The sequence below is a fragment of the Marinobacterium sedimentorum genome (assembly GCF_024267675.1).
Taxonomy (GTDB): Bacteria; Pseudomonadota; Gammaproteobacteria; order Pseudomonadales; family Balneatricaceae; genus Marinobacterium_A; species Marinobacterium_A sedimentorum.
On sequence record NZ_JALDYX010000023.1, the window covers coordinates 1 to 57,073 of the forward strand.

The following is a 57,073-nucleotide window of genomic DNA, read 5'->3' on the forward strand; positions in this document are numbered from 1 at the left end:
AAGCGATCCTGTCCCTGGCATCCAACTTCAAAGCCTTGCAATACGGGAGGAGACCATATACGGGTTAATAATAAGCGCGTCCTAACAGCCAAGCATTACAGATTTAATCCGGCCGCTCGGCTATCTTCAGTACCCGATAGCGCGAGCAGCGCAGCTGCGGGCTCCAGAAATCCGCCGCCAGACCCGCCTTGCGCTTGAGCTGACGCCAAAACTGGTCGACGCCCGGCAACTGCTGCCATACCGAAGGCAGGAAGGTTGCATGATAGCCCTCAGATTCCAGCGCCAGCCCATCAACACCGGCAACCAGCTGACGCAGCAAGTCAGCCTCATCGTGAAACTGCAGCGGCACCAGCGGCGACAAGATCGACAGCTCCAGTTCAATGCCGCCAAGCTCGCGCTGCTGCACCGGCACAAAGCGCGTATCGCGCAGAGCACTGTAAAAGGCATTGTGGGCGACATCCTGCAACAGCGCCCTGCAGGGCAACAGCGAACCAATACAACCGCGCAGCGCCCGCGCATCATTCCTGCCTGTCATGTGGCTTGCCCGAGTGTAAAGCGTGACAAAGCTGGCGCCCGGTGCCCGCAATGGCGCAGGCGCCTGTTCAAGCTCGGGCAGCCATAGCTCGCCCGAAGCCACACCTCGCTCAATGGCTTCCCAGGCGACAGTCAGCAAACTCCGGCGCAAATCCTGGCTTGACTCAATCAAGCTCAATTCAACCGGCAACCCGGAGTTCTCTTGCGTGCTCTCATCAGGCAATAACATAGGCACCGTACCCCACAACCCTATCCCTGGACCCGGCCGTATCCCCGGAATTGCGCAGATCAAGACAGCGCGCACCCAGACCCCGGATGGCAGCCGCACGCAAGAGTCCGTTAAGCGCCACGCAGCCACAGGCCTGATCAGAATGCAGAGCCGGATCCAGCTGCTCGATCTGTTTGGTGGTCGCCCGGTCGATGCCTTGCGCCACCTCGTAACTGTGGTAATGACTCAGGTCACTGCTGACGACAACCAGGGTATCCGGGCTGTCGAGCCCGACACCGACAAGCGCGGCAATGGCCTCGGGTTCCACCTGACCCACGATCACCGGCAGCAGCTGCCAGGCAGGATTAAGACGCAGCAGAAACGGCAACTGCACCTCGAGGCAATGTTCGAGCCGGTGCGCCTCATCGTTGTACTCAACCCAGCTATTATCGACCCAGGCTCGCAGAGCAGCCGCGTCCAGCGTCATAACACCCGATGGGCACGCAAAGCCACCCACGGTCGGCACCACCATGGTGCGCAAGGGTACACGGTGATTGGGCCCCAGCAGCAGCACGCGCCTAAAATCCTGCCCAGAGTCACGCAGCAGACGAAAGGCAGCGGCGGCCACCTCGCCGGAATAGATCAGTCCTGCATGGGGCACAACCAGTGCCCGAGGGGCTTTGCCGGGATTTTCCCCACAGGCGGCATTTTCCAGCAAGCGCTGCACCAGGGTGGCGAGCTCGGTTGTATCGGCTGGATAGAAAGTGCCACTCACCGCCGCCGGCCGTACATTCATCACCCACCTCCCCGAGCTGACTACAGAGATCAAGAGCAAGCACCGCAACCTTGCACATGCAAATTATAGTCACCGATACCCGCAACCTGAGGCAGCCGCAGCTTGACTAAGCTTTAAACAGGCTCGAGAAAATCACAGTGTGAGGCAACGTCATGCCAACGACACCCAATGCAGCCCCCCCTGCAACAACGGCTCCCGCATCAACAGTGCCGACCCGCTACTGGCACCCCGTCGAGCGCGGCAAGATACAGTGCGATGTCTGCCCGCGACTGTGCAAGCTCAGCGAGGGCCAGCGCGGCCTGTGCTACGTGCGCGGCCGCGAAAATGACCAGATCATGCTCTACAGCTACGGCCGCTCCAGCGGTTTTTGTGTCGACCCGATCGAGAAAAAGCCACTGAACCATTTTCTGCCGGGCACACCTGTGCTGTCCTTCGGCACCGCCGGCTGCAACCTGGCGTGCAAATTCTGCCAGAACTGGGACATGAGCAAATCCCGTGACATGGACACCCTGGCCGACAATGCCAGCCCCGAGGATCTGGCCGCGACCTGCAAACGCTTGGCGTGCCGCTCCATCGCCTTCACCTACAACGATCCGGTGATTTTCATGGAATACGCCATGGATGTGGCCGATGCCTGCCGCGAGCAGAACATTTACGCCGTAGCAGTGACCGCAGGCTATATGTGCCCGGCGCCCCGGGCCGAATTCTACCGCCATATAGACGCCGCCAACGTCGACCTGAAAGCCTTTAGCGAAAGTTTCTACCACAAGATCTGTGGTGGTGCTCTGGCTCCGGTGCTCGACACCCTGCTTTATTTGCATGAAACCGATGTGTGGTTTGAAATTACCAACCTGCTGATCCCCGATGAAAACGACAGCAATGCCGAAATCGAAGCCATGAGCCGCTGGATCTTCGAGCACCTGGGGCCCGAAAGGCCGCTGCATTTCAGCGCCTTCCACCCCGACTGGAAAATGCTCGACAAGGCGCGCACGCCCCAGGCAACCCTCAGCCGGGCACGGCGAATCGCGATGGAGCAGGGATTAAGGTATGTCTATACGGGAAACGTGCACGACCCCGCCGGCAGCTCGACCTGGTGCCCGGGGTGCGGGCAACTGCTGATCGAGCGGGACTGGTATCAACTTGGCACCTGGCAGCTGGATGCGAAGGGATGCTGCCGCAACTGCGGCACCCCGATAGCGGGGAATTTTGAGGCTAAACCTGGCAACTGGGGCGCAAAGCGCCTGCCGGTGCGCATATCGAGCTTCGAAGGCTAAAGCGCCAGGGTTAAGCGGCCCGATCAGGCGGCCGCGCGCTGCTCGATCAGCAACTGACGAATGGGTTCAACATCGCGCAGTGTCTTCACCTGGCTGAACAGCTGCTCCGCTTGCGGGTAGTGTTTTTTCAGCTGATGCAGCCACTGCTTGAGCCGGCCATGCACATAGCCGCGCACCTTGTCGGCCACGATCTGGTCAAAATAATCGAGCAACAGGCCCTGCATCTCAAACCAGTCGATTCCCGCCTCGGCTTCGCCCTGCAGACGCCGCTTGATGGAACGGGCCAGATCCGGTCTTGCAATCAGGCCGCGGCCGATCATGATATCGCGACAACCGCTGACCTCGCGACAGCGCTGATAATCATCCCAGCTCCAGACCTCGCCATTGGCCGTGACCGGAATGGGAATGGCCTCGCGAATCTGGGCAATGTATTCCCAGTAGGCCGGCGGGCGATACCCCTCGACCTTGGTGCGGGCATGCACCGCCAGGCCATCGGCGCCGGCCTCGAAGATGGCCTGGGCATTATCCAGCGCCAGTGCCTTGTCGCTGTAGCCCAGACGCATCTTGGCCGTTACCGGAATATGCGCAGGCACTGCCCCGCGCACTGCCGCCACTATGCTGTGTACATCCTGCGGCGTGTCGAGCAACACGGCCCCGCCGCGGTTGCGATTAACGGTCTTGGCAGGACAGCCGAAATTGAGATCAATACCGGGCGCACCCAGTGCCGCGGCACGCTCGGCATTGGCGGCCATGAGTTCTGGATCACTGCCGAGCAACTGCACAATGACCGGCACTCCGCTGGGCGTGTTACCGCCGCGCAGCAGCTCGGGCGCCAGGCGATAGAAGACAGAGTCGGGCAGCAGATTCTGGCTGACTCGCACAAATTCAGTCACGCACAGGTCGATGCCGCCGATGCGCGTCAGCACATCACGCATCAGGTAATCGACCACGCCTTCCATCGGAGCCAGTATGATTTTCACGTTTTGATCATCTAAAGTTTGTTCATCTAAACAGCGGACAACCGCATATTATACGGTGATCAAGCAAAAGGGACGGACGCTATGCGACTTTTCGTGGCCATCGACCTGCCAGCCGAGCTCCAGGACCGCATCGCCAGGGCCCAGCTTGCGGTCAGGCATCTGAAGTGGACAGCCCCCGAACGCCTGCACATAACCCTGCAGTTTCTCGGTGAACAGCCGGCCCACAAACGGGAAGCCATCCATGATGCGCTGGACAGCATCGAATTCAGCCCGCTACCGATCCGCTGCGCGGGCATCGGCCAGTTTCGCTCGGGTGTTATCTGGCTGGGGGTCGATCAGCAGCCTGAGCTGGAACAGTTGCAACAGCGTATTGGACAGCAGCTGCGCAGCGCCGGTATAGGTATTGAACAGCGACAGTTCAAGCCCCACATCACTCTGGGACGCTGCCCGGTCAACCGGTTAAGCAGCGTGCTGGAGCATGTCGCGGCACGCTTTTATGGCCAGGCCTACTGTTTTGAATGTGACTGTTTCAGTCTCAAAAGCAGCCTGCTGCGGCCTTCCGGCGCCCTGCACCATCTAGAGGCCCAGTTCGAAAGCCAGACCCGCTGAGCACCCGCAGTGCCGGCCGAACGGTGCCAGCCGCCACTTCAGCTGCTAGAGTGCGGCCAGTCCCAGCGCCAGATCCTTCTGGATATCCGCAAGGTCTTCCAGACCCACCGAGACGCGGATCAGATTGTCCTTAATACCTGCGCGGGCACGATCATCGGCCGTCATGCGGCCATGGGTGGTAGTACCCGGATGGGTGATGGTGCTCTTGGTATCGCCGAGATTACCGGTGATCGACAGCATGCGGGTGGCATCGATAAAGCGCCAGGCGGCTTCACGGTCGCCCTTGACCTCAAACGACACCACGGCCCCGAAAGCACTCTGCTGCTGCTTGGCCAGCTCATGCTGCGGGTGCTCCGGCAAGCCGGCGTAATACACCTTGCTGATGCCAGGCTGCGCATCCAGCCACTGTGCCAGTGCCAGTGCGCTGGCACAGTGTGCCTCCATGCGCAGCTTGAGGGTTTCAAGACCCTTCATGAACACCCAGGCATTGAACGGGCTCATGCAGGCACCGCCGGTGCGAATAAAGCCATACACCTCTTCCATCAGGCGATCCGGACCTGCGACCGCGCCACCGACACAGCGCCCCTGACCATCAAGGAACTTGGTGGCAGAATGGATCACTATGTCGGCCCCCAGCGCCAGCGGCTGCTGCAGCGCAGGCGTACAGAAGCAGTTATCGACCGCCAGCAGAATATCCTGCTCGTGGGCGATGGCGGCCACGGTGGCGATATCGGCCAGCTGCGCCAGCGGATTGGATGGCGACTCGAGGAAAAACAGCCGCGTTTGCGGCCGGATAGCCCGGCGCCAGTCGTCGTTGTCGGTCGGATCCACGTAGGTGGTTTCGATACCTGCGCGCGACAGGTATTTGTCGAACAGTGAGACGATGGAACCGAAGACACTGCGCGAGCACACCACATGATCGCCCGCCTTGAGCAGTGACAGCACTGTACTGAGAATGGCCGCCATGCCCGATGCGGTTGCCACCGCACGCTCGGCGCCTTCAAGCGCCGCTATGCGACGCTCAAAGGCCTGCACCGTGGGGTTGGTGAAGCGCGAGTAGATGTTGCCTTCTTCATCGCCGGAGAACCTGGCCGCCGCCTCGCGGGCGCTGGAATAGACGAAGCTGGAGGTCGTGAAAATCGGATCTCCATGCTCGCCTTCATCGGTGCGCTGCTGCCCCGACCGCACCGCCAGGGTGGCGAACTCATAACCTGTCGCATCAAACTGAATGCGTTCTTCGCGCTCGAATTTTTTCATGCTGCGCGATGTCCTCTGTTAGTCGATTCGGGTGTGCAGATCGTCGGCCGATTCGTTGTTCTCGGTATCCGCATCCGTGCCTGCCATGGCCGCATCATTGCGCTTGACTTCAAGCCGCGCCAGGTAGTCGCCGTCCACATCGCCGGTCACGTACTTGCCATCAAACACACAGGTATCGAATTCGCGAATCTCGGGATTGCACGCACTGACACATTGCTTGAGATCAGCCAGTTCCTGGAACAGCATCCAGTCGGTACCAATATATTCACCCACTTCCTCTTCGGTACGGCCATGGGCGATCAGTTCGGTGGCCGCCGGCATGTCGATGCCATAGACGTTGGGGAAGCGTACCGCAGGCGAAGCCGAAGCGAAGTACACCTTTTTGGCACCCATGTCCCGCGCCATCTGCACGATCTGCTTGGACGTAGTGCCGCGCACGATGGAGTCGTCCACCAGCATCACGACCTTGTCACGGAACTCCATCTCGATGGGGTTCAGCTTGCGGCGCACCGATTTCTTGCGCTCGCCCTGCCCCGGCATGATGAAGGTCCGGCCTATATAGCGGTTCTTGATAAAGCCTTCACGAAAATCCACCTTGAGGGACTTGGCCATTTCCAGTGCCGCGGTGCGGCTCGTATCCGGAATGGGGATGATCACATCTATATCGTGGTCCGGACGCTCGCGCAGCACCTTGGCGGCGAGCTTTTCGCCCATCAGCATGCGGGACATGTGCACGTTGACGCCGTCGATAATGGAGTCCGGGCGCGCAAGATAGACAAACTCAAACAGGCAGGGTGCGTTACGGGTGTCGCTGGCACACTGCTGGGTATGCACGTTGCCGTCCATATCGATGTAAATAGCTTCACCGGGCTCGATGTCACGCACGCGGGTGAAGCCGCATACATCCAGCGCCACACTTTCGGAGGACACCATGTATTCTTCGCCGGTTTCGGTTTCACGCTTGCCGTAGCACAGTGGACGAATGCCGTTGGGATCGCGGAACGCCAGAATGCCATAGCCGGTAATCATGACGACCACCGCATAGCCACCGGTGCAGCGCTCATGCACACGCTTTACGGCGCTGAACATGTCATCGGCATTGGGCTGCAACTTGCCCTGACCCTGCAGCTCATGGGCAAACACATTGAGCAGCACTTCGGAGTCGGAGGTGGTGTTGATATGCCGCAGATCGGCACGGAACATTTCGTCGGCCAGAGCGTCGGCGTTGGTCAGGTTGCCATTGTGGGCCAGCGCAATACCGTAGGGGGAGTTAACGTAAAACGGCTGCGCTTCTGCGGAGCTGGAACTGCCCGCCGTGGGGTAGCGCACATGACCAATACCGGCATTACCGACAAGGCGCTTCATGTGACGGGTGCGAAAAACCTCACTTACAAGGCCGTTATCCTTACGCAGAAAAAACCGGTTACCTTCACCGGTCACCATGCCGGCCGCATCCTGGCCCCGGTGCTGCAGCACCGTAAGAGCGTCGAAAATCGTCTGATTAACGTAGGATTTGGCAACAACGCCGACAATACCGCACATGTAACGCACCTCAAACCAGTTCAGAAAAGCCTTGATGAATCCTGCCGTGACGGATGTTCAACTAAAGTCCAACATTCCAGATTGCGCGCACGACGTCTTGCGCCAGATCACGAGTCCAGGATTCCATTTGAATAAAATGAGGGATAAGACGCGAATCGTGCCACCAGGGATCCTGAATCGCGGGGGTAATGCCCAGGAGCGCTACCAACACCACAATCAGCAAAGCCCCACGGGCCAGTCCGAAACCTATTCCGAGTATACGGTCAGTACTACTTAGCCCGGTGGCCTGCACCAGCGCAACAATGAGCGCGCTGATCAAGGCACCCACGATCAGAGTAGCCAGAAAAAGAATAGCAAACGCCACGGCAACACGCGCCGAGGGCATTTCGATGTAGTTCTGCAACACCAGGCTCAGAGGAGCCGTAAAGAGTCGCGCGACTATGAAGGCAGCTACCCAGCTTGCCAGGGACAGAGCTTCCTTGACGAAGCCCCGCTTCAGGCTGAAAAGCCCTGAAATGGCAATGATAGCGATGATGGTCCAGTCAGCCCAGTTCATGTTCCCGATCGGATCCTTTAAACAGCGCGCATTCTAGCAGAGGGTCTGACACAACCCAATGCTCACTGAGTGGTAAAACGCACGATAATGCCATTGAGGTCGAAATCCTTCTTGAGCTCCGCCTGCAGCGCCTCAAGCTTGGTTCTCTGTATATCGGGCCCGACGTAGACCTTTACAAGATCGCCGATGCGCCTGGTATATACCTTGTGTCCGGACCCCACCAGTTTCTTGCGCAGCGACTTGGCATTGGCCTCGTCCTTGAAGCTCGCCAGTTGCAGCGTCCAGGCGACCGGAACATTCTGTTCATCCAGCACCGGGGTATCAGCACCGAGCCCCAGGTCCGGGCTAACCTCCTGCACGCCCTGCACCGGCAGCACCGCCTCGGGCATGGGCGCAATCTCTCTGGGCTCAAGCGCCGGGGCAACCTCCTGTGTATCCGGCAATGCCGCAATCTGCGGCTCAATGGTCACAATTTCCACCGGCTCCGGCCCTGCGGGGATATTGCTCGGCAAATGCCGCTCCCGATAACCGTCACCGTCAAATACCAGCGGAATAAACACCACAGCAGCGACAAGCACCGCCGCCGCGCCTACCAATCGCTGTCGGAGTCCGTCATTCATGCCTGCGCCCTTTCATTCAAACAAACTCCCTATTCCCATAAACCCACTCGACTCAGGCTTGCAGTTCCAGCTGCGCCAGCGCTTCACTCACCGTAAAGAAGGAGCCTGCGATCAGCACCCTATCCCCGACGGCAACCTGCTGACGCACCGCCGCCAGAGCCTCGGCCACGTCACTGTAGGTTAAGCATTGCGCCTGCGGATCCAGCTCAGCCATGCGCAGCGCCAGCGCCGCAGCACTCTGACCGCGGGGCCCGCCAAGACTGACGAAGTGCCAGCACTGTACCACCGGCTGCAACGCCTTCAACACACCCTGCACATCCTTGTCATTCAGCATGCCCAAAAGGACATGCAGACGCCCCGCTGGCGGCGACTTCGCCAGACGCCCGGCGATATACTGCGCCGCCTGGGGATTATGGGCCACATCCAGAATACATTCGGTGTCGCCGAGCATCAGCCGCTGCATGCGCCCGGTCATGACGGCGTTGCGCAGCGCCGCCTCTATGCAGCTGCGCGACGGCGTGTCGAGCAGCAGATGCAGCACCTGCAACGCCGTGGCAGCATTGGGCAACGGCAACCCCGGCACTGGAAGATCAGACAACTCAACGGACTCGCCCTGCTGATTGCGACCCTGCCAGTCCCAGCTCTGTGACTGTTCCTGCTGTTTTTCGTGAAAAGCAAAGCTGTCACCCACCTGATACAGCCGCGCACCAAGTTCCTGCGCGACCTCGGCCACCGTTGCGGGAGGCTCGGGATCGCCGCACACCGCCGGTGTCTCGGCACGGAAAATACCTGCCTTCTCGCGGCCGATCAGCTCGCGGGTATCCCCCAGCCAGTCGGTGTGATCCAGCGCTACGGTGGTGACCACCGCCACCTGGGGATCGACGATATTGACCGCATCCAGACGCCCGCCAAGGCCCACTTCGAGCAACACCATATCCGGCGCCTGCTGCGAAAAGATCCTTAACGCCGCCAGAGTACCGTACTCGAAATAGGTCAGCGGAATCTTGCCACGCGCAGCCTCAACCGCCACAAAGGCATCACAGAGCACTTCATCGGACGCTTCAGCGCCATTGATGCGCACACGCTCGTTGTAGCGCAGGAAATGCGGCGAGCTATAGCAGGCAGTGCTGTAACCGGCCTCGCGCAGCATGTAATCGAGAAATGTCTGGGTCGAGCCCTTGCCATTGGTACCGGCAATGGTAACGACCTTGCTGCGGGAAAAATCCAGCTCAAGCCTGGCGGCAACAGCGCGCACACGATCCAGCCCCAGCTCGATATCACTGGGATGACAGGCTTCGATACGCTCAAGCCATTGGTTCAGAGTCAAAGGAGTGCCAGTTGCCATTTCTAGGTTTCCACTAAAAGCCAAACCGGGGCCAACCGGACCTTCTGATCAGTGATCAGCAGCCCGGCGACCCCGGATTCAAAGGCGTTGAATCAGGCTTCGCTGTAATGCGTAAGCTTGCGCAAGAGCGCGCTGATACGCTCGCGCAGTTCCTGACGATGGATAATCATATCGACCTGACCGTGCTCGAGCAGGAACTCGCTGCGCTGAAAGCCTTCGGGCAGCTTTTCGCGCACCGTCTGCTCGATAACACGCGGACCGGCAAAGCCAATCAGTGCCTTGGGTTCGGCGATATTCAGATCGCCCAGCATGGCAAGGCTCGCCGAGACGCCGCCATAGACAGGGTCGGTGAGTACCGAAAAATAGGGAATGCCGGCCTGGCGCATTTTCTCCAGTGCGGCGCTCGTTTTAGCCATCTGCATCAAGGACGTCAGCGCTTCCTGCATGCGGGCACCACCGGAGGCGGCAAAGCAGATCAGCGGTATACCCTCTTCCATGCAGACATTGGCCGCGCGCACGAAACGCTCGCCGACCACAGCCCCCATGGAGCCACCCATAAAGCGGAATTCGAATGCCACAGCGACCACCGGCATGCCATTGAGCTCACCGCGCATGGCAACCAGCGCATCCTTCTCGCCGGTTTCTTTCTGGGCCGCCGACAGGCGATCCTTGTACTTCTTGGAATCGCGGAACTTCAGGCGATCAACCGGCTCCACCTCGGCACCGATTTCACGCTGCGTGTCGGTATCGAGGAACATTTCCAGCCGCTTGCGGGCGCCCACACGCATGTGGTGACTGCACTTGGGGCAGACGTTCAGGTTCTTGTCCAGCTCCGGGCGATACAGTACTGCTTCACATTTGGGGCATTTCTTCCACAGCCCTTCCGGCACGTTGGACCGGCGGCTCTCAGCATTGCGAGCCAGTGAAGGGACAATTTTTTCCAGCCAGTTACTCATTTTGCTCCATCCCCTGTGCGGGAAAACTGTTCAACGATCTTCAGGCATCCATGGCGGCACGCATGCCGGCAATAATACGGGATACCTGTTCGGGAATCTGCTGCGGCTGTGTCGCCAGCTCAGCAATGCGATTGACCAGCACGCTGCCGACAATAACGCCATCGGCCACCTGGGACACCGCCCGGGCCGAGGCATCATCGCGGATGCCAAAACCAACACCCAGCGGCATATCAGTATGGCGACGAACCTGCTTCAGCTTTTCTTCCACCGCCGCCACATCCAGCGCCGCTGAGCCGGTCACGCCCTTGAGGGACACATAATAGATATAACCGCTGCCCTTTTCACACACGGACTTGATACGGGACTCATCGGTGGTCGGCGCCAGCAGATAAATAACATCAATGTCGGCCGCGCGCATAACCTCGATAAAGTCGTCGGACTCTTCCGGCGGCAAGTCAACCGTCAGAATACCGTCAACACCGGCCGCCTTGGCGCGGGTAGCGAAATTGCCATAACCCAGCACTTCAACCGTGTTGAGGTAGCCCATCAGCACGATCGGCGTCTGGCTGTCGGTTGTGCGGAACTCCGCCACCATATCCAGTACGTCCAGCAGGCGGGTACCGTGGGACAGTGCGCGCTCACAGGCCAGCTGAATTACGGGGCCATCCGCCATGGGGTCGGAGAAGGGAACACCCAGTTCCAGAATATCGGCACCGGCTTCAACCATGGCGTGCAGCAGCGGCACGGTCACCGCGGGCGACGGATCGCCTGCGGTGACGTAGGGAATCAGCGCCTTGCGCCCGGCCGTCTCGAGGCGGGCGAAACAGTCTTTAATACGACTCATGTCAATCTGTACTCCAGCAGTGCGCTCAGACGTCGATACCATCGAGGCTGGCCACGGTGTGAATATCCTTGTCGCCGCGCCCAGACAGGTTGACGACGATAAACTGATCTTCGCGCATGGTGCGGGCAAGCTTGAGCGCGTAGGCCACGGCGTGGCTGGACTCCAGTGCCGGCATGATGCCCTCAACCCGGGTCAGGGTGCGGAACGCCGCCAGGGCTTCATCATCGGTAGCATCAACGTATTCAGCGCGACCCGTATCTTTCAGCCAGGCGTGCTCAGGCCCGACACCGGGGTAGTCAAGACCTGCGGATACCGAATGGGTGCTCAGAATCTGGCCGGCATCATCTTCCATCAGATAGGTGCGATTGCCGTGCAGGACGCCCGGGCGACCCGCCGACAGCGGCGCTGCATGCTGACCCGAGGCGATACCGTAGCCGCCCGCTTCGACGCCGTACATGCGTACATCGCCATCTTCGATAAAGGGGTGGAACAGGCCGATGGCGTTGGAGCCGCCACCGACACAGGCGACCAGCGCATCCGGCAGACGCCCTACCTGATCCAGGCTCTGCTGACGGGCCTCACGACCGATGATGCACTGGAAGTCGCGCACCAGCTTCGGATAGGGGTGCGGACCTGCGGCGGTGCCTATGATGTAGTAGGTGGTATCGACGTTGGTGACCCAGTCGCGCATGGCTTCGTTCATGGCATCTTTGAGCGTGCGGGTACCGGATTCCACCGGCACCACTGTGGCGCCCAGCAGTTTCATGCGATAGACGTTCAGCGCCTGGCGGCGCACGTCTTCGATGCCCATGTACACCACGCACTCAAGGCCCAGGCGCGCCGCTACTGTGGCGGAGGCAACACCGTGCTGGCCGGCACCGGTTTCGGCGATAATACGTGGCTTGCCCATCTTCTTGGCAATCAGGGCCTGGCCGATGGTGTTGTTCACCTTGTGGGCGCCGGTGTGGTTCAGGTCTTCACGCTTGAGATAAATCTGCGCGCCGCCATTTTCCCGTGACAGTCGCTCGGCATGATAGAGCGGCGACGGACGGCCCACATAGTGCGCCAGATCCTTGTCGAACTCGGCCTGAAATTCCGGGTCCTGACGCAGGGATTCGTAGGTGCGTTCCAGATCCTGGAGGGCACCTATCAGCGTTTCGGAAACGAAACGACCGCCGTAGGGACCGAAATGTCCGCGGTCATCCGGTAACTGCATCAGTGCAGCCAGTTCAGCTTTTGTCGGCACGTGCCACCTCTTCGATAAACTGCTTCAGCTTGTTGTGATCTTTGACCCCCTTTGCCGCCTCAACGCCTCCACTGACGTCCACGGCAAAAGGGTTGACCTGCGCTATGGCAGATCGAATATTGTCCGGTTTCAGTCCGCCCGCCAGTATGATCTGCGGTCCAACCGAGGCAGGAATGCGCGCCCAGTCAAACGCCTCGCCGGTGCCTCCCGGCACGCCGGCTCTATAGGCATCCAGCAGCATACCCCGGGCGCTGGCGTACTCCTGCATGGCGCCAAGGATATCGAGACCTGGCTTCATGCGCAGCGCCTTGATGTAGGGCCGCCCGAAGCCTGTACAGAAATCCGCCGACTCATTGCCGTGAAACTGCAGCAGGTCGATGCCAGTTGTCGCCACAACCTGCTCAACGTACTCCCGGCTCGCATCGACAAACAATGCTGTGGTCGTCACAAAGGCCGGTAAATCCGCAATAATGCGCGCCGCATGCTCGGGCGCCACATGACGCGGGCTTTTGGCATAAAACACAAAGCCCAGCGCATGAGCGCCGAGTCTAACCGCCGCCTGCGCATCATCCAGACGAGTAATACCGCAAATCTTGACCCGTGTCGTCACGACCCTGACTTCCTGAAAACGCACGATAATACCAGAAGGGCCGCGTTAAAGTCAGTCCGCTGCGCCCAGGAAATAGGGCCCCAGCGGCGATGGCGGCAGCTTGAAATGCTCGGGATAGCGCACATCGACGAAATAGAGCCCATAGGGCGGCGCCGTAATGCCTCCCTTGCGCCTATCCCGCGCCTGCAACACTTGCTGCGCCCAGTCAGGCTCAGCCTCACCGGCACCCACTGTCATCAGCACACCGGCGATATTGCGCACCATGTGGTGCAGGAACGCATTGGCCTGCACATCGATGACAATCAGTTCTGCGGCACGGTAAACCTGCAGCACGCGCACCTCTCGTACAGGGCTCTTGGCCTGACAGCCAATGGCGCGGTAAGAGGTGAAGTCATGTTCGCCGACCAGGTATTCTGCCGCCGCATTCATGCGCGCCAGATCAAGATGCTTGTGGGTCCAGGTCACTCCGCGGGCCAGCAGCGCAGGCTTTACCGGCGCCGAGCGAATCAGGTAGCGATAGCGTCGCTCCCGGGCGCTGAAGCGGGCATGAAAATCATCATCAACCAGGCGTGCCCACTGGATGGCGATATCATCTGGAAGATGGGTATTGGTACCCAGCACCCAGGCACGCTCATCGCGCCTGGCCGTCGTATCAAAATGAATGATCTGGTAGGTGCCATTGACACCGGCATCGGTACGCCCGGCACAGACAACATTGACAGGCTCGTTGGCGACCCGGCTCAGCGCTTTCTCCACCGTTTCCTGAACACTGGGCACATTGTTGGCTTTCTGTACCTGCCAGCCCCGGTAGGCGAAGCCTGCATATTCGACACAGAGCGCATAACGGACGGGGGCGATCGAAATCGCCCCCGTAGTAGTTTCTATTTCGGACTTCATGAACTTACGCTATAGACTCCATCAGTTTGCGAGCTTCCTTCTGCTGGACATCACTGCCGTCGCTCAGTATTTCACTCAGTATATCCTTGGCGCCGTCACGGTCTTCCATATCAATATAGGCGCGCGCCAGGTCCAGCTTGGTTTCGACCTCATCGGTGCCATCCAGGAAGCTCATGTCATCGAAGCCGCGATCTTCGTCATCGGCACCGCTGTCGTCAAGCGCAATATCGTCATCCACCGACCCCAGCAACGCTTCCAGTTCGGTATCCAGATCCATATCGTCGTCGATGGTAACATCCATGTCATCCAGATCCGACGCCGACCCGGCGGCACTCAGCGCATCGGCATCAGCGCCGGATTCAGACTCCAGTGCGGCCAGCATGGCATCCAGATCGTCGTCAGCATTATCAGCCAGCGCTATGGCATCGGCGTCATCCTGATTATCGTCATCCGGATTTTCCATCAGCAGCGCATCCAGCTCATCCAGCGGCTCATCTGCAACAGTCTCTTCGGCCTGCTCTGTATCGCTGGCCGGATTGAACACCAGCTCATCGTCCAGTTCAAACTCTAGCGCATCATCTGCAGACGCAGCGGCTTCACCTTTTGCGGCAGTATCAATGGCCGCTTCGAGTTCTGCACCCTCAACATCTTCAACGCTTTCAGTATCCAGACCTGCAGCGTCCTGCGGCTCTGCGTGAGCGCTTGAAGACTGGACCTCGGCATCAGACTCAGCGCCCTCTTGAGCCCTGGCTGCGTGCGCATCGCCCGACCCCAGGCTCATCAAATCATCGTCGTCCGACAAATCCAGCGGAGCAACCTGGTTAAGGCGAAAATCCAGCCCGTCGTCCTCTGACTCTGTGTCTGCGTCGCTGTCGCCCCGACTGGTTTCAACCTTGCCACCCGGGCGGTAATCGGAGACTTCCTCTTCCGCCGACTTGGGAACATTACTGCCCTCTATCACCGAATCGAGCCCCAGGCTTTCCAGCGTATCTTCAGGCTCATCAAAGGCTTCAACCTCGCCACCCAACTGCCCCATGCCCGAGCGCAGATCAGCCCGCTCGGCATCAGCCTCATCGCCAGTGGCAATCCCGAGCAAATCATCCAGACTTTCATCGAAGTCATCATCGATCCCGACGACCTGATCCTTGATCGGCGCCTCTTCTTCAAAGTCCGTATCCAGGCTCAGATCGAATTCATCGTCATTGAACAATGGACGATCAGACGAAGCTGAGGCGCCAGCGGCGGCCGGTGCAGCCGGTGCAGCCGGCATCTCTTCGGCGAGGTCCAGATCCAGGTCCAGATCAAAATCGTCCGCATCATCAACTACGCCGGCCTGGGTACCCTCGAACTCTGCCTTGGCATCACGGGCTTCCTGATCCAGCTCCTCGTCGGCAATCCAGACCGCTGTTGCGCCCGCTGCTGCACCCGCGACTGCAACGCCAGCTGCCATCCCAGCGTCCGGCGCATCACCCGCCTTGGACAGAGGCACTTCTTCCGCGTCCTCCACCAGTTCGTCGTCTTCCCGCCGTTTGCGACCAAGGGCCAGCAGGCCCACCAGCAAGCCGCCGATAACAGCGCCCAAACCCGCCATGTATGCCGGTGATTGCAGCACGGTTTCAACCAGGCCAGAAGGGCCGACTGGGGTAGCTTTGGCGGGAGCGGCAGGCACTGCTGCGCCGGGCTGAACCTGCTGCAGCTGATCCTGCAACGCTGCCAGTTGCTGGTCCTTTAGCTCCAGCAGGCGCTGCAGCGTTTCCATCTGCTGCGAGATGGCGGTTAACTTGTCGTTGAGTTCAGTATTGTCACGTTCAATCTTGTCGACTGATTCCTGAGTCACTGCGAGGCGATTTTCCAGCTCTTCATTACGCCGCAGCAACTCCGCTTTTTCAGGGTCAGCGATGGGCGCTTCAAGCACCTTGCCCGCACCTGCTTCATCCTGCGCCGGTGCGGTCTCGGCTTGAGCAGGCCCACTTAAAATCTTCAATTGCCCCTCATCGGCAGTCGCCAATTGCGACTGAGCGTCAGCCGGGGCTAGCTGCTTTTTTTTTGAGCCATCTTCCTGCGGCGCACTGGGCGCGGGTGCAGCCGATCCTGCTTTCCAGCGCTGCATCTGGCGCGCTACCTCATTGGTAGCTTCCCGGGCACTGAGCGCCTGCACTTCATTCAGGCTAGGCAGCTCGAGCACTACGCCGGCTTTGAGAAAATTGATATTGGAACTGGGAAATGCCTGCGGATTCTTGCGTTGCAACGCCAGCATCATCTGGTTAATACTGGTACCACCGCCGGGCGAATAACGCTTGGCCAACCCGCCTAGCGTATCGTTGGTTTCAACGAACACCTGGGTCTGGGCATTCATGTTGCTGCGGATATTGTCAGCCGGCGGGCGTGAACGTGCGGGGGGCGCAAACACCGGCTGCGGTGCAGGTACGCTACTGCGAACTGTCTGTGCAGGTACCGGAGCGGTACTGCCGCCAACGGGCGCAGCCTGGAAGGCCGGCGGGTCCAGCAACAGGGTATATTCGCGTACAAGCCGGCCATTGGGCCAATTGACTTCCACCAGCAGATTCAGAAAGGGCTCGCGCACCGGCCGACTTGATGTCAGCCGAATGCTGCCGGTACCGTTCTGATTGATATTGACCGAAAACTGGACATCGGAAAGCAGCCGGGAGCGATCGATACCCGCCATCGCAAACTGATCCAGGTCCGCCATCTTTGGCACCACCTGCAGCGGATCCAGATCGCGTACCTGCAGCAACTGAATTTCCGCATCGAGCGGCTCATTCAAGGCTGACTTGATTCGGATTTGTCCCAGACCCAGAGCATGTGCCTGACTGGCTCCCAGAACTCCCGCTACAGCTAGACTTAAAGCAAGTTTGCGCAACATCTGCTTGTTCCTTTTGTCCACTGCCTGATTACGCCATCAAATCAGACAGTTGCGATTCCGAATATCGAACAGAGTATTATTTATAAAGTAGGAAACGGTCAAGGAAAGCACCTTGCCGAAGCGCTTTATTAACCCGCCAGCCACTTCCTTCTGGAAAAAATAGCATTAAAAAAGGGCCGCAGCCCTTTTCAGTTCGATTTTACAGGCCCGACTGAACCAGCAGCTCGGCAATCTGCACCGCGTTCAGGGCCGCCCCCTTGCGCAGGTTGTCCGACACTACCCACAGATCGATGCCATTTTCACTGGAAATATCCTCACGAATACGGCTCACGAATACCGCATCCTTGCCCGTCGCCTCGGTCACTGCAGTGGCCCAGCCACCATCGACCGCTTCGTCAACCACTTCAACCCCGGGCGCCATCTGCAGCATTTCACGCACTTCAAGCGCACTGATCTGCTCGCGGGTTTCGATATGCACCGCTTCGCTGTGACCAAAGAACACCGGCACACGCGCACAGGTCGGATTCACGCCGATATCGTCATCTTCCAGGATCTTACGCGTCTCATTGACTATTTTCATTTCTTCGCGCGTATAACCGTTATCGTCAAAACTGTCGATTTGCGGCAGCACGTTGAAGGCCATCTGCTTGGGAAAAATCTGCGCATCGATATCCTGCCCATTGAGCAACAGCGCCGTCTGGCGGGCCAGCTCTTCCACTGCCTTGCGACCGCCACCAGACACCGACTGATAGGTTGCCACATTGATACGACGAATCCCGACACTGCGGTAGATAGGTGCGACCGCAACCAGCATCTGAATCGTTGAACAATTGGGGTTGGCGATAATTCCGCAGTGTTCGTGAATGCGCTGCGGGTTCACTTCAGGCACGATCAGCGGCACTTCTGGCTCTTCGCGAAAGCAGGAACTGTTGTCGATAACCACAGCACCCGCCGCTACCGCCACCGGGGCGAACTCGGCCGCAACATCAGCGCCTGCCGCGAACAGCGCTATCTGCACCTGGGAGAAATCAAAATCGGCAACATTCTTCACCCGACGGGACTTGCCGTTGAAGTAAATCACACCCCCGGCTGAATTATCACTGCCCAGCGGGTACAGGTTTTCGATCGGAAAACCGCGGGACTCCAGCAGCTCGATCATGGCCTCTCCAACAAGGCCGGTCGCCCCGACTACCGCGACGTTATAGGTCTGACTCATCACATCTCCAAAAGCAGGCCAGCCCGAACATGTCGGGCTGGCGAAAAACCCGGCGACAACCACGCTGCGCCAGGTTCAAATGGTGTCACTGCGCCACGGCAGAGATCAGTCGGCCATCAGAATCCGCAGCATGCGGCGCAGCGGCTCGGCCGCGCCCCAGAGCAGCTGATCGCCAACACTGAAAGCATTGAGGTATTCACCACCAAGGTTCATCTTGCGCACACGGCCCACGGGCACCGACAGGGTTCCGGTGACCTTGGCGGGCGTCAGCTCGCTCATGGTCAGCTCGCGATCGTTGGGTACCAGTTTCACCCAGTCGTTGGCATCGGCAATCATGCCCTCGATTTCATCCAGCGGGATGTCCTGCTTCAGCTTGATGGTAAACGCCTGGCTGTGACAGCGCATGGCACCGATACGCACACAGGTACCATCGATGGGAATCGGCTGCGCCGACAGCCCCAGAATCTTGTTGGTTTCGGCAAAACCTTTCCATTCTTCGCGCGTCTGACCGTTGTCCAGCGGGCTGTCGATCCAGGGGATCAGACCACCGGCCAGCGGAACGCCAAAGTTATCGGTGGGCATCTGGCCGCTGCGCAGCGTTTCCGCCACCTTGCGATCCACGTCCAGAATGGCGCTGGAAGGGTGCAACTGATCCGCCACAGAGCCGTGAATGATCCCCATCTGGCTGATCAGTTCACGCATGTGGCGCGCGCCGCCGCCGGATGCAGCCTGGTAGGTCATGGAGGTCAGCCATTCGATCTGGCCGGCCTTGAACAGGCCGCCAAGCCCCATCAGCATCAGCGATACGGTGCAGTTGCCACCGATGAAATTCTTCACGCCACGGCTGAGGCCATCCTGGATAACGTTCAGGTTGACCGGATCCAGCACGATCAGGCTATCAGCATCCATGCGCAGAGAAGATGCCGCATCGATCCAGTAGCCTTTCCAGCCAGCCGCACGCAACCGGGGGAAAATATCCTTGGTGTAGTCGCCACCCTGGCAGGAAATAATCGCATCCATCTGCTTGAGCTCATTAATGTCCTGAGCATCTTTCAGAGCCGGAATGGATTTGCCAATATCCGGGCCGGCTTCGCCGACCTGGGAGGTGGTGAAGAACACAGGCTCATCGATCTGATCGAAATCCCGCTCGTCCCTCATGCGTTGCATCAGCACGGAACCAACCATTCCGCGCCAACCTACAAAACCTACACGTTTCATTCTTTTCCCCACTGATTGGAAAGATAACAAACGACAAAAGCCAGCCTGTGTCAGGCTGGCTTCTTGCTGCCCTGAAAAAGGGACGCCGCTCAGGCGTTCAGCGCACGCAGCACAGCATCACCCATTTCTGAGGTACTGGCCGCCTGCATGCCGGCAGACATGATGTCGGCGGTACGCAAATTCTGATCCAGCACCTTACTCACCGCCGCCTCGATTTTATCCGCAGCTTCAGGCGCCGCCAGAGAGTAGCGTAACATCATAGCGACTGAGAGGATGGTTGCCAACGGGTTGGCGATACCCTGACCGGCAATATCCGGCGCCGAGCCATGACAGGGCTCATACATGCCCTTGCCATTTACGTCCAGGGATGCCGAGGGCAGCATGCCGATGGAACCTGTCAGCATGGCCGCCGCATCCGACAGGATGTCGCCGAACATGTTGCCGGTTACCATGACATCGAACTGCTTGGGCGCACGCACCAGCTGCATGGCGGCGTTATCGACATACATGTGCGACAGCTCGACATCCGGGTATTCGGCCGACAGTTCAATCATGACTTCACGCCACAGCACCGTTACTTCCAGTACATTGGCCTTGTCGACGGAACACAGCCGCTTGTTACGTGCCCGTGCCGCTTCAAATGCCACCCGGCCGATGCGACGGATCTCGTTTTCGTCATAGACGTAAGTATTGAAGCCTTCACGCACGCCGCCGTCCTTGAGGCGCACGCCCCGGGGCTGACCGAAATAAATACCGCCGGTCAGTTCGCGCACGATCAGAATGTCGAGCCCTGCCACCACCTCCGGCTTGAGACTGGAGGCATGGGCCAGCTGCGGATACAGAATGGCCGGGCGCAGATTGCCGAACAGACCCAGCGCAGAGCGAATCCCCAGCAGTCCCTTTTCCGGGCGAATGGCGAAATCCGGGATGGAATCCCATTTAGGGCCACCCACGGCGCCCAGCAGGATCGCATCAGCTGCCCTGGCCGCAGCCAGAGTCTCATCCGGCAATGGCTTGCCTGTCGCATCAATGGCGGCACCGCCGACCAGCTGCTCATCCAGCTCCAGCCCGAGATCGAACTGGCTGTTAACGCAGCTGAGCACCTTGCGCGCTTCGCGCACAATCTCCGGGCCAATACCGTCACCGGGCAGAATCAGAACTTTCTTGCTCATGCGAACTTCCTATTTCGTAGTATCGAACAGCCAGGGCGCTGCCGCAACGCGGCGCGCTTCATAGGCGTGAATATCATCGGCATACTGCAGCGTCAGACCAATATCGTCCAGCCCGTTCAGCAGGCAGTGCCTGCGAAAGCCGTCAACGTTAAATTCGATTTCGCTGCCGTCGGGCTTGCAGACCACTTGACGCTCCAGGTCGATGGCCAGCGCATAGCCTTCGGCTGCCTGCGCTTCGATGAAAAGTTCATCCACCACGGACTCATCCAGCACGATCGGCAGCAGGCCATTCTTGAAGCAGTTATTGTAGAAAATATCGGCAAAACTCGGCGCAATAATGGCGCGAAAGCCGAAGTCTTCCAGCGCCCAGGGCGCATGTTCACGGCTCGAACCGCAACCGAAATTCTTGCGCGCCAGCAATACGCTAGCACCCTTGTAGCGAGGCAGGTTAAGCACAAAGTCCGGGTTCAGCGGACGCTGGCTCGCATCCTGGTCCGGCTGACCTTCATCGAGGTAACGCAGCTCGTCAAACAGGTTGGGGCCAAAGCCGCTGCGCTTGATCGATTTCAAAAACTGCTTGGGGATGATCAGGTCGGTATCGACGTTGGCACGGTCCATCGGTGCGACGATGCCCTGATGCAATCTGAACTTGTTCATAGCGGGTCTCCTTCGCGTTTAGTGTTTGACGAACTCGCGCACGTCCACAAAATGACCGGCGATCGCCGCCGCCGCAGCCATGGCCGGACTGACCAGATGGGTCCTGCCACCAAAGCCCTGGCGCCCTTCGAAGTTGCGATTCGATGTGGATGCACAGTGCTCGCCCGCACCCAGCTTGTCGGGGTTCATGGCCAGGCACATGGAACAGCCAGGCTCACGCCATTCGATACCCGCATCGATAAAGACCTTGTCCAGACCTTCGGCCTCAGCCTGCGCCTTGACCAGACCCGACCCCGGCACCACCAGCGCCTGTTTCAGCGTCGTGGCGACCTTGCGCCCCTTCACCACCGCAGCGGCTTCACGCAGATCTTCAATGCGCGAGTTGGTGCAGGAGCCGATAAACACCCGATCCAGCTGAATCGTGGTGATCGCCTGATCCGCCTGCAGCCCCATGTACTGCAGCGCGCGGCTGTAGCCTTCACGCTTGACGGCATCGGTTTCGGCGTCAGGATTCGGCACCTTGCCACTGACACCGGTGACCATTTCCGGCGATGTGCCCCAGGTCACCTGCGGCTCTATATCAGCCGCATCAACCTGAACCACCGCATCGAACTGCGCATCGGCATCGGAAACCAGATTTTTCCACGCCTCTACCGCCAGATCCCAGTTTGCCCCCTTGGGTGAATAGGGACGTCCCTTGACGTAATCAACGGTGACCTGGTCACAGGCGACCAGACCGACGCGAGCACCGGCCTCGATCGCCATGTTGCAGATCGTCATGCGCCCTTCCATCGAAATGCCGGCCATGGCCGAACCACCAAATTCAATGGCGTAACCGGTGCCGCCCGCGGTGCCAATCACACCAATGACATGCAGTATCACGTCCTTGGCGGTGACGCCTGTGCCCAACTGACCATCAATGCGCACCAGCATGTTATCCATTTTCTTGGTGATCAGGCACTGGGTTGCCAGCACATGCTCAACCTCGGAGGTACCGATACCGTGCGCCAGGGTAGCGAAGGCGCCGTGGGTGGAGGTGTGGGAATCGCCACAGACCACGGTCATGCCGGGCAGGGTCGCGCCCTGCTCCGGGCCGACTACGTGCACAATGCCCTGGCGCAGGTCGTTCATCTTGAATTCGGTGATGCCGAAGGACGCACAGTTGTCATCCAGCGTCTGCACCTGGATGCGCGACACCGGATCAGCAATACCCTGAACGCCGCTGGAGCGCTCCGTTGTCGGCACGTTGTGGTCTGGAGTGGCAAGGTTGGTATCGATACGCCAGGGTGTGCGATTGGCGATGCGCAGGCCCTCAAACGCCTGCGGCGACGTCACTTCGTGCAACAGGTGTCGATCAATATAAATCAGCGCACTGCCATCATCGTTCTGGCGCACAAGGTGGTCTTGCCACAGCTTGTCATACAGCGTTTTACCGGCCATTTTTCGCTCCTCCCAAATCGGCTGACAACTCTCTGCGGGGCTGGCCCGCAGCGACATTTACGCATCCTATGCCAGTGCCTCGCACAAAACAAATTCATTATTTTTATAGTTTGAATTCCAAACTGGAATACATAAACTGACAAGCAGTCTATTGCGAGCATGATCCATGGATACACATACCCTGCAGGCCTTCGTCTGCGTCGCCCAAACCGGCTCTTTTTCCCAGGCCGCAAGCCAGCTGTTTCTTACCCAGTCGGCGATCAGCAAACGCATTTCGCTGCTGGAAGCGCAGCTCGACACCCGCCTGTTCGACCGCATTGGCCGCCATATCAGCCTGACCGAGACCGGACGCGCACTGCTGCCCCGTGCCAACCGGGTCCTGCTGGAACTGGACGACGCCAGACGCATGATCGGCAATCTATCCGGGGAGGTGCAAGGCCCCCTGAGCCTGGCCGCCAGCCACCATATCAGCCTGCACCGCCTGCCGCCGATCCTGAAAGCCTACCGCCAGCGTTACCCCGCCGTAACACTGGAGCTCAAGTTCGATGAGTCAGAGCGGGCCTTTGAGGGCATTCTGAAGGGTGATCTGGAGCTCGCGCTTATCACCCTTTCTCCCAACCCCCATACCAGCATCTGCTCCGAAACCATCTGGCAGGACCCACTTCACTACGTCGTTGCCAAAGAGCACCCGCTGGCCACCAGGACACAACTGTCGCTGCAGGAACTGACACACTACAGCGCCATACTGCCCGGCAGCAGCACCTTTACGCGCCAGCTGGTAACTGAACAGTTTGAACAGCACAATCTGGCACTGCACGTAGGCATGTCCACCAACTACCTGGACACCATTCGCATGATGGTCAGTATTGGTCTTGGCTGGAGTCTGCTGCCGCAGTCACTGATTGCAGACGACCTCAAGGTGCTGGATCTGGGATCGGCCCCCATAGTGCGTCAGCTGGGCTACATCTATCACCGCGACAGAACACTGTCGAATGCCGCCCACCGCTTTGTGGAAATGCTGCGTGCACTGGGCGAAAACGCAACTGCAGAGGTCATCAGATGAGCAGTACTGTATTCTGGCTACATCATTGCTTCATAACGGCCACAGGGCTGTATTAATATGGGCATCCGCAGCACGGCGTCCGGAGACACCTTTTGACCGACGATTTTCGTACACTGATGGAAAAGTGGCTCGAGCAGCAACAGGCCTACTGGGCCCAGCTGTCCGCCAACGATTCCTCAGCGCACGGGGCCTGGGATGGCCTTTTCAAGGGCAGCAAACTCTATGGTGACGATGCCAGCGGCAACAGCCGCCAGGGCACTGAGCCGCAGCAGCGCATTCTGGCCCAGCTCGCCGGCCAGATTCTGGTACTGAACCAGTACGCCGAGCCCTTTTTCAAGGCCCTGCAGAGCCCTTCACACGACGCCGCACTGACGGACAGCATCGAACACTGGCTGCACGCACTGCAGCAGCAGGCCGGCAGCGATGCCACCCAGAGCTGGAAGCTGCCGGATGCGCTCACCAGCCTGCTGCACGCATCAGGCGTGAATGCAGAACAACTGCTCGATGAAGCCGCCCTGGACGCGCTCAGCCGACTTTTTGTCGCGCCTGACATCACCCCCAAAGAGTCAAGAGCCAAGGCACTGGAGGCGCTAAGGCTGCTGCTGGAGTACCAGCAGGCGCTGCAACAGTACCTGAACCAGATAGGCGAGATAGGCCGCCAGGCCGCCGCCGCACTCAGCACCCAGCTATCCCGAGCCGACACGGCCGTCACCTCCCTGGGTACACTGCACGACCTCTGGGTCGAGCACTATGAGCAGACCTATCGCCAGCAGGCCTTTGGCACGACCTTTCAGGCCGCCCACGGGCGCCTGTCCAATGCCCATATGCGGCTGCAGCTGTTTGCCCAGCAGCTGCGAGACGCCCGACTCAAGGCCGCGGGGCTGGCCACCCAGCAGGAATTGCAGCAACTGCGCCGCGAGGCCCACGTGCTGCGCAAGCAAGTACGCCAATTGCAACTACAACAACAGCAGCAAAGTGCCGACGCTACATCCGCAACGCCAGACAACACCGCCGCCATGCAGGCACTGCGAGCCGAACTCGAGGCGCTTCGCAGCGAAATCAGACAGCCGGCCCCGCGGCCAGCAAGCGCCAGGAAACGCAAAGCATGAACGGAATCGATCTGGACGCCGACAGTGCCATCGAAGAAGTACAGGCCTATCGCCGCAAGCTCGTCGTCGGCTGCGAAACCCTGACCGAGATCCGCGCCGTCGAGGTTGGCCCCTCGGCGTCCGAGGTCATCTACCGCCAGGACAAGCTGCGTCTGCTGCACTATGTCAGCGACCAGCCGAAACGCTGCCAGACGCCGCTGCTGATCTGCTATGCCCTGGTCAACAGACCCTACGTGATCGATCTGGATGCCCGCCGCTCCCTGGTACAAAAGCTGCTTGCCCTGGGGATCGACCTGTACCTGATCGACTGGGGTTACCCGGATGCCGGCGACAGCCACCTCGACCTGGATGACTACATCAACGACTACCTTGATAGCTGCGTCGACCAGGTTCGCCAGCGCAGCAGTCAAGACCGCATCAATCTGCTGGGCATCTGCCAGGGTGGCACCTTCAGCCTGTGCTATAGCGCGATCTATCCGCACAAAATCAGAAATCTGATCACCCTGGTGACCCCGGTGGACTTCCACACACCGGACAACCTGCTCAGCCATCTGGCGCAGAAAGTCGATGCAGATCTTGCGGTAGAAACCTACGGCAACATACCCGGCAGCATGCTCAATGACGCCTACAAGTCACTGATGCCCATGCGCCTTGGCATACAGAAACAGCTGCACATGCCCGATCAGCTGCAAAGCCGGGACAAGGCACTCAATTTTCTGCGCATGGAAGAATGGATACACGACAGCCCGGACCAGGCCGGCGAGGCCTTCAGGCAATTCATTCAGGATTTCTTTCAACAGAACAAGTTGATACAGGGCCAGGTAATGATCGGCGACAAGGCCGTCGATCTGCACAACATCCACCAGCCCGTGCTCAATATCTATGGCGAACAGGACCATCTGGTGCCGCCGTCTGCATCCACCGTGCTCGCTGATCTCACCTCGTCCAGCGACTATGAAGCCCTGCCGGTGACCGCCGGCCATATCGGTATTTTCGTGGGCAAACGCGCCCAGAACCTGCTGGCACCCCACATAGCGCAGTGGCTGTTGCAGCGCGACAGCTAAACGCCAGACGCCCGGATACAAAACCGCCGCATTCAAGCGGCGGTTTGATTCTTCAGAGATAGCAATCAGATCAGACGACTGCTGCCTATCGGCTTACTTGCCGGCCTTGCCAGACGTTTCCGGCTGCGGCTTCGCGGTCTCGCCAGCGGCATCAGCATCTTCAGCGGTGCGACCACCCGGCTTGAACATGTTCCACATCGCCATATTCTGATCCGCCAGCCGGTTCATCACCGTCAGCGGATTGGCCACGCCCATCATGTTCTGCATCTGCTCGCGAATGCGATCCTGATGCTCGAGAAAAGCCCCGACACTCTGTTCGATATACTGACTCATCATGCCCTGCATGCTGTCACCGTAAAAACGGATCAGCTGCTGCAATACCTGATTGGTCAGCAGAGTCCCGTGACCTTCAGCTTCCTGCTCCGATATGATTTGCAGCAGGATGTTACGCGTAAGATCGTTACCGGTTTTGGAGTCCTGCACCTGAAACGCCTCACCGCTCAGCACCAGCAGCTTGACGTCTTCCAGTGTCACGTAACAGCTCTTGGACGTATCGTAAAGTCGACGGTTGGTGTACTTTCTTAATATTCGCAAGGCACCCACTCTCTCGTTGCTTTCACTCATTCGCGATCCGACCTCAACATCAGTCAGAAGCTTTCCCGGCTTCCTTAGACGCACCTTTATAGTTAGTCATCATCTTCAGCATCATCTGCTGCAGCGCCTCCATCGAACCCAGACCACTGGTCATGTAGGGCTTGAACAGGGTCAACGGGTCATAACCATCCGCCCCTGCCGCCATACGTTCGCGTATCTGATCGAGCATTTCCTGCTGAAAGCCTGCGATGTCCGGCAGACCCAGTATCCGGCGCATTTCATCCGGCGTCATATCCACATCAATCTTGAAATTCATACTATCCCCGAGATCGATCGACCAAGCTGAATCTATAGTATAACTGCACTGCAATACAAATCTAACGCTCATTTTGCTGCAGTTTTTCCGGACGAATCCAGATTATTGCCAGCACAATCGCCACCGCACTTGCTGCAGCTGCTGCCACGAAGGCAGCCACAGAGCCCTGGGTATCCCAGAGTAAACCCGCCGCCAGCGCCCCTGCGGCACCGCCGGCCCCAAAGCCCAGACTTGAAAACAGCGCCTGCCCCTGCCCCTGGGCCTGTTCGGAAAAATAATGCTGCACCAAACTGATACCCAGCACATGCAGGCAACCAAAGGTTGCGGCATGCAGCACCTGAGCCAGCAACATGAGCGGCAGCCAGTCAGGCACCCAGGCGATCAGCAACCAGCGCAGCACACAGAGCCAGAGGCTGATCAGCATCAGGCTGCGGATGCCAAAGCGACTCATCAGCCGATGCATGACGGCAAACACCAGAATCTCGGCGATAACCCCCAGCGCCCAGAGCAGCCCGATCTCACCACGACTGTAACCCAGACTCTCCAGCAACAGACTGTAGAAGGTGTAATAGGGCCCGTGGCCGAACTGCACCAGAAACACGATACCGTAGAATGCCATCACCTGAGGGCTGCGCAGCGTACGCAGAAAACCTTCACCACCACCGGATGCACGCGCACTCAGCGCAGGCGCGCTGACCAGCAGGCTATTGCACCAGATCAGCAGCATCAGCCCGAGCATGATCCAGGGCAGCCAGTCGACGCCAATCGCATCCAGCGCCCAGCCCAGCACCACCACGGTCAGCACGAAGCCCACCGACCCCCACAACCGCAGCAGACTGTAGCGCGCACGCTGCGCCCCAAGATGACGCAGGGTCACTACCTCGAACTGCGGCAGCACCGCGTTCCAGAAAAACGAGAACGCCAGCATGACCCAGGCAATGCCCACGGCGCTGTCCTGCCAGAAGATCGCCAGGAACACCAGAGCTGTCATGCCACTGCCAAAGCGCACAATCTCAATACGCCGCCCGGTGCGATCCGCCGCCCAGCCCCAGATGTTGGGCGCGATAATGCGCGACCCCTGCACGATGGCCATCAGCATGCCGATGGTACGGGCATCAAACTCTAGACTTTTCAGATACAGCGGCCAGTACGGCACTATGGCGCCGAGCAGCGCAAAATAGAAAAAATAGAAGCCGGACAGTCGCCGGTAAGGAATGGGCTCGGACATCAGTGCCAGGCCTGCATGACGGGGCCTGAGCGGCCCGCTGGAACAAGAGCGTTTAACGACGACCGTGGGCCCTGCTAACCGCAGAACCCACAGCCAGGAACGCTATCAGGCGCCCTTAAGGGCATCAACCACAAACTGCGGCAGAGCAAAGCTGCCGCAATGCATGGCCGGGTTGTAATACCGGGTCTTGATAGCCGATGCCGTGAAGCGCTGCTCAATCAGACTCAGCGGCTGTGACGGCAGGCTGGCGTTGTCCGAACCCCAGGCCAGAGTCATGTTGCCACCGATGTAGGTCGGCACTGCGGCACAGTAGAAGGTCTGATCCTTGAAATAGGGACTCAGGCGACGGCGCGTCGTCAGCACTTCTTCGACCTGCATGTAGGCGACACCATTCTGTGCCACAAAGACACCGCCGTCGTTCAGACAGCGTTTGCAGCCTTCATAGAAAGCGCTGGAAAACAGCACCTCACCAGGGCCGACAGGATCGGTGCAGTCGGAAATAATGACATCGAACTTCTCTTCGGTCTGCTGCACGTACTCGATACCGTCGGCAATCACGATATTGGCACGCGCATCGTCGAAGGCACCCTGAGAGTGATTCGGCAGGTAGGTCTTGCACATGTCGATCACGGCCTGGTCGATCTCGACCTGGGTCACATGCTCAACCTCCTGATGCTTCAGGACTTCGCGCAGAATACCGCCATCGCCACCGCCGATAATCAGCACGCGCCTGGCTGCGCCGTGGGCAAACAGCGGCACATGGGTCAGCATCTCGTGGTAGATGAACTCGTCTTTCTCGGTGGTCTGAATGATGCCGTCCAGCGCCATCACTGTCCCGAACTTCTTGTTGCGGAAAATGATCAGGTGCCAGGAGTCGGTCTGCTGCTCAAACAGCACTTCATCGATCTCAAAGCTCTGGCCATAGCCGTCATACAGTTTTTCGGCGTAATTCGAAGTCATCTCGTTGTAAAACCCTTAAATACGATTGCTGTGGCCGCCGCCGGCGGCCGTTTACTGTAAATAACACCAGACTGGCACTGGCGCGCTGCACTTTAGCGCAAAACAGGTACGCTCGTCGTGACATCCGCGTTCTGCCCGCGGTTACGCAGGTAGTGATCCATCAGCACTATGGCCATCATGGCCTCGGCGATAGGTGTCGCACGGATGCCGACGCAGGGGTCGTGCCGCCCCTTGGTCACGACCTCAATCGCCTCGCCCTGGGCATTAATGCTGCGCCCCGGCAGGCGCAGACTGGAGGTCGGCTTGAGTGCCATATGGGCGATGATGTCCTGGCCGGTGGAAATTCCGCCCAGCACGCCGCCGGCGTGGTTCGACAGGAACCCCTCAGGCGTCATTTCATCGCGATGCTCGGTTCCCTTCTGCTCCACCACGGCAAAGCCATCCCCGATCTCGACGCCCTTGACGGCATTGATACTCATAAGGGCATGGGCCAGATCCGCATCCAGCCGGTCAAAGATCGGCTCGCCCAACCCCACCGGCACATTGCGTGCAACCACGGAAATGCGCGCACCGATGGAGTTACCCTCCTTGCGCAGCTCATCCATGTAAACTTCCATGCGCGCAGCAGCCTCCGCATCCGGGCTGAAAAACGGGTTGCGCGCAACCTCCGCCCAGTCAAAACGCTGCTCATCGATACGAATGGGGCCAAGTTGACTCAGGTAGCCCGCAACCTCAATGCCCTTGCTGGCAAGAAACTTGCGCGCAATACCACCGGCCGCCACACGCATCGCGGTTTCCCGCGCAGAGGAACGACCGCCACCGCGGTAATCGCGAAAGCCGTACTTATGGCTGTAGACATAATCGGCATGGGCCGGACGAAAGGTATCCGCAATATTGGAGTAGTCCTTGGAGCGCTGGTCGGTATTCTCGATCAGCAGCCCGATGGGCGTACCGGTAGTACGGCCCTCGAACACTCCGGACAGAATGCGCACCTGATCAGGTTCGCGCCGCTGGGTGGTATGACGCGACGTACCGGGCTTGCGACGATCAAGGTCACCCTGCAGGTCGGCCTCACACAGCTCGATTCCCGGCGGACAGCCATCCACCACACACCCCAGCGCCGGACCGTGGCTCTCGCCAAAGGTGGACACCGTAAACAGCTTACCGAAACTATTTCCAGACATATGTGTTCCTGTCACAGCAAACCCGGACACCGCGCCGCTGCCGGTTCAGAACCGACAACCCTGGCCGCACCTGGTGATAAATTAAACGTACTCTGCGTCTCCTGGCCTGATAGCAGCCTGTCCGACAGACTGCCAGGCGCAGCAGCCAAAGCCTCAAAACAGATTGCGATACTGGTGCAGGTCTTTGGCCGTGATCGCAAAGACACCGTTGCCGTGTTCCAGCTCAACCCAGATCAGCGGCACCTGGGGAAACTCCTCCATCAGATGCACTTCGCTGTTGCCGACTTCCACCACCAGCAGGCCATCTTCGCGCAAAAACTCGCAGGCCTGGCGCAGAATATTGCGGGTAATGTCCAGCCCGTCTTCGCCGGAGGTCAGCGCCAGTTCCGGCTCATGGCCAAACTCGGCCGGCATGCAAGCATAGTCCGCCGCATCCACATAGGGCGGATTGCTGACGATCAGATCATAGCTGCGTCCCTGCAGCGCGCTGAACAGGTCGCTCTGGATCACATTGACGCGCTCTTCCAGGCCATGGCGGCTGACATTGCGTGCCGCCACTTCCAGCGCCTCGACCGAAACATCCACCAGGTCAACTTCAGCTTCCTCGAAGACGTCGGCACAGCCAATTCCGATGCAGCCACTGCCGGCACACAGATCCAGAATGCGTTCAACGGGCCCGGAACGCAGCCAGGGCGCAAAACGTGCCTGTATCAGCTCGGCTATGGGCGAGCGCGGTATCAGCACGTTCTCGTTGACATAAAATGGCATGCCCAGATACCAGGCCTCACCGATCACGTAAGGCAAAGGCTTGCGCTCTTCCACGCGCTGACGCAGGAATTCCACCACGCGCTTGCGCTCGCCAAACGTCAGGCGTGCGTCCATCACCGCAGGGTTGGTATCCCAGGGCAGATCGATAGCGCCCAGCACCAGTTGAACAGCTTCATCCCACGCATTGTCCGTGCCGTGACCGAAAAATACCTGTTCGCGGCTGAACTGACTCAGACTCCAGCGGACAAAATCACGTATCGTATACAGCTCATTTACAACCTGTTCTTGATCGATGCTCATTCCAAAACCGATAATAGAGGGGAGTTTGTGCCGCACCATAGCGACCACAGCGCTTAGACCCAAAATCCAAAGCGGTGCTCCAAAGGCGCCTATGTTAATGAAAATATTGAAGTGACGCCATGTCAGACCACAAGCTGCCCGCTGATGACTCAGTGATTTCATTCGAAAACCTGATGCAGGATGTAAGCCGTCACCAGCACGACCGCGCCGATATTGGCCGCGCTGCCAGCGATCAACAGAGTCTTGACTACAAGCGTGCCGCCGCCACCCGCGAAACCCGCCAGGTGATCGACGGTCTCTCCAGCGAAGCCGCCGAGATCGTCGAGTCCAGCGATGAGCTGCTGTTCGCCGCGCCCGGCATCCAGATCGGCCTGATGAAACGACTGCGCAAGGGACATATTCCCTGGGAACAGGGGCTCGATCTGCACGGCATGACCGTGGACGAGGCGCGCGAAGAACTGTGCCGCTTTATTCACGACGGCCTGCGCCAACAGGCCCGCGTCCTGCTTGTGGTGCATGGCAAGGCCTATTCCCAGGCCGGCTCCCACCCGATTCTCAAGTCGCTGGTAAACGACTGGCTGCGCCAGCTGCACGGCGTCATGGCGTTCTGCTCAGCCCAGCCCAGAGACGGCGGCACCGGCGCTCTCTATGTGCTGCTAAAACGCAGGAGCGGGAAAAGTGGTTTACCCTGATAGCTGACAGCAGCGACAGATCATACCGATCCCGGGGGGCACAGCATGGAAAATGAATACGCGAGGATCATCGAAGCACTGGGAGAAGACATCAACCGCGAGGGCCTGAAGGACACCCCGACGCGGGCGGCCAAAGCCATGAAGTTTCTCACCCGCGGCTACGAGCAATCTCTGGACGAAGTGGTTAACGGCGCGCTGTTTCCCTCGGACAACAGCGAAATGGTGCTGGTCAAAGACATCGAGCTCTATTCCATGTGCGAACACCACCTGCTGCCCTTTATCGGCAAGGCCCATGTAGCCTATATACCCCAGGGGCGTGTGGTCGGGCTTTCCAAGATTGCCCGCATCGTCGATATGTTCGCCCGCAGGCTGCAGATTCAGGAAAACATGACCAAACAGATCGCCGAGGCCATCATGCAGGTGACCGATGCCGCAGGCGTTGGTGTGGTCATTGAAGCTCAGCACATGTGCATGATGATGCGCGGCATTGAAAAGCAGCACGCCAGCATGAAAACCTCGATGATGCTGGGCTCGTTTCGTGACAGTCTCGCTACCCGCAACGAATTCATGTCGCTAATTCGTAGCTAGTGTACTGCTTCGCTCGTAGAGGCGCTTTTAGCGAGTCGCCCGCAGGGAGCTCGCCACCGTGCGTCAGCATTTCCCGCAGCTCTGGCGGGCACACTGCGCACTGTCAGCCTGGCGGGAGCGCCAGCCTGCCCTGCTCCATTGCCGCGAGTCGCTCCCGTGCGATCAGCCGGCCAATTTCGATCAGCTCCGCGGCACGGTGAAACTCATAGAAACTGCAGACTTCCTTGGGGATAGTGATGTTCAGATCAGGTGGATAACCGGCAATCTTGTATTCGCTGAGCGAACTCTGCATCACTTCCACGGAACTCAGCAGAATATCGAGCCGACCGCCAAAGCGCTCCTTTTCGCCAGCCCCGTTGGCCGCAGCACCGTTAGGCGCAGCACCGTTCGCGGCGGCCAAATCCTCCGCGCGGGCCGCGCTATCGTCGCTATAACCACTGCAATCCAGAAAGGCATTCTGCGGCATATCAACCACCGGCAAGCGGTAGCGGCTGGTATTCAGGTCCACTGCCACTATGATGTCGGCATGGGCCGCAACGGTCGGGATAATCGGCAGCGGATTAAGCACCCCGCCGTCCACCAGCACACGGTTATCGGTCACTACGGGGGTGAAAAAGCCAGGCACCGCCGCCGACGCTCGAATGGCACTCATCAGTGAGCCTTTCTGAAACCAGACTTCCTTCTGGTGCGACAGGTCCGTCGCCACGGCGGTAAAGCTCAGCGGCAGACTTTCAATATCCGGATCCCCCGCCAGCTCGCGCAGCTTGGCAAACACCCGGTCGCCACGAATCGCACCGCGACTGAAGGTTACGTCCATCAGGCGCAGAATATCGATGCGCTTGAGACCTGACACCCAGTCCCGATAGGGCTCCAGCGCACCGGCGGCATACATGCCGCCCACCAGCGCACCCATCGAACTGCCGGCGATAGCCTTGATGTGATAACCCCGACGCACCAGCTCCTCGATCACCCCTATATGGGCGTAGCCGCGGGCACCTCCGCTGCCCAGCGCCAGGGATACACTAACCTCGCGATCCATTACTGCACCGCAGATCGAATCACGACCAGCGCCCCCTTCCTGCCCGCCAGCACCGTGGGCACCAGCGGACCCACTCCAAAGCCCTGTACATTTTCGACACCCGCGTTGCGCACAGCCACCTCGATCTGCTTCGCCACATCCCCTGACTGCGCCAGTGCCTCCTGCACATCGCTCCCCTGCTGATGCAGCACCAGCCAGAAGGCCTCGCTGGGCTCGAACTCCGCCAGCAACTGCACCAGCGGATCAACAACATCCAGCGGCCTGTCCGGATCAATTGGCAGGGTCGCAAAACCCGCCGCCTTTAGCTGCTGTACCAGCTCGCTGCCACCGGTAACGGACACCACGTCAAGCTGCAGGTATACCCGCCTGTTGCCACGCTGCACGGCATAGAGGGCCAGATAATCGGTCCCAAGACGCGCCGCCATATAGAACTGAGTGCGGTCTACCCCGTACAGCTGGGCAATACCGAAGTAATCATTGGCCCAGTAATGACTGCTGCCACAGTCCCGCCCCGAGCACTGGAACAGCACCTCGGCGCCCCGGGTCATCAACTGGCCACGAAAGTGCTCGAAGGCATCGCCAGGCTGATGCGTATCGGGAATGCGGTAGGTAATGCGGGTCAGCTCACCCTCCAGTGCCTTGCGCTTGTCGGCCACCACTATATTGTTGACCTTCTTCAGCTCGGACAGCATCAGCAGATATTCCGGTGTCGGCCCCTGCCAATATCCTTCGATCCAGGACAGCGGGAATCGCTTGAGTTGCCCATAATCGGACGCCCCCTCGACATCCGGCTGCGCCAGAGCGGCACAGGAGAACAGCAGGCCAGCCAACATCAAACAGGTTTTTCTCAGCACGGTCAGACTCCATTCAATTCATCATACAGACCGGTTGCTGCGGCGGTCGCAGCACCCTGTTACCCCACACCCTGCGGCATTAAAGCAGTAAAAGCTACTGCCACTGGCAAGGGCCTGGTCGTCAGAGCAGGATTACCACCCGACAATCACCCAACAGGTTGCTTAGCGCGCATCCGCGCTGGATCCGCGCAAGCTATTGATAATCAGTGTAGCAATCTCTGCGGCGGCGCCCGCCTCCAGATGCAGATGATGATTGCCCGCCAGCAGATGCAGCCGCGCATCGGCCAGCAGCGGCAACAGGCGCCGCATGCGCGCAGGGTCGATACCTTCATCCCCCAGCACCAGCTCCACCGGCGCCCTGACAGCCATCAGAAAGGCCTCGACCTGGACCTCACTCAAGCGCACCACCGAGGGCAGCAGCAGCGCAGGATCGCTGCGCCAGCGCCAGCCTCCAGTGCAGCGCTCGAGCCCCCGCTCCACCAGCCACTGCGCCGCTCGCCGGCTCACCGGCCAGCGGCCGTTGATACGCGCCTGAACCGCCTGCTCAAAACTGTCATAAGGTCTCAGTGTCCTGCGCTCCAGCCGCCGCTGCTTGTTCAGCGCCTCAGCCATCAGGCGCGGCAGACTTTCGGCCTCGTACACCAGCGGCGCCAGTCCCTCGATCAGAAACAGCTGCGCCACACGTTCCGGCACACAGGCTGCCAGCAGCATCGCCACACCCGCCCCCATTGAATGCCCGAGCACACTGAAACGCTCAACGCCAAGCTGATCGGCAACGGCCAGCACGTCTGCGACATTGTCCCAGATATAATAGGGCGCCCCGGGTGGGCGATGCCCGGACTCGCCGTGACCGGCCATATCGATGGCAATCAGGCGCACACCGGATAGCAGGGGCGCCAACTGCATGAAGCTTGCAGCATTATCGAGCCAGCCGTGCAGCGCGATCACAGGCGTCGCCGATGGGTCGCCCCATTCCATGACGGCCAGGCGGCGCCCGTGAACCTCAAAATTCCAGCAATTATACATCCGCAATCCTTCCTCCTTTATCCGAACAGAGTGCGCCCAGCATAGCGAAATGCGTTACCATCACCTAGCCACTCAGCAAGGAAAGCCCCATGTCGCTTAACACCAGCGCCACGCGCACCCCATCCTTTACCTTCAGGCTCGAGCGGGACTCCTCACTGCAGCGTCCGCAAACACTGTTTTTTGTGTTGTTCAGCCTGCTGGCCCTGGCCGCGCCGCTGTACTACCAGCAAAATCTGGGCGGCGAAGGCCTGTACCTGCCCTACAACGCATCCACCTGGATCGCGGCACTCTTCGTCACCGCTGCCGGGCTTCTGTTTGCACTGCGCAGGCTACAACTGGTGCTACCGCGCTATGCACTCGCCCTCTTTGCCCTGCCCGTGGGCTTGCTGATCAGTGGTTTTGTTACCGGCGTCGGCAATCCGTCCGAATGGCTGATCCGTCTGGGCTATGTACTTGGCGGCTTCGGATTCTTTATTGCCCTGTTCCAGTTCCACCTCCAGCGCAAGCACGATGAGCTGGCCCTGACACTGATTTTGTGCGGCATCATGCTGCAGGCTCTGATCGGCTGGGTACAGTTGCAACAACTGCCTTTTTTCAGCGCCCTGGTGCCGATCGCCAGCAGCAGCCAGCCCATCGCCATATTTCAGCAGGTCAACCTTACAGCGAGTTTCCTGGCGACCGGCCTGCCCGTAGCTGTCTACCTGGCGACCCGTCCGGGCGCCCTGCGTGCGCCCTGGCTGATACGCATCCTGCCCTATTGCGGCCTGGTCCTGTGCAGCGGCGTACTGCTGTCTACCGGCTCCCGCGTGGGTCTTTTGGGCGGCGTCCTGGGCCTGCTGATGGCGTTTGCCGGACGACGCCAGTTTCTGCGCCGGCACAAGGGTATCGCCCTGGCGTTAGTAATATCACTGTTACTGAGCTCAAGCTTTCTGCTGTCGGACAAGGTCGAGCGGGGGTCGTCCTCCGCACTCGACAAGATCGAACGGCTGCAACAGGGCGGCCAGGCTGACGTACGCTTTTCGGTCTATGAGATATCGCTGGATACCATCGCCAATGCGCCACTGTTCGGGCACGGCCTGGGCAGTTTCCAGTCCGTGTGGCAGGATGAGCGCGGCCAGTTTCAGGACCGCCACCCCGACCTTGATATAGGCCCGCGCTATTCTCACCCCCACAACGAGCTGCTGTTCTGGCTGGTAGAAGGCGGTCTTGTGGCCCTGGCCGGCATCCTGATCTGCGCCGCTGCCGTGGTCTGGCGCCTGGTACGTCTGGGCTCAGAGCGCGGCCTGCTGCTGGCTGGCATGCTGCTGCCCATAGTGTTGCATACCCAGGTCGAGCTGCCGTTCTATATATCCTCACCCCACTGGTTCCTGCTGCTGTTCCTGCTCTACCTCACCTTCAGCCTGCGCCCGACAGGTCTCGGCCTCAAGCTGTCCCAGGCGGCACGCGGGCTCTGCACCGGACTGCTGCTGATCATTCCGGTGGCAGGCTCAACCTTTTTGCTGCATTCCCTGCTAGCCAACGCCGGCATCGTTAACTATATGAAAAGCCGCGGACAGCAGTCTGCCTTCCTTCAGCCGGCCATCAACAACCTCTATTTTTCCGGCCAGGCCACCTACCTGCTGATGAAGGAGTCGCTTCTCATTGGCTACAGCCTGAATGACAAGCAGCGCAGCGCGGGCTTTATCGCCTGGGCCAATGAGTACCTGCAGCGCACCCCCGACATTCAGCTGTTCTACGACCTCGCCGGCGCCTATGTGCATATCGGAGATCATCAGCGGGCACAGCAGGCACTGGAACGCGGGCTCTACATCTACCGCCATAACGGGCGACTGGAACAGGCACTACTGGCACTTAAAGCGGGCGATATAGATAACTACCTCAGGGATCTGGCGGCCAAGCACGCGGCTCGCAACGCCCAGACGGCCCAGGGTCAGCCCCAGTAGCAGCAGACACAGACACAGACACGCCACCAGGGACGGTACGGACGTAAAAGCAAACAAACGAGAAAAGCGGGGAAAGTGGAAATCACCGAATTGAGGGACGAAAACCAAAGGGATAAGGCCCCTAAACTAAACCTCAGGCGCTCAATTTTGTGACCAGACGCGCAAGACCTGCGGCCGGCCAGTCAAGTTCGAGTATCGCCAGTGAACCAGGCTCCATGGGTTCTGCATAGCGGGCATCCCCCGTCACCAGAGCCGCGATCAGATTACCCAGCAGAGGCTGATGCGCCACCAGCAACAGACCCTGCCAGGGAAGCAGTTCCAGCTGCACCAACGCATCACCGACAGACGATTCTGGCACGAAGGCTGCATCCGGCAGCAGTGTCGGCACGGACAAGGTATCTGCCGCCAAGGCTGCAGTCTGACGCGCCCGCAGATAGGGGCTCGAAACAACGGCTGAGACAGCTTTGAGCTGATCCTTATGGACCATCAGCATTGCCCGCACCGCCGCTGCGCCCATGGGCGTCAGGCTGCGATCAGCGTCACTGGCTGCATCCCAACCGGCCTCACCGTGACGCATGACATAAAGCTGCATGACCCACCTCTGTCTTTCATGTAAAGCGTGAGCGTGGCGCCTAAGCCTGTATTAGCGCAGGCGCCGGCGTTTAAAACCTGAACCAGGCCCATTCCTGGTGGGTACACGCCTTTCAGCTGCGCGGCAGGACAAACTCGACATCGCTGCTCTGCTCGTTCAGCATCAGCATTTTCGCAACCGCGGCGGCCGGGGCATGATTGAACACCACCTCATAAAGCCCGTCCACCAACGGCATGTAAATCCCCAGCTGATCCGCCTTTTCCTTGACGCGATGCAGGGTGTTGACCCCTTCTGCGACCTCCCCCAGCGCCGTGACGGCCTGCTCCAGTGTCTTGCCTTCACCCAGGGCAAAGCCGACCCGGTAATTGCGCGACAGCGGCGACATGCAGGTGACGATTAGATCCCCCACCCCCGCGAGCCCGAGGAATGTCAGCGGATTGGCCCCCATGCTGACGGCAAAGCGGCTCATCTCCGCCAGACTGCGGGTCATCAGCATGCTGCGGGTATTCTCCCCCATGCCCAGGGCATTGCTCATTCCCGCCGCAATGGCATAGATATTCTTCAGCGCACCGCCAAGTTCGACCCCATACATGTCGGTACTGGCATAGACACGGAAATAGGCCGTATGCAGTGTGCTCTGCACCCGCTCGCGCAGTGCCTCGCTTTCGCTGGCAATAACCGTTGCCGTGAGCTGCCGCGCCGCCACTTCCTTGGCAAGGTTGGGCCCGCTCAGCACACCGATGCGGGCATCCGGCAGCTCGTCGGCGAGGATCTCACTCATCAGACTGAAGGTGCCGGCTTCGATACCCTTGGTGGTGCTGACAACCATTTGACCCGGCGTCATATAGGCTCGGGCTTCATGCACCACAGCGCGAAAACCGCCGCTGGGAATGGCCACGAACACCAGCTCAGCCCCGCTCAGCGCATCGGCAAGGCTGGTGTGCGCCTCAAGCGTAGCCGCCAGCGGGTAGCCCGGCAGATACTTGCTGTTTTCGCGCCTTTTACGCACGTTCTCGACCTGCTGTGCGTCGCGCATCCAGAGCCGCACCTGGATGCCCTTTTCCGCCATGATGTTGGCCAGCACAGTTCCAAAACTGCCGCCACCCAACACGGTCACTCGCATCGCACCCTTCATCGATCAAAACTCCCTGAAATTAGACTCTGCCTGGACACACGGCCAGGACAGTGATGCCTGCAGGGGCGCCAGCGGACAGCCCGCACCCTGCAGATCAGACTCTGGGCGCAGAGCCGGGTTCGTCGGCGGCATCGACTGCAACTTCGGCAGCTTCGGCAGCTTCAACACCCGCGTGCGCAACAGCGTCGGCCTGCTGTGACCTGGCAACCTTCAGATCGTCCTGCTCGGTCTGGGTCTCAGCCACCTTGTCGGAATCAGCTACTTTGTCGGAATCAGCGGCCTGCCCGGATTCATCAGTCTCTTCAGATTGTCCAGATGCTGCAGTCTGCTCAGGTTCTGCAGAGCCCTGCGCGGACGGCACCACAGCCACATCATCGGCGGGCGCTTCAGGCTGAGTGTCAGAAGAAGCCGGCACTTGGGCATCATCTGCACCGGCTTCATCCGCGTCGGTGGTCGTAGCGGCTACGTCGGCCACAGCAACCGCCACCGGCATGACGTCAAGCAGCAGCTCGGGATCAGGATGCAGGCAGTTCATTTTCACGCCGGTTTCCACTTCAATTTCCGGAATCAGGAAAGAGTCGTTTTCACAGGCGAAGCACACCGAGGCACCGGTTGCGCCGGCGCGACCGGTACGGCCGATACGGTGTACGTAATCTTCAGGGTCTTCCGGTAACTGGTAATTGATGACATGGGTCACGCCGTCGATATGGATGCCACGCCCAGCCACATCGGTGGCCACCAGCACCTGGATCTTGCCGTTGCGGAAGTCCTCCAGCGTACGCAGGCGTTTGTTCTGCGGGATCTCGCCGGACATCAGCGCCGCACGCAGGCCGTCTTTCTCGAGCCGCTCGGCCAGGGCACGGGTTTCATGGCGGCGGTTGCCAAACACTATGACCTTCTCGATGCCATTGACACGGATGTAATTGCGCAGCAGACGATACTTCTGACTGCTGGACACCAGGAATACGGTCTGACTGATATTGTCAGTCGTCTTGCGATCGGGTTCGATTTCAACCCGCACCGGGTCCACGGTCCATTGCTGTGCCAGGCTCATGATATCCTCGGAGAAGGTGGCACTGTAGAGCAATGTCTGGCGATCTTCGCCTTTGCGCGGCGTCTGGCGAATGATGGTGCGAACGTCGGGTATAAAGCCCATGCTCAGCATGCGATCGGCCTCATCCAGCACCAGCACCTCAACGTTGTAGAGATCGACTTCCTTGGAGCGCACGAAATCAATCAGTCGACCGGGCGTGGCTACCAGGATATCCACCGCTCGCTCGCGCAGTTCCGAGCGCTGCTTTTCGTAATCCATGCCACCGACCAGCGCAACCGCGCTGATATCGGCGTATTTGCCCAGATCCACTGCATCGGATGCGATCTGCAGCGCCAGCTCTCGGGTCGGCGCCACAATCAGCACACGCGGCTCGCCCATGCGACGCTCTTCATCCAGCGGAAAGTCGATCAGATCGGTGATGATACCGGTCAGAAAAGCGGCAGTCTTGCCGGTACCCGTCTGTGCCTTGCCGATAATATCCTTGCCGGCAAGCGCAGACTCCAGGGTAGCTGCCTGAATCGGCGTACAGTACTGATACCCCAGATCCTGGATGGCGTGCAGCATGGCATCCGGCAGGTTGAAGTCGTGAAAGCGCGACTTGCCCTCTTCAACGGGCACTACAAAATCAGCCGGTGACCACTTCTGTACCTTGGATGCGCCGCGCGGGCGCGAGCCCCCGCGCTTGCGTGAGGATCCGCGGGATGGACGTCTGCGTTTGTTGCTCTTATCGTCGTTAGTCAATGTGAAACCTTAAACCCTGTTAGTTCAGTTTGCGCCTGAAAGGTGGCAACGCATCCAGCAGCTGTCTGCCATAGCGTTTGGTGACCACCCGGCGATCCAGCAAAATAATGTTGCCGCTATCCTGTTCTGTTCTGAGCAAGCGCCCGACCGCCTGAGTGAGACGCATGGAGGCCACAGGCACACTCCAGTCGATAAAGGCATTGCCGCCCTGGCGTTCAATCCACTCCGCCATGGTTGCGTCCACCGGATCATCCGGCACGCTGAATGGCAGCTTGGTAATAATGACTTCGGTCAGGTAGTCACCGGGCAGGTCGACCCCTTCGGCAAAGGATGCCAGACCAAAAATAATGCTCGGCGTGCCTTTGTCGATCGCCGCCCGGTGCTGCTGCAGTATTTCATTCTTCGAAAACTGGCCCTGGGACAGAATCGTATTCTTAATGGAATCAGCTAACTGTTCAAGCACCGTGCGCATCTGGCGCCATGAACTGAACAAAACCAGGGTCGCGCTGGCCTGCGGCAACCGTTTGGCCAGAAAATCAGCGACCTCTGCAGTATGCGCTTCGGGATTGGAGGGGTCCGCCCGCATGGGCGGCACCCAGAGTTCGGCACAGCGCTGATGATCAAACGGGCTTTGCAGCCGCTCGCAGGGACTGTCCGCAGGCAAGCCCAAATCTACCAGCACACGGTCAAAGTGCCCCAGCGCCGTCAGTGTCGCCGAGGTCACGACAGCGCCGTAACAATGTTGCCACAGATGTTCGCTCAGGGTTGCTGCCGCCGACACCGGGCTGCTGCGGCATTCGAAATCAACGCCGTCGGGAGATTCGATCACATTGATCCAGCGCGCCGTTGGCGAGCTGCCCTCGGGATCCGGATTGCGATAAGAGCGCACCAGCGAGTGGATGGACTGCATCCGCGAGAGCAGGAGTCCTGTCTGCGGATACCAGCGTTCCGCCGCATCCTTTTCAATCTCCGGAATACCGCCATCAATGGCCTCCTTGAGCAACTCCACAATCTGCTCGAACTTGACCACCGCCTTGTCTGCAATCTTGGCAACATCGCCCGCTTCGATGCGCAGCATCTCCGGCAACTGCCCGTTGGGAAAGCGAAAACGATCCGACTTGGGACTGCCGTTGGATTCTGTCAGCAAGGCACGCAAGGTACGCTGAAAGCTCTCCAGGCACTGATTCAAGTCGGTAAAAGGCTGGGCCAGCTGCGTTACATAGGTACTGAGCACCTGATGTTCGCCGCAGTCGACACGCATTTTCTCCAGCTGGCGTGTGGCGGCCGAAAGCCAGCGAATACTGCCCGCAACTCTCATGCTGTAGGAGAAATGACCGATCGCCTTGGCCGCCAGATGGTGACCTTCGTCAAACACGTAAATGCTGTCGGCCGGGTCCGGCAGAATGGCGCCGCCGCCCAGGGCCAGATCCGCCATCACCAGGTCATGATTTGCAATCACCACCTCGGCCTGATCAAGGGATTCGCGCGCCCGGTAAAACGGACAAGCGCTGAAGTTATGACAACGCCGGTTGGTGCATTGCAGGTGATCACTGGTGAGCGGATGCCACAGCTGATCTTCCAGCTCTCGCTTGAGGTTGTCCCGGTCGCCGTCCCAGCGGCCGGAGGCAAACTCGTTCAGTAACTCACGATAGAGCCCCAGGTCCGCCTCATCGAGCTTGTGGACCTGCTCATCTTCGTAGAGCGCCATCTGCCCCATTGCGCCCTGACTGTCAAGAATACGCTCGGCCTTGCTGATACAGAGGTAACGCCCGCGTCCCTTGGCCAGACTGACCTTGACCGGCAGCTGGGCGTGCAGAGCAATATCCGGCAGATCCTTGTACAGCAGCTGCTCCTGCAGTGCCACGGTTGCCGTCGAGAGCACCAGTTTCTTGTTGGCGGCCTTAGCCACCGGGATGGTGCCCAGCAGATAGGCCAGCGTCTTGCCGGTACCTGTACCTGCCTCCACCAGCACGACATGCCCCTCGGACTGACGTACACCCGAAGCATCGGCCTGCACACCGCCAATGACGCGCGCAACGGCACCCACCATCTGGCGCTGCCCATAGCGCGACTTGAGACCCTTGGCATCTAGAAATGCCCGATAGGCCTGCTGTATCTGTTGTTTGAGGTCCTCGGTTAGCAACGCGGCATCCGGATCAGCTGAGACAGGAGCCGCGATTCTAGCAAAACACTGGATATATCAACAGAATTTGCTTTACGGGATTAAGCTACTGTATATACTTACACCTACTGTATAAAACAACAGGCAAAAACCATGAAACTGACTCGCCGACAAACGGATGTGCTCGAGTGCATCAAAAAGCATATCGAAACCACCGGCTACCCGCCCACACGGGCCGACATTGCGCGCGATCTTGGTTTCAAATCAGCCAACGCCGCTGAAGAACACCTCAAGGCACTGGCTCGCAAAGGTGCCATTGAAATCATTCCCGGCACCTCCCGCGGCATACGCCTGCCCGATCTCGGGCTCGATGCCGCCAACGAAAGCCTGCCCATCGTCGGCCAGGTGGCCGCAGGTTCACCCATACTTGCCCAGCAGCATATTGAAGATCACTGCACCATCTCGGCCGATTTTTTCCATCCGCCGGCGCACTACCTGCTGCGGGTAAAGGGCCAGAGCATGCGCAATATCGGCATCATGGATGGCGACCTGCTGGCCGTGCATCAATGCCAGGAAGCCCGCAACGGCCAGATAGTAGTGGCGCGTATAGGCGACGAAGTCACGGTAAAGCGCTTCAAACGCGAGAATAATCGCGTCTATCTGCTGGCCGAGAACGAAGACTTTGCTCCCATTGAGGTCGATCTCAGGGAACAGGAAATATCCATTGAAGGCCTGGGTGTTGGCGTTATCCGCCGCGGAGGAGAACCACTATGAACCTTGCACCGGCGCCCAAATACCGCCGCACCCTCTTTCAGGCCAAGCGCCAGAACCTGCACCCAGGTCAGAGCGTGAGCCAGAATGTGACCCGCAAAAAGCCGGCTCCCAGCAGTACAGGCGTCGGCAAACTGACCGAAATCATTACCCACGACTGCAACCTGTCCAGCATGCCCCTGCTGATGCCATTGCTGGCCCAACTGAGCCGGGATGATCGCTGGTTTGCCTGGGTCGCACCCCCTGCACTGCTGCCAAAAACACTGCTGACCGATGCCGGGATTGATCTGGGCAAGGTCATTCTGCTGCAACCCGACAGCGGCCACAGCGCGTTTGACCTCGCCCGCCGCGCCCTGAGTGCCGGCACCTGCCATGCAGTCATTTCATGGCCAGGCTACCTGTCAGAATTCGAACTCAAGGCGCTCGAACAGGCAGCCGCCTGCGGCGACAGCCATGGCATTCTGATCCGGGGCCGGGAGCACGCCTGAAGCCGTCAGGCCTGCCTGAGCGGGTCACAAATTGGGTATTGGGGCAGATTCAGGCAAGAGGCGTTTGAGCTTCAGCACGTACCGTCGATAGCCACATCCATGCCCCATGACCATACACCCATGAAAGCCCAGACTGCAGTTTGCGAAAAACACTTTGGGAAGAGCGGTTAGTGAATAACAGGCGGCCTTAGCACATCGGCCTCAGCTTCGCGTTGACGCGCACCCGCCTCGGCCACCAGCTGGACGCCAGCCGACAGCATGATCTTGGCGATATTGATACGCTCATCACCCAGCGTGCTGGACAACTCATCGGAAAAGCTCAGCGTCAATAGCGGCTCATCCTGTTCACTGGAGCGACGAACGACAATTTCGCCCGTCTCCAGCATGACTATTTCAAGCAATGCGTCTTTCATTTGATCCTTTCGCCTTATGCTTCGGCGCCCGGTAACCGCCTTGAAATCTGTGACCAGCACCTTATCAGCATGCATTCGTTCGATACCTGACTGACCGCCAGCGACACTCAGGGCAAAGCGACTACTTCACCACTCCTGCATGCCGGCACGCAAGCGCTCAACAAGCTGGGCCAGTTCGCGCTGCCATAGCTGACACAGCTGCGGCGTCACTTCTGTTACCACATCGACACTGAGCGACATCAGCCGAATCTCGGACTGACTCTCGCCGACGTTGACCGCCGCAGGCCTGGCGCCCGGCCGCCAGCAGGCCCCATAGGCTGCATGCATGCGCCTCAGCCAGCTAGCAGCATCCTGCTCCAGCGAAGCCAGCTCGGTGCGCTCGGGCGACTGCACCGCCGCCTGCTCAAACAGCGTATCGAGGTCGGCAAAGCTTTGCAGCTGCGCCACCTCCAGGCGGTAGTGGTCACCAATCTCACACAGAAAGGCACCATAGGCCGACGCCAGATGGAACAGCACCGACTCCTGGCAACACTCGACCTGGGCCTGACGGCTCCAGCCGGTAGACGCCTGTGCCTGGGCCAGCTGCTCGAGCTGAAGCTGAACAAAGTTCAGCTTCTGGCTGGTGCGGGTAACAAATACGCTCATGCAATTTACTCCGCCACCGGCTATTTGGCTTTTTTGGCCTTCTCTTCTACCACCCAGCGACCGCCATCAAAGTAGGCGCGCCATCCGGTTGCCTTGCCCTCGACCTCCGTCATCACGTACTGCTCCTTGGTCTTGCGACTGAAACGTATCAGCGTGGGATTGCCATCAGCATCCGCCACTGGCGCATCAAACAGGAAACTGTACTTGGGATCGATTTCATCCCTGTGTGGCAGCAGCTCACCAACCTTGGGCGGCCGGGTCTCACGATTCTTCGGAAACTGACTCGCCGCCAGAAACAGGCCACTGGCACCGTCGCGCAGAATATAAGTGTCATCGACCTTTTCGCACTGCAGCTCAGGCATCGGTACCGGATCCATCTTGGGCGGTGCAGCTTCACCGCTCTTAAGCAGCTTGCGGGTGTTCTTGCATTCGCTGTTGGAGCAGCCGAAGTACTTGCCGAAACGACCGGTTTTGAGCTCCATCTGGGCGCTGCACTTGTCGCACTCGATGGTCGGACCTTCATACCCCTTGATGCGGTAGCTGCCAAACTCTACCTCAAAGCCATCGCAATCCGGGTTGTTGCCACAGACATGCAGCTTGCGGGTCTGATCGATCAGGTAGGAGTCCATCGCGGCACTGCATTTAACACAGCGGTGCTTCTTGCGCAGCAGGCGGGATTCAGCCTCATCGTCGGCATCTTCGCTCACCACCTCGTCGCCAGACACCAGATTGATGGTTTCCTTGCAGCGCTCCTTGGGCGGCAACGCATAGCCGGAACACCCCAGAAAGACACCGGTACTGGCGGTTCTGATCATCATCACCCGGCTGCACACCGGACAGGGAATATCGGTCTCCGTCGGCGTATTGGGGCGCATGCCGCCTTCTTCACTGCGCGACTCTTCGAGTTTTTTCACAAAGCCCGCATAGAAACCGTCAAGTACCTGCTTCCAGTTTTTGTCGCCACTGGCCACATCGTCCAGCGCTTCTTCCATGCGTGCGGTAAAACCGAAATCCATCAGATCGGTAAAGTTTTCCGTCAAGCGCTCGGTCACTATGTCGCCCATTTTCTGGGCATAAAAGCGCCGATTCTGCACCTCGACATAACCGCGATCCTGAATCGTGGAGATGATCGCCGCATAGGTCGAGGGACGACCGATACCGCGCTTTTCAAGTTCCTTGACCAGGCTCGCCTCAGTGTAGCGAGGCGCAGGCTTGGTGAAGTGCTGCTTGGGATCGAGAAGCTCGAGCGCCAGGGTCTGACCGGCCTTGAGGTCCGGCAGAATCACGTCTTCGTCATTCTTACCCTTGCTCGGAAGCACCCGGGTAAAGCCATCAAACTTGAGAATCCGACCGCGTGTACGCAGCTCAAAGTCGCCAGCACTGACCTGCACCCGCGTACTGAGATACTCAGCGGGATTCATCTGACAGGCCAGAAATTGCCGACGGATCAGATCGTACAGCCGCTCGGCGTCACGTTCCATATTGGTCAGCGCCGTGGCCTCGATGCTTACATCGGACGGTCGAATCGCCTCGTGCGCCTCCTGTGCACCTTCCTTGCTGCTGTACACCACAGGCGCATCGGGCAGGTATTTGCTGCCAAACATATCGCCAATGTATTCGCGACACTGCGTCACTGCGTCAACGCTGAGGTTGGTGGAGTCGGTTCGCATATAGGTGATGTAACCGGCCTCATACAGCCGCTGTGCCATCATCATGGTCTTCTTGACACCGTAGCCAAGGCGCGTACTGGCAGCCTGCTGCAGCGTAGAGGTAATATAGGGCGCACCCGGTTTGGTGGTGGTCGGCTTGTCTTCACGCTTGACGACCTGATAGGTCGCGCCTTCCAGCAACGTCAGCGACGCGCTTGTTTCCTGCTCACTGACCGGCCGAAATGCCTGATCCTTGTAGCGGGTCACCTGCAGTCGCACAGCGGCCTTGTCTGCGGTCAGGGTATCGGCATGCAGTTCCCAGTATTCTTCCGGCACAAAGGCACGAATTTCCCGCTCACGCTCCACGACCAGGCGAGTTGCCACCGACTGCACACGCCCGGCGGAAAGACCGCGCGCAACCTTTTCCCACAACAGCGGCGACAGCATATAGCCCACCACACGATCGAGGAAACGTCGCGCCTGCTGCGCATTGACCCGCGCCAGGTCAAGCTCGGAGGGCTTCTCGAATGCCGACTTGATGGCCTTCTTGGTAATTTCGTTGAACACCACGCGGCGATAGCGCGAATCATCCCCGCCGATAGCTTCCCGCAGATGCCAGGCAATGGCTTCCCCCTCGCGGTCCAAGTCGGTCGCGAGATAGATTTCGTCGGCGCTTTCCGCCAGCCGCTTCAGTTCTTCAACGACCTTTTCCTTACCGGGAAGTATCTCGTAGCGGGCCGCCCAGCCATTGTCAGGATCGACGCCCATGCGTCCGATCAACTGTTCCCTGGACTTGCGTTCCTTGTACACCGCCTTGTCCTCGGGCGACATCTTGCGTGTCAGCGCCGCCTGGCGTGCCCGCTCCTTCGGATCACTTTTGGTTGCAGTTCCGCTGGTCGGAAGATCGCGAATATGGCCTACGCTCGACTTAACGACATACTGGCTGCCGAGGTATTTGTTTATCGTCTTGGCCTTTGCCGGAGACTCGACGATAACGAGTGACTTTCCCATAGAATAATGTTCCTTGGCGCGGAATCGGCTAACTGAATCAGCGTGCATATATAAGTGCTGACATTGCGGGGGTCAAGCAAAGCGAAGAAAAAGCTGCTTTTTTGGCCGCGACAGGGTCAGAACGCTGCATCGGATGAAAAATGCTTCTGTTACACTTTATAATTCAGAGAGTTAATAACCAACCCCCATGGCACTCATGCTGCACGACAACATCATCATACTCATCATAATTGCCGTTGTCGGACTCCTGGCCCTGATTGGCAGTCACATTATCAGCCAGCGTGAACTGCACGCCCGCAGACAGACTGCACGGGTAAAATGGCTCGGCCAACAGGCTGAACACGGTATCAACGCCCTGGGAATTTTGCGTGCCTGCAGCTGCAAGCCAGAGATTGTTGAGCGCATTGAAGCCCATGTTGCCGCACTGATCAGTGAAATGGCGGACCTGACGCCGGACAACCCGCTCCTGAGCACACTGACCAGCCAGAAACAGCATGCGGACCGCTCGACCGCCGCAGCCGCGGCCCTGAACAGCGACCGCGCCATCAAGCGGGCATCCATCTTCATTAATTACGCCCGCGATCTGCTGGCGGAAATGGCACAGAATAACAGCCTGTCACCGGCGCTTGCCAAAAGTTACGCCCAGGAACTGCATTGGCTGAACGTATCGATTATCGCCACGGCTCACCTGACCCAGGGCCAGAAAAGTCTTGGCCTTCAGGACAAGCCGGCCGCCCTGTCGCACCTCAAGCACGCCAAGGCGGTGCTGACCCGCGCCATGGTACCGCAGCAGTTCAAACAGGAGCGCCTGACCCAGATCCAGACGCTGCTGGACAGCCTGGAGCCGCGCCCGCAACGTTCAGACGGCACTCTGGCCGACAATCTGGATGCCTACTTCAAGGACCATTGAGCCTAAAACAACATCAAGCAAGCGCCTTCATGCCTCATCAATGCGGGCAAAGCGCGCAACCGGCTCACCCGCAGGACCGGATACGGTTTCGACAAACATCGCCAGCGGCCGCACCCAAAGCCCCCGATCCCCGTAACAGGGCCGATAGACGACCAGCCACTCTTCGGTTTCCGAATGGCGGGCACAGCCCATCACTTCGTACTCATTGCCCTTGTAATGCCGATAGAGCCCCGGCTGCGGCTGTTGCAGTTTACCCACATTCACCTCCTGTCAAAAACCCTGGTCTGCGACACGCCGCAGAAGAGCCTGAATTTTCTCGACACCTTCAATGCCACCACGCTCTTCCCAGAATGCAGTCACATGCAGCGGTGTCGACTCCAGCGCAACCACATCCAGCGGCAGCGCCGACAGCACCTCTGCCAGCACATCAAGCTGGTCCCGGGACAGCAGTCGCTCACCCTGCTTCCAGCTCCAGCCCTCTGGCAGACCTTCATTGGCCAGCGAGCGCATACGGAACAGCTGCCAGGGCTGCAGCCGCTCACGCTGCACTGCACTGAGCCCATGGCGCAGATACCGATAAGCGGCACGTTCGTATTCCTCGGCATCGGCCTGGCCCGTCGCACGTGGCGCGGTCAACCGCACTATCTGTACCTGCAACCCCAGGGTGCGAGCCTTGCTGCGCAACCTGGCCTGGGTCTTTTCCCGCGCCGTTGGCATGGCCCACATCATGGAACCTATGAGCGACATCATGATCAGTACAATTATTCCCCAGGTCCACATAACGTTCGCATGCCTTACTGAATGTTTGAATGCCCGGATACCGGGTCACTATGCTAATCTCAAGTTAACGCAACCAGACGGAAACCTTCGATCATGAGTGCTTATAAACGAATCTTGCTGGCGGTTGACCTGTCTGAAGAATCAGATCAGCTGATCGACAAAACCTGCGAGATTGCCGAGCGCAACAACGCAGAACTGAGCCTCATTCATGTGATTGAGCCTCTGAGCTTTGCCTATGGTGGCGATGTCCCGATGGACCTGACCACCATTCAGGAGCAACTCGACGATCATGCCCGGGGCAAGCTCGACAGCTTTGCTGCCCGCCTCAGTCATCCGGTGACCCACAAATTCATAGTCAGCGGCCATACCGAATCTGAAATCCACCGCCACAGCGAAGAAAACGCCATCGACCTGGTGATCGTCGGCAGCCATGGCCGCCACGGCCTGTCACTGCTGCTCGGCTCAACCGCCAATGGCGTACTGCACGGCGCCCACTGCGACGTACTCGCCATCCGCGTGCAGCCCGTCAAGTAACTGTGCACCGGACCGGCCAGCGCCGCCCAGAGCCGCACACCTAAGGCTTAAGCCGCGCCCGCACAGCGGGCGCTCTAATGCCTTAATCCTGCATTGCTTCCAGCTCGACCCAGCGTTCCATCAGCACTTCCACCACTTTTTCCTGCTGCGCAAAGGCATCGAGCCCTGCCTGGATCTTGTCCTGACCCTGCTCATAGAATCTGCTGTCCGACATGGCGGCCTGCAGTTCGGCCAGCTTGGCCTCCGCCGCTTCCAGCTGCGCCGGCAGTCCGTCCAGTTCGCGCTGCAGCTTGTAGCTCAGCTTGCGCGCAGCCTTGGGCGCCCCTTCCTTGCCCAGCACCGGCTTTTCAACCCGGCCTTTGGACGCCGGGGTCACGACCGGCTGTGGCCGCTGACGAATCCAGTCCTGATAGCCGCCCACGTACTCACTGATCCTGCCCTGACCTTCAAATACCAGGGTGCTGGTCACCACGTTGTCGAGGAAGGCACGGTCATGACTGACCAGCAGTACGGTACCGGTGAACTCCAGCAGGATTTCCTCCAGTAGCTCCAGAGTTTCCACATCCAGATCGTTGGTCGGCTCATCGAGCACCAGCACGTTAGCCGGCTGACTGAAGAGCTTGGCCAGCAGCACACGGTTACATTCACCACCGGACAGCGCCTTGACCGGCGTGCGGGCACGCTCCGGCGCAAACAGGAAGTCGCTCAGGTAGCTGATGATATGGCGATCCTTGCCATTGATGCTGATGCTTTCACGGCCCTGGGAAATGTTGTCGATGACCGTTTTTTCCATGTCCAGCTGGCCACGCAACTGGTCGAAATAAGCCACTTCAACCTTGGTACCCTGGTTCACTGCACCTGAATCCGGCGCCTGCTGACCCAGCAGCAGCCTGAGCAGGCTGCTTTTACCAATACCGTTGGGGCCGATCAGGCCGATGCGATCACCGCGATTGACAGTCAGCGACAGGTTGTCCACCAGGGTACGACCATCGTAGCCCAGGGATACGCCCTTCAGCTCCACCACCAGCTTGCCGGAGCGCTGTGCGGTTTCCAGACCGAACTTGGCCGAGCCCTGGCGATTGCGCCGCTCGGATCTTTCCTTGCGCAGCGATTCCAGCGCCCGCACCCGGCCTTCATTACGGGTGCGCCGCGCCTTGATTCCCTGGCGAATCCAGACTTCTTCCTGGGCCAGTTTCTTGTCAAATTCAGCATTGTGACGGGCCTCTTCGGCCAGCATCTGTTCCTTGCGCACCTTGTACTGACTGTAACTGCCGGGAAAGGACACCAGCTTGCCACGATCAATTTCGATAATGCGCGTTGCCAGGGATTCCACCAGTGAGCGGTCATGGGAAATAAACAGTAGACCGCCACGAAACTCCTTCATCTGCTGTTCGATCCACTCGATGGTCTCGATATCCAGATGGTTGGTAGGCTCGTCAAGCAGCAGCAGATCAGGCTCCTGCACCAGAGCGGCACCGAGCGCCGCACGCCGGCGCCAGCCACCGGACAATTCTGACATCAGGCGGTCATCCGGCAGGCCCAGGCGCTCCATGACGCGCTGCACCTTCTGTTCAAGGTGCCAGCCATCCACGGCTTCAATCTGCTGCTGCAGCACATCGAGCTTGGCCATGGTGCGCTCGTCGTGCTCCATCACCAGCTCTTCGTAGCGCCTGCGCATCTCGACAACTTCACCCAGGCCACCCATAACCACGTCCCGCACAGCGCGCTCATCCGCCGCCGGCAGCGCCTGGGGCAGTTCCGCGACGCGACAGCCCGGATCAACCCAGAACTCGCCGCCATCGGCCTGCAGCTGGCCACCGATAAGCTTCAGCAAGGTCGACTTGCCTGCTCCATTAAGCCCCACCAGCGCCACGCGTTCACCAGGGTCGATCTGAAAACAGACTTGGTCCAGCAATGCCCTGGTACCAAAGGCGATGGAAATGTTGTCAAGTCGTATCAGCGGCATAATGTATCTATTCGGCTCATTTGGGGGACGCACATTCTACAGGAAATCCGCCGTAAATATGAAAACTGTTCAACCCCTGTATTTTGTACAGATGACTCCAGTAGACTGGACACAAATTCGGCTAAACAGGGCTGTAAACGGACTATGAAACCACTCTCCAGGATATGCGTGGCGCTGACGCTGGGCTGCACCTTTTCGCTGCCATCTCTGGCGGCCGGCACCACGGTCGACACATACGCCCGCGAGCGGGCAAGCTATCTGCAGGCAAAACAGGCGATTGCAACAGGAGACTGGAACACCTTTGAGACCATCTCACCCAGCCTCAGGGACTATCCGCTTTACCCCTATCTTGAATATGATCGAATGGAACAGCGCCTCGCCAGCGCCAGCCAGAACCAGATCGATCAGTTTGCCGCCAGCCACGCTGACACACCCTTGGCGTCGCGCCTGCAGCGCAGCTGGATCAACCAGCTGGCGCGCCAGCAGGCTTGGCACGGCCTTCTGCGCGCCATGGCGCAACACCCGATCAGCGGCACCCGCTACCAGTGCCTGGAGCTGGTTGCGCGACTCAACACCGGCGACACGGCGACGGCCTATGCCAGCGCCGCCGAGCTCTGGAATGTGGGCACCTCCCAGCCCACTAGCTGCGATCCCCTGTTCGACAGCTGGATCAAGGCTGGATACCTCAATTCCGATATAGCGCTGAGCCGCTTATTCAAGGCGGTTGAAGCCGGCAATTCCTCGCTGGCCAAATACGTTCAGCGCTACCTCAGCACGCCTGAGCACAAATCGGTCGGCGAGCTCTTCCTGAAAGTCAGCGCGGACCCGACAATCCTGAAAGACCGTAGCCTGCTGAATTCCGCCAACCCCCTGCACGGCCGCATCGCCGCCCACGGCATCCGCGACCTTGCGCGCAAGGACCTGGAACAGTCCTTCGAACTCTGGCTGCGTGATCGCGACCGCCTCAAGGTGGACCCGCAGCGCCGGGCCACCCTGGATCGCTACTTCGGCGTACGCATGGGCAAGAACTTCCTGCCCGACTACGAAGCATTGATGACCCGCCTGGATCCCGACTTCCAGCAGGAAGATATTACCGAATGGCGCATTCGCAACGCCCTCACCCGGCTTGACTGGAACAAGGTGCAGCAGCTGATCAAGCGCCTGCCGGCAGAATTGCAGGCCAACGAGCGCTGGCAGTACTGGAACAGCGTCGCCACCGACAGCACCGGCAAGGGCAGCAACAGCCAGGACAGCCTGTCCAGGCTGATCGGTTCACGCAACTTCTACAGCTTTCTCGCCGCCGAAATGCATGACCGCCCCTACGATCTGAAGGATGAGCCGGCTGGCTTTGACAGCGCACGCCTCGACCGCCTGGAACAGAGCCCGGCGTTCAAACGCATGCGCGAACTGCTTTACCTCGATGAGACCTACCAGGCCCGCTCCGAGTGGAACCATACCCAAACCCGCCTCAGTGACGACGACCGTCACGCCGCCGCCCATGTCGCCAGTCGCTGGGGCTGGCACGATCAGTCCATTCGGGGCGCCATCAGCTCGAAGCGCTGGAACGACCTCTCCATCCGCTTCCCGCATCCCTACAAGGCGCTGTTCAAGCAGTATGCGGCTGAGCGGGGCATCAACCGCACCTGGGCACTGTCCATCGCCCGCCAGGAAAGTGCTTTCCAGGCGTCGGTGCAATCCGGCGCCGGCGCCCGCGGCCTGATGCAGCTGATGCCCCAAACCGCCGCCCAGGTCGCCAAGCGCTACACTGTGCCCTATCGCAGCAGTAACGACCTTAACAGCCCCGAGACCAACATTTCACTGGGCACCGCGTACCTTTCGCAGATGCTGGAGCGTTTCAATGGCAACCGGGTGTTCGCAACCGCCGCCTACAACGCAGGCCCGCACCGGGTGTCGCGCTGGCTGGAAGAACGCGGCAACCTGCCGCTGGATATCTGGATCGAAACCATTCCGTTTGATGAAACCCGCAACTACGTGCAGAACGTGCTGGCATTCGGCGTCATCTATGACGTGCGCGACCAGCAACCCACGCGCATGCTGAGCCCGGCCGAGTCCGCCCTTCTGGCACTTTACCAGTCCGGCGGCGCCAAAAAACTCTGACACAGACCCGTCCTGTAATGCAAAACTGCTGCCCCCCCCCGAACGGGGGCCGGCGGCAGACTGGATCAAACAGCCGACATCCAGGCACGGCGGATATCACAAAGCCCTTCAAATGCCCTCTTCTTTAAGAACCCCGCCCACACCAGGAACAATACTGTGCTTACACCCATGACCGACATTGGCGTCAACCTCACCGACAGAAGCTTTGCCGAGGACCTGGACGCCGTGCTGGCGCGCGCCACCGGGGCGGGCGTCAGCACCCTGATCGTGACTGGAACCAGCGTCGCGGGCTCTGATGCCGCCCGCGCGCTGTGCGAAAGCAGACCGGGCCAGCTTTACTTCACAGCCGGCGTGCACCCGCACCATGCCAGTGACTACAACCCTGCTGCCCACCAACAAATGCGCCAACTCGCACACCACCCCGCCTGTGTCGCCATCGGTGAAACGGGGCTGGACTTCAATCGCAACTTTTCCAGCCAGGACGAACAGACGGCCGCCTTCGAGCAACAGCTTGAACTGGCCATTGAAACCGGATTGCCGCTGTTCCTGCACGAGCGGGACGCCCATCCGCAGCAGCTCGCCATGCTCAAACGCCACCGGGACTCAATCAGCCGTGCGGTCGCCCACTGCTTTACCGGCAGCGAAGAAGAGCTGCGTGGCTACCTGGAGCTGGACCTTTACATCGGCCTGACCGGCTGGATCTGCGATGAACGCCGCGGCAGCCATCTGCTGCCGCTTATCCGGGATATCCCGGCGAACCGCCTGCTGCTGGAAACAGACGCACCCTATTTGCTGCCGCGGGATATCCGCCCCAAACCTAAGTCCGGACGCAACGAGCCCCGCTATCTGCCCCACATTGCCGAGCGCGTGGCGCTCGCCACCGGCGAGCCGATCGAGGCCCTGCGCGCGCAGCTTCATGCCAACAGCCAGACCTTCTTCAACCTGGCAGGCCGCTAAAAACCTGCCAGGCAATTAACCCCAGAACGGCGACCTCAGAGCTTCTACTTCAGTCCCTCCATAAAGGACAGCAAACCGGCACGATCAAACGGCCAGCCAAGCTCCAGGCCGCTTGCCTCGTCCAGCAACACCGGAATCCGCACAGCATAGCGCTCCAGCAGGGCGTCCTCCTCGGCAATATCCACCTCATCGACGCTGTGCTGCGCGGGGTCCAGCGAGGTCACAATGATTTCAATCGCCTCATCGCACAGGTGACAACCGCTCGTACTCATCAACAGAAAATGGCGCATAGTTATTCCTTGCAATCCAGTTTGCGGCCGTCAACAACAACGGCGCCCCGCATTCTAGCGAGCCCATCGCCGGGCGGCAAAACCGCCACGCAGCTTCAGGCACATGCAACCCGGGTCATCTCACTGTAATGATGATGTAACAATTATCATTCACCCACAGGAGTGCCCCGGCCAATCCTCCCTCATTGCCATTGCGCAACTGCAATATAATTCTTCCGAAATTCGGCCCTCATCCCATTGAAGGGGTTGTCAGAGCCTTTGCCTCAAGGCTATGCTTGCGATTCTCATTTGTTTAGCAAATGCACAACATCGGCCCCTGCCAAGCTGTCGGGCACACCCAGCAAGGCGAGCATTGCGGATGTCGATCGAGCCGGAGAAAACGGTATTCATGGATACAAACAGCAACGTACTTTCGAATCCTCAGGAATTTGTCGACTACCTGAACACGGAAACCAAGAAAGTCCTGGACATGTTCACGGCCTCAGGCGGTGATGACATCTTTACCCAGTTCACTCAATCCTGGACCGAACTCACCACCCGCTCCTTTGAAGATCCGACCGTCTGGATTCGCGCCATCACCGACTACCAGACCGCACAGCTAAACCTGTGGCAGAGCCTGTTTACCGGCAGCGCCGCTTCCAGCGTCCAGCCATCCCAGGGGGATCGTCGCTTTCAGGCCGAAGAATGGTCCGCCAACCCAGTGTTCAGCTACATCAAGCAGTCATACCTGCTGACCTCCAAGCTGCTGAACGAGATGGCCTCCAACGCCAACCTGTCGGATTCCGAGCAGCGCAAGCTGGAGTTTTACACCAAGCAGTACATTGATGCCCTGTCGCCAACCAACTTTGCCGCCACCAATCCGGAAGTGCTGCAGCAGGCACTGGAAACCAAGGGCCAGAGCCTGATCGACGGTTTGAAAAACCTGCTCGGCGACATCGACAAGGGCCGCATCTCCATGACGGACGAAACCGCATTCGTGCTGGGCGAGAACCTTGCCCTGAGCGAAGGCGCCGTCGTGTTCGAGAACGACATGTTCCAGCTGCTGCAGTACAAGCCGCTGACCGAACAGGTCACCGAACGCCCGCTGCTGATCGTGCCACCGTGCATCAACAAGTTCTATATCCTCGATCTGCAGGAGCACAACTCCTTTGTGCGCTACTGCGTTGAACAGGGCCAGACCGTCTTCCTGGTGTCCTGGCTGAACCCCTCCATCGAGCAGGGCGACATCAGCTGGGATGACTACGTCGGCGAGGGCGTGATCAAGGCCATCGACGTGGTCCACGACATCGGCAGCGATGACAAGATCAA

Annotated in this window: 53 protein-coding genes and 1 pseudogene (1 of these 54 cut by a window edge); 15 read left to right on the forward strand and 39 right to left on the reverse strand. The window is 59.3% G+C overall.

Annotation, left to right across the window (positions count from 1 at the left end; translation table 11 throughout):
• Positions 1-103: 103 nt before the first annotated feature.
• Positions 104-673 carry an AmmeMemoRadiSam system protein A gene (amrA, locus tag MRS74_RS16800; RefSeq protein ID WP_254581433.1) on the reverse strand — a complete coding sequence of 190 codons (570 nt, stop codon included), beginning with the start codon at positions 671-673 and terminating at the stop codon, positions 104-106.
• A 76-nt stretch (positions 674-749) separates the two neighbouring features.
• Positions 750-1,538, reverse strand: coding sequence for an AmmeMemoRadiSam system protein B (amrB, locus tag MRS74_RS16805; RefSeq protein WP_254581434.1), 789 nt, complete (start codon positions 1,536-1,538; stop codon positions 750-752).
• A gap of 152 nt (positions 1,539-1,690) precedes the next feature.
• Between amrB and amrS the strand changes: the two genes are divergently transcribed.
• Positions 1,691-2,812, forward strand: coding sequence for an AmmeMemoRadiSam system radical SAM enzyme (gene amrS, locus MRS74_RS16810; protein ID WP_254581435.1), 1,122 nt, complete (start codon positions 1,691-1,693; stop codon positions 2,810-2,812).
• A gap of 23 nt (positions 2,813-2,835) precedes the next feature.
• On the opposite strand, the gene MRS74_RS16815 is transcribed toward amrS, so the two are convergent.
• The gene (locus MRS74_RS16815) at positions 2,836-3,792 is read right to left on the reverse strand and encodes a tRNA dihydrouridine synthase (RefSeq protein ID WP_254581436.1); all 957 of its coding nucleotides are present in this window, start codon (positions 3,790-3,792) and stop codon (positions 2,836-2,838) included.
• Positions 3,793-3,873: 81 nt separating this feature from the next.
• Here MRS74_RS16815 and thpR point away from each other — a divergent pair, with 81 nt between their 5' ends.
• Positions 3,874-4,401, forward strand: coding sequence for an RNA 2',3'-cyclic phosphodiesterase (gene thpR, locus MRS74_RS16820; RefSeq protein WP_254581437.1), 528 nt, complete (start codon positions 3,874-3,876; stop codon positions 4,399-4,401).
• A gap of 45 nt (positions 4,402-4,446) precedes the next feature.
• Here thpR and MRS74_RS16825 read toward each other — a convergent pair whose 3' ends face one another.
• From MRS74_RS16825 to leuC, 16 genes are all read right to left on the reverse strand, one after another.
• Positions 4,447-5,658 (reverse strand): O-succinylhomoserine sulfhydrylase, encoded by a 1,212-nt coding sequence (locus tag MRS74_RS16825; RefSeq protein ID WP_254581438.1) that lies wholly within the window; start codon positions 5,656-5,658, stop codon positions 4,447-4,449.
• Positions 5,659-5,676: 18 nt separating this feature from the next.
• Positions 5,677-7,200, reverse strand: a complete 1,524-nt coding sequence (gene purF / locus MRS74_RS16830) for an amidophosphoribosyltransferase (RefSeq protein WP_254581439.1) — start codon at positions 7,198-7,200, stop codon at positions 5,677-5,679.
• A gap of 61 nt (positions 7,201-7,261) precedes the next feature.
• A complete protein-coding gene (locus MRS74_RS16835; RefSeq protein ID WP_254581440.1) occupies positions 7,262-7,756 on the reverse strand; it encodes a CvpA family protein in 495 nt (164 codons plus the stop codon).
• A gap of 62 nt (positions 7,757-7,818) precedes the next feature.
• Positions 7,819-8,376 carry an SPOR domain-containing protein gene (locus tag MRS74_RS16840; RefSeq protein WP_254581441.1) on the reverse strand — a complete coding sequence of 186 codons (558 nt, stop codon included), beginning with the start codon at positions 8,374-8,376 and terminating at the stop codon, positions 7,819-7,821.
• A gap of 52 nt (positions 8,377-8,428) precedes the next feature.
• On the reverse strand, positions 8,429-9,721 hold the full coding sequence (gene folC / locus MRS74_RS16845) for a bifunctional tetrahydrofolate synthase/dihydrofolate synthase (protein ID WP_254581442.1): 1,293 nt from the start codon (positions 9,719-9,721) through the stop codon (positions 8,429-8,431).
• Positions 9,722-9,813: 92 nt separating this feature from the next.
• On the reverse strand, positions 9,814-10,677 hold the full coding sequence (accD, locus tag MRS74_RS16850) for an acetyl-CoA carboxylase, carboxyltransferase subunit beta (protein ID WP_254581443.1): 864 nt from the start codon (positions 10,675-10,677) through the stop codon (positions 9,814-9,816).
• 40 nt (positions 10,678-10,717) lie between these two features.
• Positions 10,718-11,521, reverse strand: a complete 804-nt coding sequence (gene trpA, locus MRS74_RS16855) for a tryptophan synthase subunit alpha (RefSeq protein WP_254581444.1) — start codon at positions 11,519-11,521, stop codon at positions 10,718-10,720.
• 25 nt (positions 11,522-11,546) lie between these two features.
• Positions 11,547-12,737 (reverse strand): tryptophan synthase subunit beta, encoded by a 1,191-nt coding sequence (gene trpB / locus MRS74_RS16860; protein WP_254581503.1) that lies wholly within the window; start codon positions 12,735-12,737, stop codon positions 11,547-11,549.
• A gap of 13 nt (positions 12,738-12,750) precedes the next feature.
• Positions 12,751-13,377, reverse strand: coding sequence for a phosphoribosylanthranilate isomerase (locus MRS74_RS16865; RefSeq protein ID WP_254581445.1), 627 nt, complete (start codon positions 13,375-13,377; stop codon positions 12,751-12,753).
• Between the two features lie 51 nt (positions 13,378-13,428).
• Complete coding sequence (gene truA, locus MRS74_RS16870) at positions 13,429-14,274, reverse strand: tRNA pseudouridine(38-40) synthase TruA (protein WP_254581446.1); 846 nt, start codon at positions 14,272-14,274, stop codon at positions 13,429-13,431.
• A 4-nt stretch (positions 14,275-14,278) separates the two neighbouring features.
• Positions 14,279-17,158 (reverse strand): motility hub landmark protein FimV, encoded by a 2,880-nt coding sequence (locus tag MRS74_RS16875; protein ID WP_497536485.1) that lies wholly within the window; start codon positions 17,156-17,158, stop codon positions 14,279-14,281.
• Between the two features lie 199 nt (positions 17,159-17,357).
• On the reverse strand, positions 17,358-18,374 hold the full coding sequence (locus MRS74_RS16880; protein WP_254581448.1) for an aspartate-semialdehyde dehydrogenase: 1,017 nt from the start codon (positions 18,372-18,374) through the stop codon (positions 17,358-17,360).
• Between the two features lie 105 nt (positions 18,375-18,479).
• Entirely contained in the window at positions 18,480-19,592 is a 1,113-nt protein-coding gene (gene asd / locus MRS74_RS16885; protein WP_254581449.1) for an aspartate-semialdehyde dehydrogenase, read from the reverse strand.
• An 89-nt stretch (positions 19,593-19,681) separates the two neighbouring features.
• Positions 19,682-20,764: a 3-isopropylmalate dehydrogenase gene (gene leuB, locus MRS74_RS16890; RefSeq protein ID WP_254581450.1), complete on the reverse strand. Its 1,083-nt coding sequence runs from the start codon at positions 20,762-20,764 to the stop codon at positions 19,682-19,684.
• A gap of 9 nt (positions 20,765-20,773) precedes the next feature.
• Complete coding sequence (leuD, locus tag MRS74_RS16895; RefSeq protein WP_254581451.1) at positions 20,774-21,421, reverse strand: 3-isopropylmalate dehydratase small subunit; 648 nt, start codon at positions 21,419-21,421, stop codon at positions 20,774-20,776.
• Positions 21,422-21,439: 18 nt separating this feature from the next.
• The gene (gene leuC / locus MRS74_RS16900; RefSeq protein ID WP_254581452.1) at positions 21,440-22,861 is read right to left on the reverse strand and encodes a 3-isopropylmalate dehydratase large subunit; all 1,422 of its coding nucleotides are present in this window, start codon (positions 22,859-22,861) and stop codon (positions 21,440-21,442) included.
• Between the two features lie 166 nt (positions 22,862-23,027).
• Here leuC and MRS74_RS16905 point away from each other — a divergent pair, with 166 nt between their 5' ends.
• The 3 genes from MRS74_RS16905 to phaC all read left to right on the forward strand — a co-directional run bounded on the left by MRS74_RS16905 (position 23,028) and on the right by phaC (position 26,097).
• Entirely contained in the window at positions 23,028-23,924 is an 897-nt protein-coding gene (locus MRS74_RS16905) for a LysR family transcriptional regulator (protein WP_254581453.1), read from the forward strand.
• 92 nt (positions 23,925-24,016) lie between these two features.
• Complete coding sequence (locus tag MRS74_RS16910; RefSeq protein ID WP_254581454.1) at positions 24,017-25,033, forward strand: poly(R)-hydroxyalkanoic acid synthase subunit PhaE; 1,017 nt, start codon at positions 24,017-24,019, stop codon at positions 25,031-25,033.
• Positions 25,030-26,097, forward strand: a complete 1,068-nt coding sequence (gene phaC, locus MRS74_RS16915; protein ID WP_254581455.1) for a class III poly(R)-hydroxyalkanoic acid synthase subunit PhaC — start codon at positions 25,030-25,032, stop codon at positions 26,095-26,097. Before MRS74_RS16910 ends, phaC begins: the two co-directional genes overlap by 4 nt.
• 93 nt (positions 26,098-26,190) lie before the next feature.
• Here phaC and phaR read toward each other — a convergent pair whose 3' ends face one another.
• From phaR to prmB, 6 genes are all read right to left on the reverse strand, one after another.
• The gene (gene phaR, locus MRS74_RS16920) at positions 26,191-26,721 is read right to left on the reverse strand and encodes a polyhydroxyalkanoate synthesis repressor PhaR (protein WP_254581456.1); all 531 of its coding nucleotides are present in this window, start codon (positions 26,719-26,721) and stop codon (positions 26,191-26,193) included.
• A gap of 19 nt (positions 26,722-26,740) precedes the next feature.
• The gene (locus MRS74_RS16925; RefSeq protein ID WP_254581457.1) at positions 26,741-27,007 is read right to left on the reverse strand and encodes a DUF6489 family protein; all 267 of its coding nucleotides are present in this window, start codon (positions 27,005-27,007) and stop codon (positions 26,741-26,743) included.
• Positions 27,008-27,068: 61 nt separating this feature from the next.
• Positions 27,069-28,235 carry an MFS transporter gene (locus MRS74_RS16930; protein WP_254581458.1) on the reverse strand — a complete coding sequence of 389 codons (1,167 nt, stop codon included), beginning with the start codon at positions 28,233-28,235 and terminating at the stop codon, positions 27,069-27,071.
• Positions 28,236-28,340: 105 nt separating this feature from the next.
• The gene (gene speE / locus MRS74_RS16935; RefSeq protein ID WP_254581459.1) at positions 28,341-29,195 is read right to left on the reverse strand and encodes a polyamine aminopropyltransferase; all 855 of its coding nucleotides are present in this window, start codon (positions 29,193-29,195) and stop codon (positions 28,341-28,343) included.
• 92 nt (positions 29,196-29,287) lie between these two features.
• Positions 29,288-30,379, reverse strand: coding sequence for a chorismate synthase (aroC, locus tag MRS74_RS16940; protein WP_254581460.1), 1,092 nt, complete (start codon positions 30,377-30,379; stop codon positions 29,288-29,290).
• Between the two features lie 153 nt (positions 30,380-30,532).
• On the reverse strand, positions 30,533-31,447 hold the full coding sequence (gene prmB, locus MRS74_RS16945; RefSeq protein WP_254581461.1) for a 50S ribosomal protein L3 N(5)-glutamine methyltransferase: 915 nt from the start codon (positions 31,445-31,447) through the stop codon (positions 30,533-30,535).
• Positions 31,448-31,566: 119 nt separating this feature from the next.
• Between prmB and MRS74_RS16950 the strand changes: the two genes are divergently transcribed.
• Both MRS74_RS16950 and folE read left to right on the forward strand, forming a co-directional pair.
• Positions 31,567-32,139: a Smr/MutS family protein gene (locus MRS74_RS16950; protein WP_254581462.1), complete on the forward strand. Its 573-nt coding sequence runs from the start codon at positions 31,567-31,569 to the stop codon at positions 32,137-32,139.
• Between the two features lie 45 nt (positions 32,140-32,184).
• On the forward strand, positions 32,185-32,727 hold the full coding sequence (gene folE, locus MRS74_RS16955) for a GTP cyclohydrolase I FolE (RefSeq protein WP_254581463.1): 543 nt from the start codon (positions 32,185-32,187) through the stop codon (positions 32,725-32,727).
• A 103-nt stretch (positions 32,728-32,830) separates the two neighbouring features.
• Here the strand turns inward: folE and MRS74_RS16960 are convergent, their stop codons facing one another.
• The 3 genes from MRS74_RS16960 to MRS74_RS16970 all read right to left on the reverse strand — a co-directional run bounded on the left by MRS74_RS16960 (position 32,831) and on the right by MRS74_RS16970 (position 35,646).
• Positions 32,831-33,766 (reverse strand): patatin-like phospholipase family protein, encoded by a 936-nt coding sequence (locus MRS74_RS16960; protein ID WP_254581464.1) that lies wholly within the window; start codon positions 33,764-33,766, stop codon positions 32,831-32,833.
• Positions 33,766-34,620: a DUF4892 domain-containing protein gene (locus tag MRS74_RS16965; RefSeq protein ID WP_254581465.1), complete on the reverse strand. Its 855-nt coding sequence runs from the start codon at positions 34,618-34,620 to the stop codon at positions 33,766-33,768. The genes MRS74_RS16960 and MRS74_RS16965 overlap by 1 nt, the downstream gene beginning before the upstream one ends.
• A 162-nt stretch (positions 34,621-34,782) precedes the next feature.
• Positions 34,783-35,646 (reverse strand): alpha/beta fold hydrolase, encoded by an 864-nt coding sequence (locus MRS74_RS16970; protein WP_254581466.1) that lies wholly within the window; start codon positions 35,644-35,646, stop codon positions 34,783-34,785.
• A gap of 89 nt (positions 35,647-35,735) precedes the next feature.
• Here MRS74_RS16970 and MRS74_RS16975 point away from each other — a divergent pair, with 89 nt between their 5' ends.
• On the forward strand, positions 35,736-37,589 hold the full coding sequence (locus tag MRS74_RS16975; RefSeq protein ID WP_254581467.1) for a Wzy polymerase domain-containing protein: 1,854 nt from the start codon (positions 35,736-35,738) through the stop codon (positions 37,587-37,589).
• Between the two features lie 133 nt (positions 37,590-37,722).
• On the opposite strand, the gene sixA is transcribed toward MRS74_RS16975, so the two are convergent.
• The 4 genes and pseudogenes from sixA to dinG all read right to left on the reverse strand — a co-directional run bounded on the left by sixA (position 37,723) and on the right by dinG (position 43,254).
• On the reverse strand, positions 37,723-38,181 hold the full coding sequence (gene sixA, locus MRS74_RS16980; RefSeq protein ID WP_254581468.1) for a phosphohistidine phosphatase SixA: 459 nt from the start codon (positions 38,179-38,181) through the stop codon (positions 37,723-37,725).
• Between the two features lie 112 nt (positions 38,182-38,293).
• Complete coding sequence (locus MRS74_RS16985; protein ID WP_254581469.1) at positions 38,294-39,316, reverse strand: NAD(P)H-dependent glycerol-3-phosphate dehydrogenase; 1,023 nt, start codon at positions 39,314-39,316, stop codon at positions 38,294-38,296.
• A 502-nt stretch (positions 39,317-39,818) separates the two neighbouring features.
• Positions 39,819-41,111 (reverse strand): annotated as a pseudogene (rhlB, locus tag MRS74_RS16990) (ATP-dependent RNA helicase RhlB); the annotation flags it as partial.
• 19 nt (positions 41,112-41,130) lie between these two features.
• Positions 41,131-43,254, reverse strand: coding sequence for an ATP-dependent DNA helicase DinG (gene dinG / locus MRS74_RS16995; protein ID WP_254581470.1), 2,124 nt, complete (start codon positions 43,252-43,254; stop codon positions 41,131-41,133).
• 132 nt (positions 43,255-43,386) lie between these two features.
• On the opposite strand from dinG, the gene lexA reads away from it, so the two are divergent.
• Both lexA and MRS74_RS17005 read left to right on the forward strand, forming a co-directional pair.
• Positions 43,387-44,007, forward strand: a complete 621-nt coding sequence (gene lexA / locus MRS74_RS17000; protein ID WP_254581471.1) for a transcriptional repressor LexA — start codon at positions 43,387-43,389, stop codon at positions 44,005-44,007.
• Positions 44,004-44,492: a cell division inhibitor SulA gene (locus MRS74_RS17005; protein ID WP_254581472.1), complete on the forward strand. Its 489-nt coding sequence runs from the start codon at positions 44,004-44,006 to the stop codon at positions 44,490-44,492. The genes lexA and MRS74_RS17005 overlap by 4 nt, the downstream gene beginning before the upstream one ends.
• 167 nt (positions 44,493-44,659) lie before the next feature.
• Here the strand turns inward: MRS74_RS17005 and MRS74_RS17010 are convergent, their stop codons facing one another.
• From MRS74_RS17010 to topA, 3 genes are all read right to left on the reverse strand, one after another.
• Positions 44,660-44,905: a hypothetical protein gene (locus MRS74_RS17010; protein ID WP_254581473.1), complete on the reverse strand. Its 246-nt coding sequence runs from the start codon at positions 44,903-44,905 to the stop codon at positions 44,660-44,662.
• A 126-nt stretch (positions 44,906-45,031) separates the two neighbouring features.
• Complete coding sequence (locus tag MRS74_RS17015) at positions 45,032-45,550, reverse strand: DUF6586 family protein (protein ID WP_254581474.1); 519 nt, start codon at positions 45,548-45,550, stop codon at positions 45,032-45,034.
• A gap of 20 nt (positions 45,551-45,570) precedes the next feature.
• Positions 45,571-48,210 (reverse strand): type I DNA topoisomerase, encoded by a 2,640-nt coding sequence (topA, locus tag MRS74_RS17020; protein ID WP_254581475.1) that lies wholly within the window; start codon positions 48,208-48,210, stop codon positions 45,571-45,573.
• A gap of 187 nt (positions 48,211-48,397) precedes the next feature.
• Here topA and MRS74_RS17025 point away from each other — a divergent pair, with 187 nt between their 5' ends.
• Positions 48,398-49,120, forward strand: a complete 723-nt coding sequence (locus MRS74_RS17025) for a DNA topoisomerase I (protein ID WP_254581476.1) — start codon at positions 48,398-48,400, stop codon at positions 49,118-49,120.
• Positions 49,121-49,147: 27 nt separating this feature from the next.
• On the opposite strand, the gene MRS74_RS17030 is transcribed toward MRS74_RS17025, so the two are convergent.
• Together MRS74_RS17030 and MRS74_RS17035 are read right to left on the reverse strand one after the other, a co-directional pair.
• Positions 49,148-49,369, reverse strand: a complete 222-nt coding sequence (locus tag MRS74_RS17030) for a DUF1653 domain-containing protein (protein WP_256557986.1) — start codon at positions 49,367-49,369, stop codon at positions 49,148-49,150.
• A 21-nt stretch (positions 49,370-49,390) separates the two neighbouring features.
• Positions 49,391-49,900: a hypothetical protein gene (locus MRS74_RS17035; RefSeq protein ID WP_254581478.1), complete on the reverse strand. Its 510-nt coding sequence runs from the start codon at positions 49,898-49,900 to the stop codon at positions 49,391-49,393.
• A gap of 93 nt (positions 49,901-49,993) precedes the next feature.
• On the opposite strand from MRS74_RS17035, the gene MRS74_RS17040 reads away from it, so the two are divergent.
• Positions 49,994-50,434 carry a universal stress protein gene (locus MRS74_RS17040; RefSeq protein WP_254581479.1) on the forward strand — a complete coding sequence of 147 codons (441 nt, stop codon included), beginning with the start codon at positions 49,994-49,996 and terminating at the stop codon, positions 50,432-50,434.
• An 82-nt stretch (positions 50,435-50,516) separates the two neighbouring features.
• On the opposite strand, the gene MRS74_RS17045 is transcribed toward MRS74_RS17040, so the two are convergent.
• Positions 50,517-52,400 (reverse strand): ATP-binding cassette domain-containing protein, encoded by a 1,884-nt coding sequence (locus MRS74_RS17045; RefSeq protein WP_254581480.1) that lies wholly within the window; start codon positions 52,398-52,400, stop codon positions 50,517-50,519.
• 144 nt (positions 52,401-52,544) lie between these two features.
• On the opposite strand from MRS74_RS17045, the gene MRS74_RS17050 reads away from it, so the two are divergent.
• Together MRS74_RS17050 and MRS74_RS17055 are read left to right on the forward strand one after the other, a co-directional pair.
• Entirely contained in the window at positions 52,545-54,518 is a 1,974-nt protein-coding gene (locus MRS74_RS17050; RefSeq protein WP_254581481.1) for a transglycosylase SLT domain-containing protein, read from the forward strand.
• A 156-nt stretch (positions 54,519-54,674) separates the two neighbouring features.
• Entirely contained in the window at positions 54,675-55,475 is an 801-nt protein-coding gene (locus MRS74_RS17055) for a TatD family hydrolase (protein ID WP_254581482.1), read from the forward strand.
• Between the two features lie 44 nt (positions 55,476-55,519).
• Here the strand turns inward: MRS74_RS17055 and MRS74_RS17060 are convergent, their stop codons facing one another.
• A complete protein-coding gene (locus MRS74_RS17060) occupies positions 55,520-55,765 on the reverse strand; it encodes a glutaredoxin family protein (protein WP_254581483.1) in 246 nt (81 codons plus the stop codon).
• Between the two features lie 388 nt (positions 55,766-56,153).
• Here MRS74_RS17060 and MRS74_RS17065 point away from each other — a divergent pair, with 388 nt between their 5' ends.
• Positions 56,154-57,073, forward strand: the 5' portion of a protein-coding gene (locus MRS74_RS17065) for a PHA/PHB synthase family protein (protein ID WP_254581484.1). 817 nt of this gene lie beyond the right edge of the window; the window shows 920 of its 1,737 coding nt (coding positions 1-920); its start codon is at positions 56,154-56,156; its stop codon lies beyond the right edge, outside the window.

What these genes read in the sequence shown, in the direction of transcription:
- MRS74_RS17050 (WP_254581481.1), top strand. Translation starts at nt 52,545, where the DNA reads ATGAAACCACTCTCCAGGATATGCGTGGCGCTGACGCTGGGCTGCACC.
- leuB (WP_254581450.1), bottom strand. Translation starts at nt 20,764, where the DNA reads ATGAGCAAGAAAGTTCTGATTCTGCCCGGTGACGGTATTGGCCCGGAG.
- MRS74_RS16960 (WP_254581464.1), bottom strand. Translation starts at nt 33,766, where the DNA reads ATGGATCGCGAGGTTAGTGTATCCCTGGCGCTGGGCAGCGGAGGTGCC.
- folC (WP_254581442.1), bottom strand. Translation starts at nt 9,721, where the DNA reads ATGGCAACTGGCACTCCTTTGACTCTGAACCAATGGCTTGAGCGTATC.
- phaR (WP_254581456.1), bottom strand. Translation starts at nt 26,721, where the DNA reads ATGAGTGAAAGCAACGAGAGAGTGGGTGCCTTGCGAATATTAAGAAAG.
- MRS74_RS17010 (WP_254581473.1), bottom strand. Translation starts at nt 44,905, where the DNA reads ATGAAAGACGCATTGCTTGAAATAGTCATGCTGGAGACGGGCGAAATT.
- phaC (WP_254581455.1), top strand. Translation starts at nt 25,030, where the DNA reads ATGAACGGAATCGATCTGGACGCCGACAGTGCCATCGAAGAAGTACAG.
- leuD (WP_254581451.1), bottom strand. Translation starts at nt 21,421, where the DNA reads ATGAACAAGTTCAGATTGCATCAGGGCATCGTCGCACCGATGGACCGT.
- MRS74_RS17005 (WP_254581472.1), top strand. Translation starts at nt 44,004, where the DNA reads ATGAACCTTGCACCGGCGCCCAAATACCGCCGCACCCTCTTTCAGGCC.
- folE (WP_254581463.1), top strand. Translation starts at nt 32,185, where the DNA reads ATGGAAAATGAATACGCGAGGATCATCGAAGCACTGGGAGAAGACATC.
- MRS74_RS16925 (WP_254581457.1), bottom strand. Translation starts at nt 27,007, where the DNA reads ATGAATTTCAAGATTGATGTGGATATGACGCCGGATGAAATGCGCCGG.
- aroC (WP_254581460.1), bottom strand. Translation starts at nt 30,379, where the DNA reads ATGTCTGGAAATAGTTTCGGTAAGCTGTTTACGGTGTCCACCTTTGGC.
- amrB (WP_254581434.1), bottom strand. Translation starts at nt 1,538, where the DNA reads ATGAATGTACGGCCGGCGGCGGTGAGTGGCACTTTCTATCCAGCCGAT.
- topA (WP_254581475.1), bottom strand. Translation starts at nt 48,210, where the DNA reads ATGGGAAAGTCACTCGTTATCGTCGAGTCTCCGGCAAAGGCCAAGACG.
- asd (WP_254581449.1), bottom strand. Translation starts at nt 19,592, where the DNA reads ATGAAACGTGTAGGTTTTGTAGGTTGGCGCGGAATGGTTGGTTCCGTG.
- accD (WP_254581443.1), bottom strand. Translation starts at nt 10,677, where the DNA reads ATGAGTAACTGGCTGGAAAAAATTGTCCCTTCACTGGCTCGCAATGCT.
- lexA (WP_254581471.1), top strand. Translation starts at nt 43,387, where the DNA reads ATGAAACTGACTCGCCGACAAACGGATGTGCTCGAGTGCATCAAAAAG.
- MRS74_RS17040 (WP_254581479.1), top strand. Translation starts at nt 49,994, where the DNA reads ATGAGTGCTTATAAACGAATCTTGCTGGCGGTTGACCTGTCTGAAGAA.
- leuC (WP_254581452.1), bottom strand. Translation starts at nt 22,861, where the DNA reads ATGGCCGGTAAAACGCTGTATGACAAGCTGTGGCAAGACCACCTTGTG.
- MRS74_RS16825 (WP_254581438.1), bottom strand. Translation starts at nt 5,658, where the DNA reads ATGAAAAAATTCGAGCGCGAAGAACGCATTCAGTTTGATGCGACAGGT.
- amrS (WP_254581435.1), top strand. Translation starts at nt 1,691, where the DNA reads ATGCCAACGACACCCAATGCAGCCCCCCCTGCAACAACGGCTCCCGCA.
- truA (WP_254581446.1), bottom strand. Translation starts at nt 14,274, where the DNA reads ATGAAGTCCGAAATAGAAACTACTACGGGGGCGATTTCGATCGCCCCC.
- trpA (WP_254581444.1), bottom strand. Translation starts at nt 11,521, where the DNA reads ATGAGTCGTATTAAAGACTGTTTCGCCCGCCTCGAGACGGCCGGGCGC.
- MRS74_RS16985 (WP_254581469.1), bottom strand. Translation starts at nt 39,316, where the DNA reads ATGAAGGGTGCGATGCGAGTGACCGTGTTGGGTGGCGGCAGTTTTGGA.
- MRS74_RS16880 (WP_254581448.1), bottom strand. Translation starts at nt 18,374, where the DNA reads ATGAGTCAGACCTATAACGTCGCGGTAGTCGGGGCGACCGGCCTTGTT.
- speE (WP_254581459.1), bottom strand. Translation starts at nt 29,195, where the DNA reads ATGACTTCGAATTACGCCGAAAAACTGTATGACGGCTATGGCCAGAGC.
- purF (WP_254581439.1), bottom strand. Translation starts at nt 7,200, where the DNA reads ATGTGCGGTATTGTCGGCGTTGTTGCCAAATCCTACGTTAATCAGACG.
- prmB (WP_254581461.1), bottom strand. Translation starts at nt 31,447, where the DNA reads ATGAGCATCGATCAAGAACAGGTTGTAAATGAGCTGTATACGATACGT.
- thpR (WP_254581437.1), top strand. Translation starts at nt 3,874, where the DNA reads ATGCGACTTTTCGTGGCCATCGACCTGCCAGCCGAGCTCCAGGACCGC.
- MRS74_RS16975 (WP_254581467.1), top strand. Translation starts at nt 35,736, where the DNA reads ATGTCGCTTAACACCAGCGCCACGCGCACCCCATCCTTTACCTTCAGG.
- MRS74_RS17035 (WP_254581478.1), bottom strand. Translation starts at nt 49,900, where the DNA reads ATGTGGACCTGGGGAATAATTGTACTGATCATGATGTCGCTCATAGGT.
- MRS74_RS16835 (WP_254581440.1), bottom strand. Translation starts at nt 7,756, where the DNA reads ATGAACTGGGCTGACTGGACCATCATCGCTATCATTGCCATTTCAGGG.
- MRS74_RS17060 (WP_254581483.1), bottom strand. Translation starts at nt 55,765, where the DNA reads ATGCGCCATTTTCTGTTGATGAGTACGAGCGGTTGTCACCTGTGCGAT.
- MRS74_RS16840 (WP_254581441.1), bottom strand. Translation starts at nt 8,376, where the DNA reads ATGAATGACGGACTCCGACAGCGATTGGTAGGCGCGGCGGCGGTGCTT.
- MRS74_RS16970 (WP_254581466.1), bottom strand. Translation starts at nt 35,646, where the DNA reads ATGTATAATTGCTGGAATTTTGAGGTTCACGGGCGCCGCCTGGCCGTC.
- MRS74_RS16905 (WP_254581453.1), top strand. Translation starts at nt 23,028, where the DNA reads ATGGATACACATACCCTGCAGGCCTTCGTCTGCGTCGCCCAAACCGGC.
- trpB (WP_254581503.1), bottom strand. Translation starts at nt 12,737, where the DNA reads ATGCAGTTACCGGATGACCGCGGACATTTCGGTCCCTACGGCGGTCGT.
- MRS74_RS17015 (WP_254581474.1), bottom strand. Translation starts at nt 45,550, where the DNA reads ATGAGCGTATTTGTTACCCGCACCAGCCAGAAGCTGAACTTTGTTCAG.
- MRS74_RS16950 (WP_254581462.1), top strand. Translation starts at nt 31,567, where the DNA reads ATGTCAGACCACAAGCTGCCCGCTGATGACTCAGTGATTTCATTCGAA.
- sixA (WP_254581468.1), bottom strand. Translation starts at nt 38,181, where the DNA reads ATGCAGCTTTATGTCATGCGTCACGGTGAGGCCGGTTGGGATGCAGCC.
- MRS74_RS17025 (WP_254581476.1), top strand. Translation starts at nt 48,398, where the DNA reads ATGGCACTCATGCTGCACGACAACATCATCATACTCATCATAATTGCC.
- MRS74_RS16875 (WP_497536485.1), bottom strand. Translation starts at nt 17,158, where the DNA reads ATGTTGCGCAAACTTGCTTTAAGTCTAGCTGTAGCGGGAGTTCTGGGA.
- MRS74_RS17045 (WP_254581480.1), bottom strand. Translation starts at nt 52,400, where the DNA reads ATGCCGCTGATACGACTTGACAACATTTCCATCGCCTTTGGTACCAGG.
- MRS74_RS16930 (WP_254581458.1), bottom strand. Translation starts at nt 28,235, where the DNA reads ATGTCCGAGCCCATTCCTTACCGGCGACTGTCCGGCTTCTATTTTTTC.